Genomic DNA, 57,671 nt, shown 5'->3' with positions numbered 1-57,671 from the left:
TTGTCCAAATTGAGCGTGACCAAATTCTGCTTGTCGACATAGAAAAACATCTGATTATCTCTTCGTTGATCTTCTCTCTCATTTTTTACAGCATATAAGAAGGAGCCAAAAATAACCGCATCTGTGCCGTTAAAATAACGAACGGACAAGTAGTTCGATTCGGCTTCCGGTATTTTGCTTAGCCAGTATTGCATCTCTGGAAACGCCTGTTCCAGATCACGAAGTGCACTTTCCATACTACTAGAATCCGGAGCTACCCAATCCCACCACTGCCAATCTTCGGAGCAGGATAACTGATCACGCCGAGCTTCCAGTTTGATTTGATCCACCTGACATTCCTCCTGATCCTATTCGTTTCTATTCGTTCATTGCCACCGGGTTTCCTCTCCAATGAATTCAAAAAGGACACGTATGCAATCCAGTGCAATACCGTGTCCTCGTCAAGCTGTATTGGGGCAACAATTGGAATAGTGTATCATAGCAAAGAAGCGTTAGACATAATCTGTTTCAGTTTCTCCGTAGCTCTTTTCTGAATCCGGGAGACACTCATCTGCGAGACACCCAGTTTTTGGGCTATGGCACGCTGTGACTGTCCATCCTGAAAGGCTAAAATAAGTACTTTCTGTTCTTGTTCCTTAAGCTGACCTAACGCCTGTTGTAGATCCATCCGTTTTTCCACGGAATCAAAGTCATTCACATCCGCGCTGATCAGTTCTCCGAGTGTCGCAGCACTGTCATCCTGAGATAATGGAGAATCCAGAGAAACATAGTGGTAACACTCCCGGCCAGCCAGAACTTCGATCGTTTCCTCCGGTGTAAGATCCAGGTATTCAGCAATCTCATTTACTCCAGGTGAACGTTCTAGCTTTACCGTCAGCTCATCGATGGCATGTTGCACCAATGCCCCTTTTTCCTTGATTCTTCTCGGGACTTGAATGTACCATGACTTATCCCGCAAATAATTTTTCATATGACCGATCATACTTTTCATCGCATACGGTTCAAATGGAATTCCCAGATTGATATCGTACTGCTTCAACAATCGGATCAAAGCCATTTGACCTGTCTGGTACAGATCCTCATATAGATCCGGTCGATTTCGAGCAATTTTACCCGCAGCCATTTTGACCATGGGCTCGTACTTGCGGATAAGAACCGTAGCGATTTCGTTGTCCTGTGTTTGTTGGTATTCCCAGATCAAACCAATCGCTTCAGACATGGACTCTGGGGGAGTCACTTTCTCATTCATACTTTCTCCTCACTTTTTGCAAGACGTTTTACGAGTACTACTTTCGTACCTTTGCCCGTCTCACTTTCAACACTGACATCATCCATCAAGGCTTGCATCAGGTAGAACCCAAGTCCGCCAATCTGAGCGTCTGTCAGTTCTTTGTCATGAAGTCCGGAACGTGATGCGGCCGGGTTCACATTCTCGAAGCTGGAACCCTCGTCTTTGACAGTGATCGCGAGCATCTCACCATCTACTTCAAAAACGACTTCAACCATACCGCCTTCATGAGAGTAGGCATACAATACGGAATTGTTACAGGCTTCGGACACAGCAACCTTCATATCCTCAATGTCTTCATAAGAGAATCCCATTTTGGACGCAACACCATATAGATTAAGTCTTACAATATCCACATATTCAGCTGTCGCCGGTAAATTCAGCGTAATTCTTTGGACTTCTGCATTCATTCCTTTTTCGATCCTTTCCTATTGGGAATTCTTCTGTGTAACAAAGAATTTGGCTATACCCGTCATATCAAAAAGTTTCTGAATTTGCGCAGGAACTTCCTGTACTTCAAAGCGAGCTTCCATTCCGTGTCTGGCCTTGAGAACAGATAACAGGATACCAATTCCTGTGCTATCAATGTACTTTAAATCTTTCATGTTAATAATCAGATCCTGCTCCTTGTTGTCCACGAGCGGTTCCATTACCAAACGGAAGTCAGGAGCAACCGACAAATCCAGTTCGCCAGTCAGATACACTGTGCTTACACCGTCATGTGTCTCGGTTCTTGCGTTGAATTTTTCATTTTTATTTGTATTCATTAGACATCTCTCTCCTGATCAATGGTTTCCTTATTCTATAACCCAACTTACGTACGAGTGAAACAGAAAACATAAATGGTAAAATATTCAATTCGCCTGATTCATTGTTGAACCTCCTGGATGAATAACCTGGCGTTTTTTCTGGAAATGGGAAAGTTTCTGTTTGACACTGCCCATTTTTACCGGTTTGCTAATATAATCGTCCATTCCCACCTCAGTGCAGCGCTGCTGTATGCCTTCCATTACGTTAGCTGTCATGGCTATGATGACAGGTTGCTGATTCTGAGACACGCTTGCGCGTATTCTTCGCGTACATTCCAGACCATCCATTACAGGCATCTGTAGATCCATAAAAATAAAGTCATATGGCGACGGGCTTTCCATCACCATTTCCAGAGCCTTCTGCCCATCTTCCGCAATATCGGAGAGAAGCCCAAGTTTGTGCAACATGATAGCCATCAACTTCTGATTGATCGGATGGTCATCCACAATTAATACCGTTGCATGTTTATCTTCATGACTAATGTCTGTCAGTTTCTCTTCGCCGCTACCCCGAACCAGTTCCGTTTCAATGTAACGCTTGGCCTGAATGGTAAACACGAAGGTAGCCCCACGCTTTTCAGAGGTATCAAGATAAATCTTCCCCCCCATCATTTCGACCAGTGTTTTACAGATGGCCAGGCCAAGGCCAGTTCCACCATATTTTCGGGTCATGGACGTATCGAGTTGAGAAAACGGCTGGAACAAGCGATCCACTTTCTCCGGTGCGATGCCTATTCCTGTATCTTTGACAGCAAACTCCAAAGATATGTTTCCGTCCTTCTCTTCATTCACGGAAACGATGAGATAAACACCGCCCTGCTCCGTAAACTTCACCGCGTTGGCGATCAAATTCAGTAGCACTTGGCGGAGACGTGCCATATCTCCATAGATTAATTCAGGCACAGCATCTTCAAGGAAAAAATCCAGTTCCAGACTTTTCTTACCAGCTTCTGCAGCGAACAGACCGAGCACTTCACGTATGCAGGAAACCAGTTCAAATGGATGCTCCTCCAGCTCCATTTTGCCGGACTCCATCTTGGTAAAATCAAGAATGTCATTAATCACCGTGACGAGTGCATCGGCACTGCGGCGAACAATATCCACATATTCCTTCTGATCTTCCTTCAACTCGGTTTCCATCAACAGGTCCACCATGCCAATGACTCCGTTCATCGGCGTACGGATCTCGTGGCTCATCATGGCCAGAAACTCCGTTTTGGCATTAGCCGCAATCTCGGCTTCTTCTTTGGCCTGCACAAGCTGCTGATTCATCTTCTCCAGTTCCTGCGTCTTCTGGTGAAGCAACATCGTCTGTGTCTTCAGTCTTTTGTTTGTGATAAACATCTCTACAAAACCCTCGATTTTGGATTTCAAAATCTGGGGGATAAACGGTTTGACCATATAATCTATGGCTCCCGCTGAATATCCAGCAAACAAATGCTCAGCCTCTCTGCTATTCGCCGAAATGAAGATGATAGGCACATCCTTGGATTTGTCTCGTGCCTTGATTAATTTCGCTGTCTCAATCCCGTCCATCCCAGGCATCTGCACATCAAGTACAATGACCGCAAATTCGTCTTTGAGCAAACACCGGAGTGCCTCTTCTCCGGAATTTGCCTTGACGAGTTTGTATTGCTCTGATTCCAGAACCGCTTCGAGCGCAAGCAGGTTCTCAGGGCGGTCATCTACCAATAATATGTGGATTGGTTCATTGAGCCCCATAACTAAGCCTAACCCCCTATTTGATCTTCCGGTATATTTTTTCGGTCCGGTCTAACGGCTCATAGGCATCGCTATATTCTGTAAAATGAATGGATTCTTTCGATCCCAGAACGAGTATGCCAAAGTGGCTCAAGCTCTCATGAAACAGCCCGTGCACATGGTTCCGCAGCTCATCATTGAAATAAATCATGACATTGCGGCAAAAGATAACGTTAAACTCATTAAACGACCTGTCAGTTGCCAGATTGTGTTCGGCGAAAATAATGTTTTTCTGAAGAAACGGGTGAAATATAACGGAATTATATTTCGCTGTATAGTATTCGGAGAAGGCTTTCGTGCCCCCTGCCTCCAGATAATTTGTGGTGAACAACTTCATTTTCTCGATTCCGTATACGCCTTCCTTGGCCTGTTGCAGTGAGCGGTCATTCATATCCGTTGCATAGATTCGTGCCTTGTCATACAGACCTTCCTCATGCAGCATAATCGCCATGGAATACACCTCTTCACCCGTAGAGCAGCCTGCATGCCATATCCGAATATAAGGATAGGTTCTCAGAATAGGAATGATCTTTTCCCGAAACATGCGAAAAAGCGATGGGTCGCGGAACATTTCCGTTACCGGAATGGATAAATTCTGTACGAACCGTTCAAACGATGAACGGTTGTGCAGCACCTTTTCCTGTAACCCCGATATGCTTTTCACTCCTTCCGCATGCGCATAATGCCATATTCTTCGTCTTAGGGATGGCAACGCGTAATTTCTGAAGTCATACCCATACAAACGATGCATTCCTTCCAGCAGCAACTCAATCTCGATCAGTTCCCGTTCTTCATCTTGCGGTATACGGACCGTATCTGCTCCCGTCTCGTTAGGTTCCCACGGTGTCATAACTTCTCTCCACTTCATCTTTGGTTACTTGCGTATGCGTTATTGTCCTTCATTACCCAAACCATACGCTTACGAATACAGCCATACCCGCATTAACGATAACAATTGATCGGTTTGAATCGGTTTTTTCACATAATCGGATGCTCCAGCTTCAATACATTTCCCTCGATCCTCTTTCATCGCCTTGGCTGTGAGGGCAATAATCGGCAATTTATCAAATTTCGGGTTCTGTCTGATCCGTGTCATCGCTTCGTATCCGTCCATCTCTGGCATCATCATATCCATTAACACCAGATCAAACTCCGGATTTTTCTCGAGTGCCTCCAGCGCCTCACGACCGTTCTCAGCAAATGTAACATCCATACGGTACCCTTCAAGCACACTGGATAATGCAAACACATTCCGGATATCATCGTCGACAAGCAATATTTTTTTACCTTCGAACAAAGTCTCTTTATTATGAAGCTTCTGCAAAATACGGCGTTTGTCCTCGGGCAGGTTGGCTTCTACCCGATGCAGGAACAATGTCGTTTCGTCCAATAATCGCTCAGGTGACTTCACGTCTTTGATAATGATCGATTCCGCATATTTACGAAGTTTCATCTCTTCCTTGGAATCCAGCTCTTTACCGGTATAAATGATAATTGGCAGATCATTCAGATATTCATCATCCCGAATCTGATCGAGCAGTTCGAAACCTGTCATATCCGTCAGCATCAGATCCAGCACCATACAATCGTAACGTTGGCTGTGCAGTTCATTTAGTGCTTCTTGTCCTGTAGAAACAGCCGTGATAGCCACATCATCATGACCGATCAATTCAATGATTGCTTTGCGCTGGATCTCATCATCTTCAACGATAAGCAGTCGCTTTAATTGATTTTCCGTATAGGATTCGATATGAGAGAATGCTTTATCCAGCGAATCTTTGCTGGACGGTTTTTTAAGATAGGCAATGGCTCCCATCATCAACCCTTGTTTCATATCATCCACAACCGAAATGACATGTACCGGGATGTGACGTGTTACGGAGCTACTTTTCAGTTCACCCAAAATCGTCCACCCATCCATCACAGGCAGCTGGATATCCAGAATGATCGCATCAGGCAAGTATTCACGAGCCATCTCCAGTCCGATATCTCCCTGAAGGGCAACCAATGCCTTGAAGCCACGTCCTCTCGCCATATCCATCAAAATATGGGCAAACTTCACATCATCTTCGATGATCAGCAACGTTTTGTCACCTTCTACGATGGCATTAGCATCGTCTTCTATGTTTGTCAGTTCCGGATTGCGAGCAGGCGATAATTCAGCCACATGACTCCCTTCCAAATCAGACGCAAGAATAGATTGTTGTGGAATACGAGCCGGTTTAATGTCTGGCACCAGCGTTTGTTGCTGTTCTGAAGATGCTGCTGCTTCTATTGTTGCCTTTTCCTCTGCCAATTCAGCCTCTTCATGATTATCCGGCAGGAACAGGGTAAAGGTGCTTCCCACTCCTTCTGAAGATGTCACCTGGATTGCCCCACCAAGCAGACGTGCCAATTCTCGGCTAATCGATAAACCAAGACCCGTGCCGCCATATTTGCGACTCGTCGTACCATCTACCTGTTGGAACGCTTCGAAGATCAGATCCGTCTTGTCTGATGGAATGCCAATGCCGGTATCTTTGATACTGAATCCAAGGTATTCCTGATTCGTATTCAGATATCCAGGCAACTCCTCAGGCTTCATACGCTTCGCGATCAGGCTCACCGAGCCACGGTTGGTGAACTTAAAAGCATTGGACAACAAGTTTCTTAAAATTTGTTTCACCCGATGACTATCTGTATAGATCCATTCCGGAAGTGAGCTATCAAACTCAATATTTAAATCCAGTTCCTTCTTGTTAGCCATCGGACCGAAGTTCTGGGAGACAAATTGGGTCAACTCATCCAATCGTACCGTCTCATAATTGATATCCATCTTACCAGCGTCTACTTTCGACAGATCGAGAATCTCATCAATCATTTTCAGTAAATCTGCACCTGACATATAGATCGTTTGTGCATATTCCTGCTGTTTGCTACTGAGGTTGCCATCCTTGTTCTCCGACAATAGCTGAGACAATATGAGCAAACTGTTCAGTGGAGTACGAAGTTCATGCGACATATTTGCCAAAAATTCTGACTTGTACTTACTCGTCATCGACAATTGCATCGCTTGTTGTTCCAATTGTGTCTTCGTTTTCTCGATTTCATCATTTTTCTCTTCTACTTCACGTACCTGCTCTTCAAGCGCACGCGTTTTGGCAATGAGTTCGGTATTAAAATGTTCCAATTCCTCCTGCTGACGTTGCAGCAGCTCCTCCGAACGTTTAAGCGCATCTGTCTGTTCTTCCAGATTTTCATTGGAACGGCGCAATTCCTCCTGTTGTGTCTGCAGCTCCTCCGATTGCACTTGTAACTCCTCCGTAAGCGCCTGGGACTCCCGCAACAATTCTTCCACACGAAGACGTCGCCGAACATTATTGAGGATGACACCCAAATTCATAATCAACTGACCAAACAACTGCTTGTGCATTTCATTAAAACCTTCGAAGGAAGCCAGCTCTACCACACCGATCAGTTCGTCTTCAAACACAACCGGATAGATCATAATTCCTGCAGCCCGCGCTGATCCGGAAGCAGAACCGATGCTCACATATTGTTCAGGTGTTTGATCCAACACAATTGGGCTCATATCCAATGCAGCTTGACCAATCATGCCTTCCCCGATTCGATACACCTCTTTGCCAAGCTCTCCATTCTCTTCAAAAGCGTATGAACCATAACGTCTCAGCTCATCTGGATGCTTCTCTTCGTCAATCAAATACACAACACCCAGCTGTGCACCAAGCACAGGTGTAAATTCACTGATAAACATCTGGGAAATTTGACGAATGGAGCCGATTCCCCGCAGAAGTTCAGGCACTCTCGCAATGTTGGAACTCATCCAATTTTGATCCTGCTGAGCTTGTACATAGGCTTTCTCAATCTCCAGCTTCTCTTCCAGATCATTAGAGACTTCTTTGAATACGGTGGCAATTTGACCGATCTCATCGGTGGACTTGATTTGAATCCGGCGGATCGTTTTATACCGACCTTTGCCAAAACTCGTAATCATCATCGACACTGTATTCAGTCCACGCGTAATACTAGGAAGAACCCACAGGATAACTCCTAGCGCAAGAAGTAGCCCCGCGACCATAATGCTGATCGTAATCTGAACCGCTCTGGAATATGCGGCATTGGCATCTTTGATCTCGGCATCAATCTCCTGATCCTGATAACGAGAGAGGGCATTCAGACTATCCACCGCTTCCTTCTGAACAGCAAGCCCGGTAGAGTTACGATAGTTATTAGCATCTTCCACCCGACTCTGGGACATCAGGCTGATAACTCTTGTCGCATAATTCGTATAAGCATCCCAAGCATTATTCACATGATCCACGAGTTGATGCTCCGTAGCCGTATCTGCCCGATCCCGTACCTGTCCCAGATAACGGACACCTTTTTCCTTCATTTCCTTCAGATCTGCTTCTGTCGCGCTGACCGAATTGCTCGGGTTTAACAACAAGTTAGCTACCACTTTGGCAATATCATTAACTTCTCCACGTGCTGCGGAAGTAAATCGTACCTTAAGATAACGTTCCTGATACATCTGATCAATCTGTTTATTACTGCTGTTAAGCCGCTCATAGCTTACAAAAGTGAGGGCAATCATAATGGCCATCAAGGCGGTAAAACCAATCAGCAGTTTATTTCTGATTTTCATTCCGTTACCGCCCCTTTATCTAGCGTAATCCACACGAGACACTTATCATCGTCCCGTTCCGGATTCAATTCATCATTGAAGAACAAAGCCTGCATCGCTTCTTCATTCCATGCATGGGAGCCTTTTAATTGCTCTTTCAAGAATTCCAACTGCTGCTCCTGATCGCCCTGAACGGCTTCAAGCAAACCATCCGTATACATCGCAATATGTCCATCGCCTTCGTAATGAATGGTCTGCGGTTCAATATCCATTTTGTCGAATAATCCGACTGGGCAGCATACGCTATCAAACGAAGTTACACTGCCGTCATTGCGGAAAAATAGAGCTGGAGGATGCCCGGCATTCACATAATCAATGCGTTTCATACGCGTGTCTACCACCAAATAGATTGCTGTAAAGTAGTACTGCACCAGTTGTTTTCCCAGATTCAACTGGTTAAAGCGACGATTTAACTCCTGAATAACTTTCTCTGGATCGACATAAGTCGTCACCGTATCCTTAAGCACTGACGCGATAAACATGGTAAACAGGGACGAAGATATGCCATGACCCATCATGTCCAGAAGCAGAACCCCGTACCGTCCCTCTCCAAGCGGGAACCAGGAGTAAAGATCACCTGCGAGCTCAAAAGATGGTTTATAGATCGCATGTACCTGGAACAACGGATCTTCGATGGCATGACTGAGCACGGCATTTTGCACCATCGCTGCCAGTTTGAGCTCATCCTGAATCCGTTGGTCACGCTCCTTATGCCAGTCTTTCTCCTGTTTCAGACGTAATGCCAGTCGGATTCGGGCCATCAATTCCACTTTGTTGATCGGCTTCGTTACATAGTCGGATGCGCCTGCATCGAGTGCTTCAGCCAACTTCTTGGAATCACCGATCGCAGTTACCATAATAATCGGAATATCTTTCAAGTTTTCGTATTTCTGGACGATACTGCATGCTTCAATGCCATCCATTTCAGGCATCATCATATCTAGCAAAATCAGGTCAATATCCGACGGCTTGGGACGCAGTTCGCTGTGCTCTTCACCAATTCCCAATACTTCGAACATCTCCATAGCCGAGCTTGCTGTCACAATATCGCGGTAATTTTCTTTTTTCAAAATTTCTCGAATGATAATGACATTCGTCGGATTGTCGTCAACAATAAGTATTCTCATTTCTATCTCCTTATCTTTGGCGTCCGGGTTTGTCGATAGTTATCTATTCAACGAACAACCTTATTTATACAATATTTGCATCCAGAGCGGCAGTAAACATAATAATTCCTAGTCTAACTATAATGATAAATCCAGAAAATGACTATCAGCAAATCAAACCATTAGAGGTAGCTTTCCCTTGCTTTTATGGTTTTTGCAACGGTTTATACCGAAGACTTCGCCCATGACGGGGCAGAACTTGCAAAAACATAGATAAGGAATGGGGTTAACCCCATTCCTTATCTATGTTTTTGATTAAGTCCGTCCCGGTTCACCGCAGGGCCTTAATTGATATAACACTCCTGCGTTCAGGATGTACATGTTAGTCTTTCTTTTTGGCAATGATCAGTACCTTGCCTTTATCCAATTCACTTTCATAGAAATCAGCCTCGGCTTCGGTAAAGCCCATCGATACGATTTTGGCCCGAAGTTCGTCACCGCGTGAGCGGAACAGATTCGCCATGGAATCGAATAAACCTTCCTCCTTGATGCCAATTTCATTAGCATCTGCGGTATCTGCAATGCGATCTGTACGATCCTTCTCATGGGCGAGAACGAAGATATGATCAGCTAAGTATCCAGTAGTCTGCAGCTCTTTCACCGCTTCTACTGCTTGAACTCCGTTTTCTACCACTTTGGCATACGCCTGTGCGTTGGTTGAATTCATCGTTTCCACTCTCCTCTGATTAATCTTCTTTAACGAGCTCTTATAGTATATAACCATACTATTTTACGTTGAAACGTAGGCTGGATCAGAATCTTAGGAAACCATATCGTCGAATAAGTCAATACTTTCAATCTGGTCAGAACCTGGTTTCATATACACTTTGATCGCGTAATGCCCCCGAAGAAACACCTCGCCATCCTCAGCAATATGATAAGGTTCGCCCAAGACTTGATGAATAGCCTCTATATGCAATGGGACAGATTCCCCATTCAAGTTCAAATCATCATGCGAACCATCCACATGGATGAACTGAATCACGTCTGTATCCTCACATATCCCTACATTCACATGACGAAAATGATATTCCGGGCATCCCATATAAGGATCTTCTATGATGGCAACTGGCTGACCCAACTTCGCAAACAATTCCTGCTTTCCATCCTCCAGTGAAACGCCATTCAGAGTCGTAAACTGCTCGAACGTCTCGGAACGATCCGTAGCCAAAGTCATCGCTGGCTCCTGCTCCTCCATTACCGTCCATTGCAAGTCGTGAGCAGCAGGGGTTGCTGCCGGTTGAACGGAAAAGGGAGAAATTACGCTAAACATGGTCACTAGCAGTAGTTTCATCATGATTCTCACCCTTTCATCAAGTTCATCACCGCCCTGAAGGTTTCACCGAATCTCAGAAAGCGGTCATGTTATTTTCGCATGCGTTGCCACACATTAGCTGCAAGATCAACATAATTCATCCAGTTCTTCCCGCCCTTTGTTTTATCCTGATATGTAGCTTCATAGGATTGCACGGTTCGCTCCGCAGGCGTCGCAGGTGGAACTGTTACCTGATTGGATTCAGACGTTTTGCCCGCCTCTGCTTTGGATGGTCTCGCCTGAAATCGAGTCATCAGTGTAGTCGACACCTGTTTGGCTGCTGCCGTTACTTCACTCAGAACTTCTCCCAGATTCTCAACGGATTCCATTACCGGGTCAATCTTCTTCATTTTGTGCTGTACGTCAGCCGTAATGTCATTGGCATGTCGTACCGTCTGTTTTACTTCATAACTGAGTTCATCAATCGTTTTTTGCACTTCCTGCAATGTCTGAGAAACATTGTCCAGTGAGCCCTGGGCAGATTTTAATGTGCGAATCAAAAAGAAAACCAGTACAGCAAATGCCACTGCAATGAGGGCCACGCTCAGTTGATAGATCATAAAAGAACCTCTCTTTCCATAGTTGCGTTCGGTTTTGTTATTGCTATAGTTACCCGGGGCTTTCCTGGGCGAAACAAAAGAAAATGGTCCTCCAGGGACCTATAGAAGAAGAAAAAAACACCATGTTTCAAGTCTTATGACCTCGGTTAAGGTTAGACTACACAGGGCAGTGAAACACATCGTTCACGCCATATCCCAAAAAACGAAAGGATGAATTCTCATGTTAAAATGGTCAGTGATTTTTCTGATTATCGCGCTTGTTGCCGGAATCTTTGGATTCTTCGGAATTGTTGAAGCAGCTGCTTCAATCGCAAAAGTGTTGTTCTTCATCTTTGTAGTACTGTTTGTTATCTCCCTCATTACGGGACGAAGCCGAATGCGATGAATGCGGATACCTGAATCTGATGATCGCACTACATACGAAAGCCGATGATGCCACTAGGCATGTCGGCTTTTGTGCGTTCCAAGACAGGTACACCTACCTATTTTTCTATATTTATGTATTACACTCCCCCCTGCTTTATTCCATAATCAGCCGCCGAAGAGTTCTGAAAAAACAGGACTTTCATGATATAGTCAGCCCGATTTTATGCCTCGTAAGTCGGATTTTTACAGGCTTTCTATATACCCACATATGTGCCAGTTGACTCTGGAGGAACCAAGAAAAAATTGTTATAATTTGTGATTCATAGGTGAGCTTGCTTGGTTACTTTTAACACAGGACACCAAAAACTACATATTTAACCGAGGAGGAAAAACAAATGAAAAAAATCGTAAGTTTTGCCGCTGCTTTAACTTTGATGGGTTCCATGGCTGCTGCTGCAGGTGCTGAGGAAGCGGTTACCGGCACGGTAACACCGACAACTTCTGGTACTGAAGCAACAACGACTACACCAGCAACAACAACGCCGGCTGTAGAAGTAAACAAACCTGCTGTCGAAACCGTTGAAGGTAAAGCAGAAACGGTGACTGGCACAACCGTTGATTCCACAGGCACTCAAGGTACTTCAACAACAACAGAGACACCATCCACAACAAATGACAAAATGTTCGACGAGCCAATTGTAAAACCGGGTGACGAAGTTCTGATGCCAACAATGCTGCTCAACTTGCTGGAGCGCACATGGTTCTATGATGCACCAAACGGTAAACCGATCGGCGCTCTGAGCGCGCAAGTTGTTGATACAACAGGTGAAATTGTTGACGGATTCGACGGTGGCGAGTGGGTTCAAGTATACACTTGGAAAGGTAAAGCCTGGATTCACGTTGCGATTCAATAATATCGTATAATCGTTTCTAACATAAGTAAAGAGGACAGTACGCCACATTCGCGTCTGTCCTCTTTTTGATATATCTATTTTGTGAAAATCCCTACTTCAAGTGATTTAGGACAGGCGTGTTTCGTCAGATCGAGGTTCAACGTGTACATGAACGTGCATAATGTTATGCGAACGTTTCAATCGTGCCTCCACCTGATTACAGATTTCATGACCTTCCACTAGTGTTAATCCTCCGTCCACTTCAATAACCACATCAACCAGAACATGGCTACCATGTACTCGTGCCTTCACATCCTTGATCGTTTCTACACCAGGAACGCGGGCAACGGCAGATCTTAAATCCGTCAACTGCTTTTGATCAAATCCATCGGTAAGCAGATGAGTCGAATCACGGAAAATTTCCCAGGCTGTTTTACAAATTAGCAGACCTACCAGGATAGCAGCCACTTTATCCAGCCAAGGGAGTCCGAATTGTGAACCAACGATGCCAACGGCAGCACCGATACTCACCCAGGCGTCAGAGCGATTATCTTTGGCCGCTGCGAGCAAAGCTTGACTGTTGATTTGTTTGGCCAAACGGGAGTTGAAGCGGTATACACCCAGCATAACTACCGCACATATCACAGCTACCCCAGCTGCCCAGAGATTGGGCACCGCATAATCACCTGCATACCAGGAACGAACTGCTTCAACCAATACCTGAAGTCCTACAACCGCCATAATAAATGAGGCAATCAATGCCGCGATCGTCTCCGCCCGGAAATGACCATAAGCGTGATCCGAATCCGGCGGTTTTTGCGATATGCGCAGGCCAACTAATACTGCGACAGACGCCACTATGTCCGTAGCATTATTGATACCGTCCGCAACCAGAGCGCTGGAAGCAAACAAATATCCACAAATCAGCTTAAATGCAGACAAAACGAGGTAGGCCGCGATGCTGATCCAGGCTCCCCGCTCTCCTTTACGTATTTCTTCATAAGCGTTCAAGGGGACGACACTCCTTTTCACGATTCCAATAACTCGTTTTTCCATAGTACCAAATGCAGGCTGTGTGGGTCTACAGAAACAGTGTTGCTGGTTGACAGGGCTGTAGGCAAGCCGAAACAAAGTTTCCAAGAGGCAGGGCTTTAGTGATGAAGAAACAATGTTGGTTCAGGTAAAACTGGTGGAAAGCAGCATTTTATCAGGTTGCCCTTGTGAGGCCTTTATAAAACGTATAAAATGAGTACATCCCGTCCAAATTGGACGGCTTACTGCAAGACCGGGAGGGATATATAATGAGCGAAAATAATGAACCGAAAAAGATCAGCCTGCAAGACGCGATCCGTCAAAAGCTGGCACAAAAGAAAGAACAGCAAAACTCCGGCAACCAGTCGGGTGCTTACTTTGAAGGCGGCCCTAAAGCCATGAAAAGCCAGAACAACAAAAAGCCAAACAACCAGCGTCGTCGTACAGGCGGATCTTAGGTTGAAACAGGTGTACTGGAGCCATTCAGCTGCAGTACAACAACACAAAAAAGCCGCAGGCCCTCTTGAAGGACCTTGCGGTTTTTTTTGTTTATTCTTATTTGGAAACGAAATTAAGCTTCAACAGGATACATCTTGTTACGCAGCTCTTTCACTTCTTCGCTTTCCAGGTACTCGTCGTAGCTCATCTGACGATCAATGAGACCCGTAGGTGTAATTTCGATGATACGGTTTGCAATCGTTTGGATGAACTGATGGTCATGAGAAGTAAACAGCATCGTGCCATCAAAATCGATCAAACCGTTATTCAGTGCCGTAATGGATTCGAGATCCAAGTGGTTCGTCGGCTCATCCAGAATGAGCACATTGGCGCCAGTCTGCATCATTTTAGCCAGCATACACCGTACTTTCTCTCCCCCGGACAATACACTCGCTTTTTTCAAAGCTTCTTCTCCGGAGAACAACATACGACCCAGGAAGCCACGCAGATACGTTTCATCCTGATCTTTGGAGTACTGACGCAACCAATCCACAAGGCTCATCTCTACACCATCAAAGTATTGGGAGTTATCTTTTGGGAAATACGCCTGGGTTGTGGTTACACCCCAAGTATATTCTCCCGCGTCCGCTTCTGTTTCGCCCATCACGACGTCAAACAATAGCGATTTGGCGTTACCGTTCGGGCCAACAAACGCAATTTTGTCGCCTTTGTTCACCACAAAGCTGATATCGTTCAGCATAGTTTCGCCTTCAACAGCTTTAGTGACACGGTCAACCGTAAGCAACTGTTTACCCGCTTCACGCTCAGGTTTGAAGTTAATGAACGGGTATTTACGGTTGGACGGACGAAGGTCATCCAGCGTAATTTTATCGAGTTGTTTCTTCCGGGAAGTCGCCTGTTTGGATTTCGAAGCATTCGCGGAGAAACGTTGAATAAAGGCTTGCAGCTCTTTAATCTTCTCTTCTTTTTTCTTGTTAGCATCCCGCTGCAAGGCAAGCGCCAATTGGCTGGACTCGTACCAGAAGTCATAGTTACCTACGTACAGCTGGATTTTACCAAAGTCGATGTCCGCAATATGCGTACATACTTTGTTCAGGAAGTGACGGTCATGGGATACCACGATAACGGTACCTTCATAATCCATCAAGAAGTTCTCGAGCCATTGAATGGATTCGAGATCCAAGTGGTTGGTAGGCTCATCGAGCAACAGGTTGTTCGGACGGCCAAACAACGCTTGAGCCAGCAATACGCGGACTTTTTCGTTACCGCTAAGCTCTACCATTTTTTTGTCATGCATATCACGATCGATCCCAAGACCGATCAAGAGTGCTGCTGCATCCGGTTCAGCATCCCAGCCGTTCAGTTCAGCAAACTCACCTTCAAGCTCACCCGCACGCAAACCATCTTCTTCCGTGAAGTCTGCCTTCGCATACAAAGCATCCTTCTCTTTCATAATGGAATACAACCGAGCGTGACCCATAATAACCGTTTCGAGAACCGGGTACTCATCATATTCAAAGTGGTTTTGCTTCAAAACGGCCATACGTTCGCCCGGGGTGATGTGCACCTCTCCCGAGTTGGCTTCAATCTCGCCGGACAAAATTTTCAAAAACGTTGATTTGCCGGCTCCGTTCGCACCGATCAGGCCGTAACAGTTGCCTGGCGTGAATTTGATATTCACATCTTCAAAAAGTGCACGTTTTCCGTAGCGGAGCGTGATGCCGCTTGTACTGATCATTAAGCATACCATCCTTTATTGGTTAATCTGCATACTGCATGAATAGCAACCTGCGTAAATCATGGATTCAATATCCGATGCCTATTCTGGCACCATATTATAACACAAAAAAACGGCAAATTCGAAAATCAGCCGCTTTTTACGGATTAAAGTTTTGGTAAATATGCTGTTCATGCACGTATGAATATAGATTACCATATCTAGCTGGATTTTGTTAGCCCACTTCACATACTTTTCATGGACATTTTTAATTTCTACTCACTCAGTCTCATCAGCTTCATGCCGGATGCGAAGGGTCTCGCCATGTCCCAGCACCCGAATCCGTTCCTCGGCGATACCTAGACGTTCTCGCTCCGCCTCCAGCCGATCCAGTGCTTCCTTGGGTGTGTCGTCCGCCAGCTTGAAGGTTCCGTAATGCATCGGCACCATAAGTTGCGAACCTGTTTCTACGAATCCCTGTAATGCCTCCTCTGGTGTCACATGCTGGGAGGTCATGAACCATTCGGGGTCATACGCGCCAATCGGCATCAGCGTTACGCCAATGTCGAAGCGTTCACCAATCGTTTTGAACTCCTTGAAATACCCGGTATCCCCCACAAAATACAGGACAGGCGGATAACCTGTTGCTTGTTTGTCATCGCGAGCTTTCTGTGATTCAGAATTTGCTGAGGCAGAGTGGTCTGGCATTTCTTTTGCCGCTGCGCTCTCTTCGGATGTGCGCGCGACATGATTTGACTCCAATACATAACCGCCCCAATGAGACGTATTCGTATCAAACAACGTTCGGCGTGTCCAGTGCTGAGCAGGCACAAACGTAATCTTCACTCCACCAAGCACCATATGATCCCACCATTTCATCTCCTGACAACGGTGAAATCCCTTACGGATCATCTTGCGTTTCAAGCCGTCCGGCACAATTAGCAGTGTCTTCGATGTAATCAATTTGCGCAGGGAAGCCAAATGCAAGTGATCATAGTGTGAGTGAGAGATAAGGATGACGTCGAGCGGTGGAATATCCTGAATCGGAATACCGGGGTCACCCAGCCTGCGTTGGAATCCCATCTTTTCCGCCCACACCGGGTCGGTCACGATATTCAGTCCATAATATTGGATGAAAAAGGTGGAGTGTCCGATCCACGTGATCGTGGTTTCTTCCCGGTTGGCATGTAAATAATCCAGTTCAGGCTCGTGCTTCGGCACCTTGTAGGAATAGTCCTTTACTTTGCGGCGCCGCTGTTCTCTCCACTGCTTGAACTCCTTCAGCGTTTTGTCTGTACTGACATTATCGATATTGTTATAACGAATTTTGGGCATGAAGGGGCCTCCTCCCTTCCTCAGTTCTTAACATCAGATTACCCGTATCGGCAGTGGACGTACCACCTGACATAAGTACAGTGCCAATGTAATCAGTTCTTTGGATTTTTGCATACCGCCATATAGATAAATAGAAAGACAATCGCGGTCACCATAATCAGAGGCGGAGCATACATGATCGTAAACGTCTCAAAAAAGCTAAGCCCCGTGATGCCCGGTATGCCTTTCACCCCTTCTTCCAAAAGCGGATGCAAGTGCAATCCCGGATAAATACCTGCGGGCCATGCAGATCTCAGCACCGAAAGTTGCCGGGGTAGCAAAGCAGACAGTATATAGAGAATATTCGAAATCGTCGTCGCAAACATGGCGAAGTCATCCTTTCTTTTTCCCGGCGTTACCGCGTACATAATTGGCATCAAACAGGAACAGCTTCATAATCAGCACCAGCGATGGAATGAGCACCAGTAGCCCGAGACTGAATGCGGTAATAAGCGCAATCCCCATCGTTCGGTTCGTGAAGCTATCGTAAATATTGATGTACGGGTACAGAATATAGGGCAGATGTGAGCGACCATATCCGTACCAAGCAAAGGCAAACTGGAGCATCACCGCGATAAAACACCAGCCCAGGTATTTCTCCTTCCACACAAGCGACACCGCGATAACAAAACAGATAAAGGATGCGATAAACATCCAGGACATGTCCACCATACGCTCAAAGTGAGCCGGATTTTGTTTGTTAATTTGCAGAAAAGCCAGAAAACTCGCAAAAATCGTGGGCAAGCTCCACAGCAGCGCATACTCCCGAAGTACGCCAAAGGCCGGTTCATCCCCGGCCCGCTTCGCGTAATAGGACAGGAACATCGCCGAAATGTACAGTACACTTACCAAAGCGAGCAATACAACAGACCATGTATAGGGATTTGTCAAAAATTCACGCCAGCGAAAGAACACCTTTTCGCCCACCTGTTCGATAATCCCACCTTCGGATATCGCCAAAATTGTGGAGAACACTGCCGGGATTAGCAATCCCGTTGCTCCGTACAATGCCAGATAGATTCTGCTATTTTTCCCGTGGTTACCATAAGTATTGTAGGCGTAATACACTCCCCGGATCGCCAGTAGAACAATCGCCAGCGAACCCGGAACAAGCAGGGCTGTACCGTAATAGAACGCACTGTCGGGATAGAAGCCGACCAGCCCCACGACAAAGAAGATGAGAAACACATTCGTCACTTCCCACACCGGTGAGAGGTAGCGCTGAATAATATTATGAATTTTGTTTTCATGTCCGGTCAATATGCTGTAAAAACTGAAGAAACCCGCGCCGAAGTCAATCGACGCCACGATCAGATAACCGAACAGAAATGTCCATAATATCGCGATGCCTGCGATTTCAAAGCTCAATGTACGATGCCTCCTTCCAGTCCAAGCGAATCCAGTTCCTTCTCCGCTTCCTTGTTACGGAACAACTTGCTGATCACGCGGATACAGGAGAAACACAGCACCAAATACAGCAGAATAAACAGCACGAGCATCCAGCCAACCGAAGTCGAAGTCGTTGCCGCCTCGGACACCTTCATATATCCGCGCAAAATCCAGGGCTGTCTACCCACCTCGGCAAACATCCAGCCAAGTTCAATCGCAATCATCGCCAGTGGGCCGAGGAGCACGATGCCAAGCAGCAACCATTTGGGATAAGGTTTGCGTCCTGGCAGCCAGCGGCGTAACACGTACAACACCGGTATCAGCAGGATAATGACTCCTGTTGTCACTTTCAGGTCGAACATGTAATGAATGGACAGCGGCGGTCTAAGATCGGCCGGATATTCTTCCAGTCCCTTCACTTCTGTATCCGGCCGATTACCAGCCAGTATGCTCAGCGCATAAGGAATTTCGATGGCATATTTGACCTCGTTGTTCTCGTCGAGAATACCGCCATATACCAGCGGCGCTTCCTTCATCGTTTTGAAATGCCATTCGGCAGCAGCTAACTTCTCCGGCTGATATTTTGCCAGAAATTTACCAGAGGAGTCACCGATCATGACGGTGCTGATCGCAAACACGAGCGCAGATACTGTCGTGAGTTTAAGTGCTTTTTTGTAATACACATGGTCTCGTCCGCGCAGCAGACTGAACGCCGCAATACCCGCAAGTACACCCGCACTCAAGGTATAGGAGGAAGCAAGCACGTGGGATACTTTGGTTGGTGTCGCCGGGTTCAGCATCGCGGCAATCGGGTCAATGTCCTTCATGATGCCGTTAATCAAGGTGAAACCTTGTGGCTGGTTCATGAACGAGTTCACGGTTGTGATAAATATCGCGGAAGCGGATGAGCCAAGAGCTACCGGAATGAGCAACAACATGTGCGTGTATTTCTTTTTGAAACGATCCCAAGTGTATAGGTAAATCCCGAGAAAAATCGCTTCTACGAAAAAAGCAAATGTCTCCATAAAAAGCGGCAACGCAATCGCTTGACCAGCGACACGCATAAACATGGGCCACAGCAAGCTCAGCTGTAAGCCGATGGATGTGCCTGTGACTACACCTACGGCCACCGTAATGACAAAACCTCTCGCCCATCGACGAGCCAGCAAGGTGTAATGAATGTCATTGGTACGTAGCCCCCGCCATTCAGCCAAAGCAATCATGAGCGGAACACCTACACCAATCGAAGCAAAGATAATATGCACAAACAGGGTCAGACCGGTTAGAATCCGGCTGAGCAGTACGGGGTCCAGAGATGACATGGGTACACTCCTCTTTCAGCGTAATCGTTGTCGTTGTTTCGTTGAATCGTTATGGGTTATGTACATGCCTGAACGGATTTTTAATAACTCATAATACGGATGATGCTTTTGACTACGGCGTACAGTACAACTACAGCCGCCACCAAACAAACGATGATGAGCGTTTTCTCTTGTTTGCGAAACATATACGTGGTGCCCTCCTTTTGCACAGGATGCAAATTATGGCTCTATATACAGTGTGCAAAAGTTCCCGTTTTTTTATCCCAGATGAAGAAAAACAAAGTTAGAACACAAAAAAAGCCTTTACCTTTCCGCACGGTCACGTGCCAAAAGATAAAAGCTAACGATACAATAAGAACGTTATGTTAAGAACTAGAGAACAACGTCCTGCTTGGGCAACCTGACTTTGAACGTACTGCCTTTCCCTGGCGCCGACATGAAGGTCAGACTTCCTTGATGATCCTCCACGATTTTGCGGGAGATATATAAACCGAGGCCCGTGCCACCAATCTGACGATGATCCGAATTATCTACACGATAGAATTTGTTAAACAGCAGATCCTTTTCACTCTCGGCAATCCCTATGCCATAATCCCGTACATCGATGCACAGAGCTCCCTCTTCTTCCCATAATGTGACGTCGATTCGCTCTGCTCCTGGAGAGTACTTTACCGCATTGCCTATCAGATTATGCAGTACTTGAACCATCCGGTTCTGATCCGCATAAGCAAAGAGATCACCATTAAATACATGTACATAGATCCGCTGAGCAGACTTCATGTTCCATTGTTCTGCTACACCTTCCACAAGGTCCACCAGAGGAACGTAGGTCATATGATAAGTCATGCCTTCATTATCGAGACGTTGAATATCAAGTACATCATCCAGCAAACTGCTCAGACGTTTTCCTTCAGACGCAATAGTCTCCATGAACTCTTTACGTTGGGATGCCGGAAGGTCATACATTAACATCAGTTCAACATATCCCATGATGGTCGCCACAGGTGTACGAAGTTCATGAGACACCACGCTGATCAACTCATCTTTCATCCGGTTGAGCCTCTCCTCACCCGTTAAGTCACGAAATACGAGCAGGAATCCATGATTTTTCCCTGGCACGTCCATCTGTTTCATGTACAACGAAAAAACGCTTTGCTCCACGTTATCAAAATAGAAATTGGTCTCGATGAATGCTTGTTCTCCATCCAGAAATGCTCTTGTCTGTTCTGTCAGATTGAAGTTATCCGTCTGTACCATCGAATCGATGGCTTGAGCCAAGTCAGTGATGGATTCTCCTAGAAAATTACCTAGTCCAAACATCTCTTCTATTCGGCGATTCACAATTGTGATCGTGCCTGAACGGTCAGACATGACAAGTCCTTCGCGAACCGATTCAATGAATTGTTCACTGATATCGCGCTGTTCCTGAATTGCCGCCTTCTCTTGGAACAGCTCCAGGTTAAGGTGCTCCAATACAAGGGCATGACGCACCCGGTCTTCTTCTGCACGAGTACGTTCTGTAATATCTTTGATGAACAGATTGTATAACGTCTCGTTTTTCCCCAATTGAATCTCTACAATTCGATACTCAATCGGAAAAACGGAGCCGTCATTGCGAACACCTAATATTTCATCAACCGTGATATACCGTTTGCCTTCGACATACTCATATTGCTCTAACATCAACTTAATTTCCTGTAAACTAATCCCCTGGAAAAGAGATGAGGCTTCCTTCTGCAACAAAACCTCTTCCCGCCCCAATCCAAACATCCTTTCGGCCTCAGGGTTAAACTCAATGATCACCCCTTGGCAATCAACCGAGATAATGGCATCAATTGAAGATTCAATAATGGCACGTTTAATGCCTTCGCTGTTCTTCAGTTCCTTCGTACGAGCAATGACCCTGTCCTCCAGTGTTAACTTATCGAGTCGAATCTGTTCGAATTGTTCGAGTAACACATCCGCCATCTTGCGTAAGTTTCCAATGAGGATCTGCACTTCGGTCACATGACTGCTCGGCCAATCCATATTTCCGTTTCGAAAAAGTAGACGAGGAAGAGAACCTGTTAACCGGGTCAAACGAAGTAAGGGACTAACCACTTTGCTACTCAAAGGAGCTGCCACAATCATGGATGTAAAGATAATAACGAATAAAGATTGAAAAGTAGTCAGATAGATCTTCTCAATTTGCGTGTAATACTGGGACGAATTGGTTTCAACAAACACCTGATAAGGGGTAATAGCCGTTTCCTCAGCCTCATAGATAAAAGAAGCTTGCCTCCAATGATCCAATATATCGCTGTAATGAGCTTTCTCTGAATTTAAAAGAATTGGGCCGCTCCTGGATGTCAGCACCTGAAAACTATCCAGGTTTATGAATTCTCCCGGAAGATACTCGGGGATTCCAGAAACAACGACAGTTCCACGCTGATCTAGTAAAATCACATTCATACCCAACAAATGGTGGTAACGCTCTACATTTTCTGCAAGGTTATCCGGCGTTACATACTGTTCATCTAAATCCTGAACCACAGCATTCGCTGCATGTTTCATATCCCGTAAGATGGATTCGTTCATCTGGCTCAATTGTCTGCGACTATCCACTGACAACAGGACAAGAGATACAAACACAACAAAAGCAACCACATATTTAAATGCAATTCTCGCTAGGGGGATCGTGCCTGAACGTTTCGCCTGATGTTCACCCAAAGTGATCCAAAAATCAACCACAATGCCTGCTATCAGGGCGTTGACCATGCTCACGACAGCCACGTACATATATTCATATTTGGTCACTTCCACAGTCAGGCCTAAAACATAATATCCGTAACCAATTGCAGGAAGTAACATCACAATCCAGAACACAGCGTTAGCTTTGATCAGACTGCCTTTTTTATAATACTTCTGCCACCCCAGCATCCAGATCAGCTCTATAAAATGTCCAGCCATGACATAAAGGTTATGCGAATCCAGCCCAATGATTAGGCTTTTAGATAGATAGACTAACGTAAGTGATACAAAACCGTATATCCCTCCATACAAACGAAGGGCAACCAATGCTGTGGCACTAATGAGTACAAATTGAACACCATAGAACAATGTAAACGGAAAAATGGAACTTAGTGTGCCAAAGAACACCAGAAGACATGTTCCAATCCAAGGTCTTCTCAGTTGCAGGAGAATCCGTTCCAACAGGTTCCTCGCTTCCGTTATCCCATACATATACATCTGTCCTCACCGTGGATTCGAGGTACTTCTGCCCTCTTTGTTCTCTCTAACAACATCTGTTCCCCCTAATAGCTGGCGATAACTTCGAACCTTTTTTCCCTTTAAGCACTCTGATCCATTATACTTTAATTAACATTCATAATACGTATGGCAAAAATTATGATTCGGCAAAAAAAGTAATCTCATGATAAACTACACTATCAAGGTAAAGTCTTTTTGCAAGTTGGTGCTACTTCCTATATTCTGGAATAGAACCATTAAATTTTTTGCGGTATTTTTCATCATTTCATCGTAATTTCTTAACAAATCCTCGTTCGTAAGGAGTGTGAAGCTATGTCAATCAAAGTACTTCTTATAGAAGATGAAAAGAATTTAGCGGACATGATCGCTTTTTTTCTTGATGAGGAAGGATACATAACCGAGCGGGTTCATCATCCCCGCGAAGCACTTCATTTATTTTCACAGTTTCAACCTGATATTGTGGTAACAGATTTGATGTTGCCCGAAATTGACGGTAACGAGCTTGTTGATGCTTTTCGGCAACATTCCACCGTTCCTGTCCTGATGATATCTGCAAGTACGATGTTAAATGATCGACTTCGTGCCTTACATAACGGTGCTGACGATTTCCTCTGCAAGCCGTTCAGTCTGAAGGAGTTGGACGCCAGAATTAAAGCATTGTTACGCAGGTCGATTATCACTTATCAGGATAAACCCATTAAAGAGAATCAGCCATCTGAAGTGACGGGGCACATTAATGTAAACGAATACAGGAGAACGCTATTTGTAGATAGTGTTGAAATCGATGTAACCCATATTGAATTTGAGATTATGAAGGAATTGTATCGCAACCCGGGCAAAGTGTTTACCCGGAATGAACTGATGGACCGTATCAAAGGCTCTGAACGCGCCTATCTGGATCGAACCATCGACGTACATATCTCTAGTCTTCGCAAAAAAATAGAGCCCGACCCCAAAAATCCCCGTTATATTAAAACGGTATGGGGTACAGGCTATAAATATATGGTCTAGTTGGTCTTCGAATAAAGCCGTCACAAAACATAAACATAACAAAGGTTATAAAAACAGCTGCAAGCGCCATGCTTCTTTCGTTTTACCTGATGTGTAAAGCGGAAGGCATGGTTATCGGTGTTTCATACCCGAAAGTTTGCAGCCACTTCTCAATGCCGCTAACCAATTGATCGGGGGCTTGTTCGTTCCAGAGCATCAACTTCATAACACCAATACCTGTAACCTGTTGCAGATGACGTTTACGAACCAAGGATGTAAAATCGGTAATGACCAGTAGAGGCACATCCGGTACAAAAGCGCGAATGGCTTTCGCTGCGGCTATTGCCTGATCAGCGTTCCTATAATCCACAATGCAAAAACGGGAATTCTCCCAATCCCCTCTTCCTGTTCCCTTTACTGAATCTGATGGCGCAGAAGCAATCCAATCCTCAAACAAAGGTTTGATTTTCTCAAAGTTAATACAACGCTCTCCATCCGTTAGCACAGTAACAGGCTCCATAGATATAACCTCCAATAGCTTCTTACCTATATTGTGTCAGGTTTCATTTAAAAATGTTTGTGCACGAACATGAAAGAAGTGTTAACAATCTTCGCACTTCTTCACATACCTGCGCCGATGCTTCTCCTCGGCATGTAATTTCGCAGTTTTCCTGATTTCATGTAAAATAGAGGTATCCGTTAAAATAAAGGTACTGTGTGATTTATTTTACGGGAGCTTATGTATCAATCTGCTATTATAGGAGGTTTCACCCATGAATATAGTTTCCATTGAACCAACACCGAGTCCAAATACGATGATGCTACATCTCGACGAACGTCTGGAAGACGGGATTCGCAGAACCTATACACTGGACAACGAACGTTCAGCCCCGGCGTTTATTCGCCAGATGTTACACATTCCAGGCGTGAAAAGTGTATTCCACACGACTGACTTCGTTGCTCTGGATCGTAAAGGCAATGCGGACTGGTCTGTGATTCTTGGTGAAGTACAGAGCCGTCTGGGTCAGGAAGGCGTAAATCTGGACTGGATTGAATCGGAAGATGCTTCAGGTGATCACTTTGGAGAAGCACAGGTTTTTGTTCAGTTTTTCCGCGGAGTGCCGATGCAAATTCGCGTCAAAGCCGGAACGAAAGAGGAACGGATATCACTGTCAGACCGTTTTGTCAAAGCCGTTACGGAAGTTGCCAGCGCTACAATGATCAAAGAACGTAAACTGAGCGATTACGGGGTACGGTACGGTGAACTACCGGATATTGCGCGTGAAGTTGAACAAGAACTGGAAGCGGCTTATCCACCGGAGCGATTGGAGCAGGTTATTCAGCAAGCTATTGCGCATGGTACAAATACAGAAGAATTCGTTGAGCATCGGCGTGCGCTGGCTGGACCGGAACTGGAAGAAGCTCTTCAGAATGAAGACTGGAATGTACGCTATGCCGCACTGGATGGTATGGAACCAACAGAGGAAAGACTGCATCTGGTAGCAAAGGCACTGCGTGACAGCAAAATGCAAATTCGTCGCTTGGCCGTTGTCTATCTGGGGGATATTCGTACACCTGAAGCGATGGAACTTCTGTACGAAGCGCTTCGGGATAGTTCTCCCGCTGTACGGCGTACTGCCGGGGATACTTTATCAGACATCGGCGACCCTGTTGCCACACCGGCCATGATTGAAACGTTGACGGACAAGAGCAAACTTGTGCGCTGGCGTGCGGCTCGTTTTCTGTATGAAGTCGGAACCGAAGAAGCGGAGCAGGCTTTACGTCTCGCCGCGGAAGATCCCGAATTTGAAGTGAGCTTGCAGGCCAAAATGGCGCTAGAACGTATCGAGTCTGGTGAACAGGCGGCTGGAACGGTGTGGCAGCAGATGGCAGGACGAAATAAAAAGCAGGATTAGATTTATCTTTTAGTTTTGTCCTTTAGGAACCTTCAAGGGAACAATCCAACATTTGTTATTGCACTGTAAATCGATGAGCGGTATACTTGTTGTCTGTTTGATTAACAGGTTACACGCTGCTCAAAGCGTGATTTCTAATTTCATAAACAATAGATACACCTCATCCATAGCATGGTGAGGTAGAGGTCGCGGGTGCGATCAGTAAGCTGAAGAAGGCGTAAGGAGCCGCTGTTGAGATCAGCCGAAAGGTGTACCCGCCGAAGTTTACTGGACGTTCCTTTATCGGTCCGGTGAGCTGGGGCTGCAGCCGAAAGGTGCAGAACTGTCACAGAAGTATTCGTATCTTTTTCTAAAAAAGGTATGACTTCTTCTGTGTTGAGCTATCTTAATCATCTGGGACATGGTGCGGATATAGATATCAAGACCGCTGGCTCATGCCTGTGGTCTTTTTTTGTTTATGGAGCTTATGATCTGCATCAGCAATACAATTGAAGGAGTGTTTTCATGCAAGACCGCAGCAACCAATCACACACAACAACAACTGGACCTACACTGAAAAAAGGATTGCGTGCACGTCACATGACCATGATTGCCCTGGGCGGCTCGATTGGTACCGGTCTGTTTCTGGCAAGTGGTACAGCCATCTCGACTGCCGGCCCTGGCGGTGCATTACTTGCCTACGTGGCTGTGGGAATCATGGTTTATTTCCTCATGACCAGTTTGGGTGAACTCGCAACCTTTATGCCGGACTCTGGTTCTTTTAATACGTATGCGGCACGTTTCGTTGACCCCGCTCTCGGCTTCGCCATGGGCTGGAACTTCTGGTACAACTGGGCGGTAACGATTGCCGCCGAACTCGCTGCGGCTACCGTTCTGATTAAATATTGGTTCCCGGACAGCTCATCCATGTTATGGAGTCTGCTATTCCTGGTACTGATCTTTGCCTTGAATATCCTGTCCGTCAAAGGATACGGGGAATCGGAGTATTGGTTTGCCATTATCAAAGTGGCCACAGTTATTATCTTCCTGAGTGTCGGCGTATTGATGATCTTTGGTATTCTAGGCGGTGAAGCCGTTGGCTTTAGCAACTTTACAATCGGTGATGCACCATTCCACGGTGGCTTCTTCGCCGTGCTCGGCGTGTTTATGGCCGCAGGTTTCTCCTTCCAGGGAACGGAATTGATCGGTGTCGCCGCAGGTGAAAGTGAGAATCCACGCGAAAACGTACCTCGTGCCATTCGCCAGGTCTTCTGGCGTATTCTGATCTTTTACATTTTGGCGATTACTGTAATCAGTTTGATTATTCCTTACACTCACCCGAATCTGCTCAAAGGTGATCTGGAGAACATCGGGGTCAGCCCGTTTACGCTCGTTTTTGAAAAAGCGGGACTTGCGATTGCGGCTTCTATCATGAATGCCGTCATCCTGACTTCCGTGCTCTCTGCCGGCAACTCCGGCATGTACGCTTCGAGCCGTGTGCTCTATGCACTTGCCCGGGATGGCAAAGCTCCACGTTTCCTTGGCAAGCTGAATAAACGAGGCATTCCGATGAACGCGCTGCTTGTCACAACCGCTGTTGGCATGCTTGCATTTTTGGCTTCCCTCTTCGGTGACGGCATTGTGTATACATGGTTGCTGAATGCATCCGGCATGTGTGGATTCATTACGTGGCTAGGTATTGCAATCAGTCATTACCGCTTCCGGAGAGCCTATGTGGCACAAGGTCGGGATCTGAGAGATCTGCCTTACCGTGCGCGATGGTTCCCGTTTGGTCCAATCTTTGCCTTTGTGTTGTGTATTATCGTTATTCTCGGACAGAACTATCAGGCATTCACAGGTGATCGGATCGACTGGAGTGGAGTCCTTGTTGCTTACCTGAGTGTACCGTTATTCCTGATACTATGGCTTGGTTACAAATGGATCAAAAAGACCAAAGTTGTTCCGTTACAGGAATGTGACTTCACGCCTGCTGAATCGTCAGGTATTAAGGAGTAGGGCCGTCGCTAAGCTTAGTCACTTTTGCTCAACTCTACTTCAGGTTTAACCCTACGATATGGATTCAGTACTCTCCTGTTCTACAGAGACTTTTTTTGTAGAGCAGGGGATTTTATTTTTCAGTGGCAACTCTCCTGCATACTGAACATCACAAAGAGCGCTCCGGATACCGGAGCGCTCTAATCATTAAAAGACATGTTGTTGTGCATATGATTTATCTGTTGTACGTGGAGTGAATTCTGATCCTGTCCATTACAACGTCCAATTAATTTTGACACGCAGGTCTGTTGTATCTTCCATCTTGGAGACAAAATAGGAGATAGACTTCATACCCAGCTGGTACAGATCCTGCAAATCTTCGATCAAACTGCTCTCTGTGCCCTTGTATCTGAAGGTTAACGAAGTTCCGCCCTCATTTAGCACACCCTGAACTTTGGTTTTGAGCACTGCGCGTTCCTTGACTGCATCCTGTTCATTATACAGAGAATACTCCAGTGCATGGTACAGCTTCTGGTATACCTCCTGCTTGTTTCCGTCCGTCTTCGCCAGTTTAAGCAGAGCATCACGGTAAGGTGCATAAGCTGCAGGGTACTTGTTTTTGCCTGTCCAGACATGGTCACGCGCCATCTCTTTATCACTTAACAAGTAGTAACTATGACTCACAATGCCTTTGCGATCAGGTGTTGGATCATCCCACGTCGTGTCCATATGGTACCACTTTCCATCCAGCTTCACCAAGTTCCAGGCATGAAGTTGCCCGCCTGCTTGACCTTCGACGATGCGATTCTCAATCCCTACGCGCTCCAGCATGCGGTAAGTAAGCAAGGAGTATCCTTGACATACGGTACTGCCTGTCGCAAGTCCATCATAAGCCGTATATTTTTGTAACGAAGTGTCATAAGCAACATTCAGCACAATCCAGTCATGAATAACCTTAACCTTCTCATGGCTTGTCATGCCGGGTTTAATAATTTCTTTGAGCACATTCGCTACTTTCCGATTCACATATTCAGTCTGAGCCTTCGTTTCCCGGTAAGAGAGGGTCACATCTACCTCGGCTGACGTATTGGAGCCTTTATAGTTAAAAGCATAACTTTTCACTGTATATTGAATATAAGGGTCACTCTTCATTGCTTCATCGATAGAGGTCTGCAACTGTTTCTTGAGGCCCTTCACATTCCCCTTATAGGTAAACACCACTTTCTCTGTACGCTGCGACATCGCATTCAACAGTGTCTGACGCAAATCTGTCGCTGTAGATAGTTCGGACGTGCCTGACGCTGCATACAATTGATCCAGGTCAACTGTACGCGGCAACCAAGCGGCAACAAGACAGCCTGCCAGCAACATGGTGATCACTCGTTTACCGTTCTTACCCATGAAAGGACCCCACCCTTCTTCGTAACATTCTCATGCCCTATTGTATCATAAAAGGTCTTGCTTTCATTGTTGTATATAAGTTGAATTAAAAATTTCACACAGTCCACTTCGTTAACGTGTAAAAGAATAATTCAACTTGTATCTTTCCAATCTTAGTGGAATCAAGCGGAAAAGGGACCTTCTCGGAAGGCCCCTTGAACTTTAGTTGCAGTCATCATGTTTGCCGCTTCACTTCATCCTATGTCTTCCTGGAGCAAATTATGAGTGGTTTTGCATGCGTACAGATTTGTACAAATTAATGCAGGTCAGCTCTGCCTGGAATCAATAAAGGCGGCTACCCGTCATGAACGTGTCCGTCTTTCCTTGCAACTTGGCGAGTCGTTCAAGAACTTGAGATGCCTCAGCTACCGTTACTTTGCGCGCAGGCATGAATCTTCCCTCAATAGAAGGTAACAAGCCAAGCTTTAAGCTCAGAGAAACAGCCCCCTTATTGTTGATCGCACTGGCGTCGGCAATGTTAGGCAAATCAGACGGCTGCATATAGAATCCGGCGAGCTTTTCATAACGCAGAATACGCATCAGCAAGACCGCCAATTCTTCACGTGTCATTTCTTCCTCAGGTTTTAGCTGCTTCTCAGGGTCAGCTCCACCGATCCATCGTTGATCTATAAGGACTTTCAATGCCTTGTAATCCGGACTTTCTATCGTTACATCAGCAAAAAGCTTCTCATTGCTATCGCTGTTATAGTACATGTCCATGTTCGGATTAATTGCTCTTGCCAGATAATTGAACCAATCTCCCCGGGTAATGACCCGATCCGGAAATACACGTCCCTGCTCATCAGCAATCAACACCTTATGCTTGGTCATGTTACTCAAATCTGATTCGGCAATATGACCCGCAATATCTGTCGGTTCGATCTGAGATGCCGCATGGTCTACACCGTACATGAAGAACCATTGACCTGTATTAGCATCCAGCAGTTCGTTTAAATTGTACAGAGATTTCTTTCCGCTTACAGGTACGTAAGCCAAATTAACTCCTACAGGTACGGGGTCACTAGAACCCAAATCAAATCCACCATAACGAGCATAATTCAACGTTAACGTATATTTCTTCAGATAGAGTTCTCTAGCTTTTTCGTATGAGATTGCAGGGGTGATATCTTCCGGTAGTTGCTCAGGAGATGCCGCCAAGCGTGTATAGAATTCAGTAATATCTCCATTGTTCTTTACCTGCACCTGTGCCGTGTCATCCTGAACCCGAATCCCGTTCAAATAACGCTGAAATACAAACGTACGAGCATCGTCTACTTCTATCATTCTGGCCAGTTGATACTGCTCTTTGGCTTGTGGTACAGCGGCAATAATCGTATTCATCGCCAGCTTCTCAGCCTGTTGCAAAGTAACGGGCTTTTTCTCCTTCTCTTGAGAAGGAGTTTCCTGCCCCATCTCTGGTCCGACCCGTTGCATCAAGTTGTAGCTGTAAACCTGTCCGGTAACCGCATCGACCTGCGCGGAAATATCACGCATGAACATATAGGATATATTTGCATTCCGATTGCTCCAGCTCAGGCTCCATACCTGGCTGTTCACGTTGCCATAGTAACCTTTGGTTAATTGGCTGTGCTCGAGTTTGTAATCCTTGGGAATGTCAAAGTTCGCTGCGACCCGCTCTACTGCCTGTTGCACATTTAAGCGCTGACCGCTGGCAGCGGCGAACGCTGGCACATTGCCTGTTACTTTTTTATTTTGTTGTGGATTGCTCTTATCCACGGCTTTTCCTGTCAGCACATCAATTCTGTCTAAAGTGTTAGCGTTAATCGGCTCCATACTATCACCTTTTGGCAAATAACCGAGAACATATTTTTGCCCCTGTTTGGAGGACAATTGTTCTTTGGAGATATAGGCAAGCTCTACATCAAATCCATCTTCAAATACCTGTCTGGCCTGCTCTTCCGAGGCCTTCGGCTTGGAGGAAGGATATTTCGCCGAGATGGTCGAACGTGAATACGATGTGGCCTGACCTCTCTCATCCACACTTATGTAGACTGTCTCTGCATCCGACACGACACCATCATGTTTTAAGTTATAGGCAAATTGATATTCGTTGTGGCCAAATAACGCTTGCTGCTCCACTGGTGAATACTGGTTTCCTAGCGGCACATACTGTCCTTCCTTAAGGTCAGGAATTGCCTGATATAGCAGTTCCAAAGCCGTCTTTTCGGCTTCTTCCTGACTCAGTTGAACATCGGATACGGATGACAATTGACTCTCCACAAACTCAGACGGCAGATGCACACTTAGAACTTCCCCTGTACCTGCATGCACACTTGCGCTGAATCCCATGGAATGATTGCCTTGTACAATTTGAAATCCGATATCCCATACCTTGTAATCCGGCGGTGGGTAGGAATGAGTTACATCAAAATTAGCGGACGAGATCTTCGTTTTTTTTAGTAGCGGAAACAATTTTAATATATTATCAGCGGCTTGCCTGGATGAAATTTTTGCCCCCTCCGGCACGTCATTGCTTGTTACGTCTAGTTGATCATTTTCCCCCGACACTGCTTCATTCACTGAGCCAGTTCCCGCCTGAGCAGCGGATGCGCTCCCCGTCAAACCCGGTACCTGTGTCGTAAACAGCAGAGTTGCCATTGCTGTTGCTGCGGCTTTGGCTGTGAACGTTTTAAGCCTTCCATTCATGTTCCAATCCCAACTCAAAATGGTTACCTCTCCCTTCGATTTCATGCAGGAAGCACGATAAATACTCTCGCATGAATTTTGCCATTCTAATCTATGATACCATAAGCTTCCTTTTTAATCGCTGTTTTCCGGGTAATTTTACAATTGTGAATTTCTGTATAATGAAATTACACAACAAAAAAACGCCAATCGAGTTGGCGTTTCCATCTATCAACCCGCACTATGATGCAGATCTGTCTCGTCCTGATCTATTGTAGCTCCGTCATGTACAGCTCGCTCTGGAGCGGAACGAACGTGCATTCTCAGGAACGGAATGACCGTGTCCCAGAAAGCCGGGTCTTCCTCCGAGCAGCTATGACCTTCGCTGTTAACCCATAGATGTTCTACTGGAGGGTCCGCTTTGGACATAAAATATTCCAGTTCACTCGGAGGAATAAAATTATCCCCTTTGGAGTGCACCATCAGTAACGGCAATTGCATGCTTTTTCGCCGCTCATTCAGCATCATTACGGCATCATTCTGCTGATACGTCTTCAAAGACTCACCTAACCGCCAAAACCAGATTCGGGGGATCAACTGTGCCAGTGGGAACAGCGGCAGGCGCCGGCGTCTCAGTTCCGAACTGACGATCACCTGAAATTGGGACGGCATGGAGTCGGTGACCACGGCGGAGACTGGAATGCCTTCTGTAATGGCAAGAATCGTACCCAGTCCACCCAGGGAATGCCCCAACACCCCAATCGCTTCGGGGTCAATCTCGGATCGGCCCGATACATAGGTCAGCGCAGCTAATAGATCGTCCCTGAACAGATAGGCCGATGCAGCACGAACAGGATCACTGGCCCCATGACTACGTACATCATACATAAACAGTGCATACCCCGCCTCCCAGATAGGACGCGCGTAACGTAACACACGAGAGCGATTGGATCCCCAGCCATGTGCGATAATTACGAGCGGCCAGGGCTTAGGAACATCGGGTCTCGCTGGAATGAACCAACCCTGCACCTGCCCCCCTCCACTTTCAAAGGTAATATCTTCAAAAGGCATCGGCGGTGTCAACGTAATCGGAATTTTTTTTGGTGTCTGGCTTTTTACCGCTGCCTTCCATAAACCGCCTGCAGTTACAGCGGCCACTGCCAACATACCGCCAATCATCGTTCTCGCTTTCACAAGGCCTCTCTCCTCTCTGGCTACTGGCATACGCTCATCTTACAATGTCATGATCAACTACACGTTAAATGATCTCCATTTTTGTTTGTAATAATGATCAATCATGTAAACTCTGTTTATATATACCCCATTACGCCTCATTTACTTATATCTTCTTAAATGAAGCCCTCTACTTTGCACTATTCCTTTAACCTTACCCTTACCTAACCGCTGGCTACCTGTCTGTTCTCGATGTTGCTGCCTCGACAAACGCCCGTGCTCGATCCGCAATCTGTACGCTATCTCCTGAAGCCAGAGCTTCTTTTGGCAAAAGTGCACTGCCCAAGCCTACTGCGGCTGCACCTGCCTCATAATAGGAAGCGATGTTCTCCAGCGTCGCGCCACCCGTTGCGAGCAGCGGAATGTGATCGAGAGGTGCCTTAATTTCTCTTAAGTAAGGAATACCCAGACTGGCCATAGGGAACAACTTAACAGCCCGTGCCCCTGCTTCATACGCAGCTACAATCTCCGTTGGTGTCATAGCACCTGGCCAAATCTCAACACCGTGTTCTACAGCATATTCAATAACAGACAGATCGACATTGGGGGATACCAAAAATTGTGCCCCTGCATACACGGCTTCCTTCGCCATGCTCACATTGAGTACCGTACCTGCACCGACATAGGCTTGTCTCTCGTGACGCTCGCGCCAGTCAGCAATGATCTGATGCCCATTCGGTGTATTCAGCGTTACTTCCATTAGACGAATACCACCTTCGGTCATCCCCTGACCGGCTGTCACAGCCGCTTCCCGGCTTATACCGCGAACGATCGCGACCAGTCTGGATTCGAGTAGTACTTCCGTCAAATTCATATCCATTCACTCCCTTACTTCGTTCAGATTCGGCAGCCGAGGACCCGTCTTGGTGTACACTGCTTCTCCGTTAAAAACTATTGTAATGCATATGCTCCATTGGAAGAAATAAATTAATCTATAATAGGATTGTGGACGTAGTGATGTGAAGTTAGGGAATTTAAACAAAGCAACACTAAGTCCACCAGTGGTGTCAAGACATCAAGACATCAAGACATCAAGACATCAAGACATCAAGACATCAAGACATCAAGACATCAAGACATCAAGACATTTTCATTATGTGGTTGCTACTTATTAAAGCCGATTCGGTTTAGACATAGCATTATAGCATTTAAATCTTCTAACGATCACCAGTGAGCTTATTTGGCCTGATTCGCCACTTTTTATTTTCTAACGATCTCCAGAGAGCTTATTTACTCAAATTAGTTATGATTTCACCCTATTTTGTCCATTTTTGGAAAATAGCATCTGTGGTGATCATTAGAATTTTCATACCCCCAAAAGCCTTGAAATAAGCTCTCCTGTGATCGTTAGAATAAAGTCGGAGCCAGTTACACACGCACCATGAATCCCATTAACGTAATGTAATAACCGCTCCGACATTTTAACATCCACTCCGAGATACATTCTCCAAAGAAAACTCTGAGCGAGGATTTTCCACAAACTTATCCTTCGGGATATTAAGTTCTTCCGCGAGATCCCCAAGCGCCTTCGTTTATGTTTTGGATAAATTTCACCGCTTGTTACTTAAATTCTTCATTTATAACACTGCCGATTTTCTCCCCTGTGAGCACACTACCTTAATTTTGGTTTTTAAAATAGAAACAAAAAAACCTCTTCATCGCGAAGAGGTGGACTCTTATAACCTTGGGATTCATTCTAGTTTTTTGAAAAGGAGGAGTTACACATGCAACATTTCCGTGCATTACATGCATTATGGCAACTAACGTGCTGATCATATATCGCTATTCAAACCCATTAAACTAAACTCTATGCGTTCTCCATTACACTTTCCTTCGCCAAATCCTTAAAATATCGATCATTGTACAACATGCTTGGGTGAGTTGGATGATAAGTTAGGGCAATATCGTTGTGCTCCTTCGCTTTCGCTCGGTTGCCCATTCGATCATAACATACACATAGTTGCAGATGAGGCATCCAAGTCCATGCGGCTTCATTCAGTACAACCATCGGATCACCTGGACGGTTCGCATGCACAGCCTGTTCGTACCAGAATATAGCTTGGCGATAGTCTTCTCTATCTGCAAAATATCCCCCCAGTCGGCAACACACCTCTGCTCTAGGCAAATCATAGGCAAAGGAACGGAACAACGCGGCTGATTCCCGTTCCGGGCGTTTCAGTACGGCCTCGCAATCCGCGATTTTCTGGCAGGCGGCAATCCGATCCTCCACCCATCCCAGTCCGGTGTCCAGAAATTTCTCATAGTAGGTTATGGCTTCCTCATGAAAAGCATGGTCTTTCAGTTCATTGCCAAAATAATAGAGGTCACGCGGTGAGAAGTCTTCACCGGCCTGTTCACGTTTGCGATATATTCGCAAATTTCGATCTGTATACACCTTATCTTTCTTATGGGTCACAGCCACATCACTATGCAGCAAATTGCCTGCTACAGCAAGGTATTCATGCACTGCACCAATCCAGCGAAACTGGCGATCCCGCCGCACCAGACGATTTCGCCGTAAACTATACGAGACCTTGCCATCTGGCGTGAAGGAGAGGTTGTAATCCATCGTTACACTGTCCACAGCCGGATCAAGCGACTGTTTCAATGCGATCAGCTTGGCGCGATCCTGCGGTTCAAACACATCATCCGCATCCAGCCACATAATATATTCACAGGAAGCTTGGTCGAAGGCGAAATTACGTGCCGCCGCAAAGTCGTCCACCCACTCAAAATCGAAAATACAGTCGGTGTACTGAGCCGCAATTTGCCTTGTACGATCCGTGGAACCTGTGTCCACGATGATGATCTCATCGGCAATTCCTTTTACGGAGTCCAGGCATCTGGCGAGGGAAGTTTCTTCATTTTTTACAATCATACATAAGCTAATTCGAATTCCCTCTTCGCCTCGTTTAATTCTGCGGTTATAGGCCGCCGCCCCCGGTAAATCGGACAAACGATAGATATGGTAGGCTGGATAGTGGGTATCGACAAACAGTTGAAACCCGTACGCCTGAGCACGAATGCAGAAATGACGATCCTCTCCCCAAAAAGAAACATTCGGAATACGGTCAAAATTCACTCCCGCTTCAAGTACAGATCGCCGAATTAGAGTACAAGCGCCTAACCCGCCCACCTCATAACAACCCGGAATACGTAACTGGTTTAAAAAGGCACTCGCCTGGGCATCCTCGTCCTGCGCTTCTGTTCCTGTGATATCTGAACCCCCCCGCCGATAGAGTGCATATTCATCCTGGAGCCATACCTGCGGCATTTCCTTTGTTCCCGGTTGCCAGCTGGTCCAAAAAATATTGGATACAATCTCGTTTTGACTCGATACCAGTTGTTCCAGCGTTCGAGGGTGCAACACCAAATCGGAATCGATCAGAAACACACCATCATATTGATGTTCACGTGCGTATTGTAAAATGTTATTTTTCAGCCTGGCCACTCGCCATACCTGTTCGTTTCTCCAGTAATGCCCACCTTCATCTTTGTTGTAGTTTCCTGGGTCGTCCGCGTCCCCAACCTCCGTACCATTCACATCGCCAGCATGGATCACTTTACCATCATGGCGAAGTACAAAATCATGTAACATTTGGGATGAGGCTGCTTCCTCATTGTCATCTACGAACAAATAATCCGTACGCACCGTCTTTCGCTCAAGTCTCTGCAAGGAATCCAGAAATTCATTCAGAATGGCAGCTGTCTGCCTTACAGGGCTAGCAATAAGGATACGCCCATGGGTACTTGGTAGGATGTTCTCTCCCTTTCCCTCTTTCTCTTTCATGTCCTCTTGTGCTTTTTTTTGTTGTGACTGTAATTGTTGGTCCCCCTTCTGCCCTGTCATTTGTTTGGACTGCTCCCTTTGCTTCTGTATTCGTTTTTCCTCTTGGGCTTGCTCTTGTTTGTGTTCTGGCTCTTTTCCTTTTTGTTTCTCTTTTTCTTGTGATATCCTTAACGTTTGCCCTGTTTCCTTCTCAGACTTGGAGGGTATGGTATCCGCTTGTGGTTCACCTTGAACACTTTTGTTACTGTTTTTGCGGTCTAGCGGGTCTTTCACCAATGATGCTCACTCCCTTCCCTTAATCAGACCATGGAATAAGCCGTGGCTCTGCATCCAATATCGATTCATATTGCTCTTTCCAGCCATACTGTGCTTCGGGGTCCAGTCTCTGGTATCTCTCATATTTGCGAACACGATCTTCTTCTCTTGCCCAGCCATAATGCTTCACTCGCGGGGAACGACAGGCATAGGGCAGATGCTGAATGCTCAACGGGAATCGTCCGCAATGCTGCGGTGTTTCCTTCCATTCATAGACCATCCCGGGCCGATACTTAATGAGGAAAGGCCGATAATACATATGTGCCTGCCAGTATGCATCCTCCCGGTACGCAGTTTCACTCCACATATCATATAGACGGAAGTAAATCGCTTCTTCCATTCCACTTAAGAGGTCATCCCGCAAAACACCAAAATCCGGCGTTAAAACCTCGTCCGCATCCAGATTAAGAATCCACTCCGGGTTAGTTGAAAGGGTCTCCTCCCATTGTTGCTTTCGCAGACTCACCTCATCAGAAAAACGCGAGACCGGATTCTGCACTAGTACAAGAGGGATACCGTGCAAAAGCTCTCTGCACATGGCAGCCGTCCCATCCGTGCTTCCATCATCAATAATGACAGCCCGATCAATCCATGGACGATGTGTTATAAGTGCCTGCCTGAGATATCGCTTCTCCTCGTTGCATACAATCATGGATAAGGTGATATGCGGCCTGTTCCTAACTGGTTGTTCCTTGCCCTGCTCATGCTTCTGTTGCTCTGGCTCCTCCACCCCCACACCCCCATGCTTCCGATTCTTTTAGACACAACCCCTCTATATCCAATCTATGCTAGGCTGGATTCCGGTTATGCAGGGCAAATGCGGGTGCACAGCGTAAGCAAAACAAAAAAGCACTCGCCTGCGCGAATGCTTTTCGAAGTTTTCTTTTATGATAGCTGCTGCTTTACAAGTTTGTTTCCAGATATAGAACGGCTCTTCATTCTCCCTGGCGATTTAACGATATGCCGCCAACCGATCATTCAAACCACGCGTCTGTCCGTACACTTCTTGATAAAGGGCAAATAAACCGTCATATACCGCTACCGTCTCCGGATTAGGTTCGTAGGACTTCGCTGGGCGAATAAAGGCCGCCGCACACTCTTGCATCGTCGGAAACCAGCCACTGCCATAAGCTGCCAGCATTGCTGCTCCCATCGCCGGACCTTGCTCGCTCTCCAGCTTCACAATCGTTGCATTGAAAATGTCTGCTTGCATCTGCAGCCAAGCTTCGTTCTTCGCTCCACCCCCAATGGAGATCACCTCATTAACCGTCTTGCCCGCACCACGCAAAATATCAATCGACTCACGTAGCGAGAAGGTAATGCCCTCCATTACGGCACGTCCGAAGTGCTCCAGCTTATGCCCGGCATCCATGCCGATAAAACTACCGCGAATATTCGCATCGGGATGAGGCGTGCGCTCCCCGACGATATATGGTGTAAACAACAGACCGTTGCTTCCTGCCGGAATCTGGTCAATGCCCTGCAAGAGAACATCGAATGATTTGTCTGCTGCAAAGGTATCTTTGAACCAAGAGAGACTGTATCCCGCCGCAAGCGTTACCCCCATAATATAGAAGGCATCTTTCTCCCCGTGATTAAAAAAGTGCACTTTCCCTTCGAAATCGAGATCCTTACGTTCTTCGTACGAGAGAACAACTCCGGACGTACCGATGCTGCACATCGTCTGTCCTTCACTAAGGATGCCTGCACCAATCGCACCGCAGGCGTTATCGGCGCCGCCAGCAAATACTTTGGTCGCTGGCGCCAAGCCTGTCTGCTCTGCAATCTCAGGCAACAAGGTGCCGACTTCGTCGAATGATTCAACCAGGCGAGGGCAAAGCGTCATCGGCAGATTAAATGCGGATGCGATCTCCGTGCTCCATTGTTTGCCTGCCACATCCAGCAGCAACGTACCCGCCGCATCGGAATAATCCATCGCGTAGTCGCCGGTCAGACGGTAACGTACGTAGTCTTTTGGCAATAGGAACAAGGACGCTTGTTCCAGCAATTCAGGTTCATTTTCCTGCACCCACAAGATTTTAGGTAACGTAAACCCTTCCAATGCACGGTTCCGGGCAATGCTGAGCAACTTGCTATCAAGAACCTTCTCAATCCGGCGGCACTGTGCTGTCGTTCGGGTATCGTTCCACAGGATGGCATTACGAAGTGGTTTGCCTTCTGCATCCACCAACACCAGCCCGTGCATCTGCCCGGAGAAGCTTAATCCTTCAATCTCGGAAGGCTGCACGCCAGATACTTCCAGCAATTTGCGAAGCGACACAATTGTCTGCTCCACCCAATCCTCTGGATGTTGTTCACTATATCCAGCTTTAGGCTGGTACAACGGATAAGCCTCCGATGCTTCAAATGCCACTTTACCTTCACGATCGACCAAAACGGTCTTAACCGCGCTCGTTCCGAGATCGACGCCGATTACATAACTCATAAGTATACTCCTTTCGTTTATACAGGATTGAAACCTTAGGTGCGGCATGCCTGGTCACTCCGTGTGCAGAAAACCCTGCGATCGCCCTTACCCCCGGATTTCTTCACTGTCCCCTCTTCAAGGGTGAATTCCGGTTGTAAATGCGAACACTTCGTTTCTCCGGGTTCTTTCTGCTCACTCCGTTTCTACATGCCGCTTCTAACGTTGCTTTCAAACGGTACAAACGTACTCGTTTGAGGCAACGTGGGTTCCAATGACATTTCAATCGTCATTGGTTTATTTAAAAGCATAAAGCGTTGGTGGTGCGGCATGCCCGGTCACTCCGTGTGCAGAAAACCCTCCGATCGCCCTTACCCCCGGATTTCTTCACTGTCCCCTTTTCAAGGGTGAATTCCGGTTGTAAATGCGAACGCTCCGCTTCTCCGGGTCCTTTCTGCTCACTCCGTTTCTGCATGCCGCTTCTAACGTTGCTTTCAAACGGTACAAACGTACTCATTTGGGGCAACTTAGGTTCCAATGACATTTCAATCGTCATTGGTTTATTTAAAAGCATAAAGCGTTGGTGGTGCGGCATGCTGAGCCACTCCGTGTGCAGAAAACCCTCCGATCGCCCTTACCCCCGGATTTCTTCACTTCCCCCTCTTTATGGGTGAAATCCGTTGTTAAATGCGAACACTTCGTTTCCCCGGGTTCTTTCTGCCCACTTCGTTTCTGCATGCCGCTTCTCAGGCTTTCCTTCAAACGGTACAAACGTACTCGTTTGAGGCAACTCGGGGGCCAACAATGACAACAAACCGTCCCCGCCTTCCCAGAGGAAAGAGGGGACGGTTTGAATGTCACGCTTATTCAACGTCCAGGGTGCAACATACTTTTGCACCGAGTAAGAAGAGGTATGATTCCTGCTTTATCTACGGCAATGATCTAGCCATAGGCAGTTCGTTCGGACATGAATCTACTCTTCCTCTAAGACTGTTATCGGGGCGTGTCTTGAAACCCACTGAAGTGCATCTTTTACCCCTTTTCGCCCCATACTGCGTCACTTTCCCTTGACGTGCCCCGGCACGCCTGCGGTAAACTTCCTGGTTTGGAACGAAAATTCGGCAAAATCTGCTTCCTACAGCGTTTTCAGACCCACCCTAGTCAGCCAGGATGTATTGGTTGAGTTTTGCTCTCAGCAATTCCTGACGTCCGGATTGGTTTTTGCGTGGGTTTTCGTTGTTCAAAGCATACTCCGCGAGGGAAGCAAGTGTTGCTTTACCTGCAACAACCTCTGCACCGATGCCTTCGTTGAAGCTGCTGTAACGTTGCTCGATGAATTCATCGAATACACGGTCTTCGATCAGCTTGGAAGCGACTTTCAGACCTTTCGCATACGTATCCATACCTGCGATGTGAGCCAGGAACAGATCCTCAGGTTCGAAGGAGCCACGACGAACTTTCGCGTCGAAGTTTACGCCACCTTTGCCCAAACCGCCGTTTTTCAACACTTCGTACATGGTCAGAGTAGCATCATACATATCAACCGGGAACTCGTCCGTATCCCAGCCAATCAGCAGATCGCCTTGGTTCGCATCCAGGGAACCGAGCATGCCGTTGATACGTGCTACGCGGATTTCATGATCAAATGTGTGACCAGCCAGCGTTGCATGGTTCGCTTCAAGGTTCAGTTTGAACTGTTTGTCGAGATCATATTTTTGCAAGAACGCAATGGAAGTTGCTGCGTCGAAGTCGTATTGGTGTTTTGTTGGCTCTTTAGGTTTAGGCTCAATCAGGAACTGAGCGTCGAAGCCGATTTCTTTTGCATAGTCAACAGCCATGTGGAACATACGAGCAATGTTGTCTTGCTCCAGTTGCATGTCCGTGTTCAGCAATGTGTCGTAACCTTCGCGGCCACCCCAGAAAACATAGTTTTCTGCACCGAGACGTTTACCTACTTCCAGACCTTTTTTGATCTGCGCTGCTGCGTGAGCATATACGTCTGCGTTGCAAGTGGATGCTGCACCAAACATGAAACGTGGGTTGGAGAACATGTTAGCCGTGTTCCACAACAGCTTTTTGCCGCTTGCTTTCATGTGCTCTTCCAGCAAATCAACGATCGTATCGATGTTGCTGTAGAATTCACGCAGTGATGCGCCTTCTGGAGCCACGTCTACATCATGGAAACAGTAGTATGGCAGATTCATTTTTTCCATAAATTCAAAAGCCGCTTCCACACGAACTTTCGCTTTATCCAGACCGGAGTAGCTATCCCATGAACGTACTGCTGTTTCGGCACCGAACGGGTCACTACCGCCTGCAGTTAATGTGTGCCAGTAAGCCATACCGAAACGGAAGTGTTCTTCCATCGTCTTGCCAGCGACAACTTCTTGTGGATTATAATGTTTAAAAGCAAATGGATTCTTGGAATCTTTACCTTCGAATGCAATCTTATTAACGGATTCAAAATAGGCCATGTGATAAATGCCTCCTCAAAAGTTTTAAAAGAGTTTGTTTAAGAAATCGTTTACACCGTTATCCTAACACATCAGATTTACTTTGTCTATTGGTTAAACAAAGTAAAAATAAAATTGTTTTTTCCTAGTTCGTTTACGCTATAATAGTCGAATAGCTTCTTAGCGGATAGTCATGAAATCCTTTGTTACAAAGAATAGGAGTGCCTTATCGATATGAAAATTACCGGAGACCAGATGCTGGTCAAAAAAATAAACAAGTCGATCGTACTGGATACGATTCGCCGTCATGCCCCCCTTTCCCGGGCGAAATTGTCCGAAGTAACCGGTCTCAACAAAGCAACGGTTTCCAATCTGGTAGCAGATCTGATCAGCGATGAGTTGGTGCAGGAGATTGGGCCAGGAGAATCCAGCGGTGGACGTAAACCGCTAATGCTGCTTTTTAGAGGTACGGCTGGATATGCTGTAGGTCTGGAACTGAGCGTAACACGTTTGAAGGGAGTACTCACCGACCTTGAAGGACATATCGTTGCTGAATATGCCATCGACCTGGAGCAGCACGATGCAACGTCTGTATTTGAACAATTAAAGCTGGCCGCTAGTCACCTGATAAAGCAGGCTCCCCCCTCTCCGCATGGAGTAATTGGCATAGGCATCGGTGTTCCAGGGATGGTGGATGAGCAAGGAACCGTACTGTTTGCGCCCAACTTGAAGTGGGAGATGGTGCCTTTGCGATCCATGATGGAAGAAAGCTTCAACCTGCCTGTCACCATTGATAATGAGGCCAACGCGGGAGCACGGGGCGAATTAAACTTTGGTGCAGGTGTTGGTGTGCGTCATCTGATCTATATCAGTGCAGGAATCGGGATTGGTTCAGGCATTATGGTTGATGGTGAATTATATAAGGGTGCGTGGGGTTACGCGGGTGAGACTGGACATATGTCCATTGAAGCAGAGGGTCTGCCTTGTTCTTGCGGTAATCGGGGATGCTGGGAGTTATATGCTTCGGAAAAAGTATACGAACACCCGGATCAGCAGCACCTGCCTGCACATACGACCAAAGAACTGATTGAACACGCCCAGAACGGACATCAGGACGTGATCGCCTTATACAATATCATCGGACGCAAGCTGGGCGTTGGCATTACCAACATCGTAAATAGCTTCAACCCGGAGCGTATTATTATTGGCGGGCCGCTTTCGGAAGCTAAACCTTGGATTGAATCAGCCCTCAAACAGGTGGTCGAGGAACGTACTCTGCCTTATCACCGTCGAAGTCTGCAAGTGGAATGGGCTGCACTTGGTAGCCGTTCGACTCGAATAGGGGCTGCTTATTCTGCAATATCCCAATTTTTAGGTAATGTAAGGGTATCTGTTTAATATTTAGCTAAAAATCATTAAAATTGACAAGATTTCGCCCCATTTCCTCCCTTTTTGTTAAAGAAATCCAGAGGTATAATGAGATTATGTGATTTTTGTCATGGCAGCGTTCTCGTTGCCGTGTTATCCGATAATGAAACGGAGTGAAACTCGTGACCTACGTGGATACATCAGATATCTCGGCGCCAGTATTTGTCACCGTACTCCTGTTCCTGATTGTGCTTGCGCCCCTGTTCAGCCTAGGCATACTTCGTTTTTTTCAGAGCAAAAAGAAGGCTGGTCTCATGTACATGCTGTCAGGCTTACTGGTGTATGTCGTATTTCAGACATGCATGAGTATTTTTTTCTAGCGGAGAATTCTTTACGCTTGAATGTACTCCTATACTCAAAGGCAAATGATGTTGCTCCGACTAAAAAGGAGACGCTTATGCGCAATGTCCTCAAGTCCAGACGTTGTCTTACGCGTCTTCTTTTTGTTTTCATCCCATTCCTTTCAACATCAGATTAATTAAAAAAAGACCGTACCTTATACGGTACGGTCCCTTCCCAATCTAACTTCTATATTCAAACGGCTCGCGCGAACCGGAATAGCTTCAATTCTGTTAAACTACATAGCCAGCAACCATAGCTAGCCAAGCATGAATTAAGCGTCCAATGCTTTAGCAAATTGTGTTTTATTCATACCCAGAATGCGGTGTTCACCGATTACAGTCAAAGGAACTGCACGTACGCCCATATCCCATACTTGTTGTGCGAACTCGTCGCTTGTTTCGATGTTGCGCTCTTCGTAAGCAATACCTTTATCAGCCAGGAAAGTCTTGACGGATTTGCAGTTCGGGCAGTTCGTGGATGTGTATACAATTACGTTTTCCATGTTTAGTTCACCTCAGAATTATTATTTGTTATATATGGTTAATTATTTATAAGCTAAATGAAGCACTGTTTAAACATCGGGCTTTCCGAATTACAACGCTACTGCGCTGTGCTCCAGGCTTTCAATGAATTTCTCGGTGTCCATTGCAGCCATACATCCGCTACCTGCAGCGGTAATGGCTTGTTTGTAACGTGTATCCTGAACGTCACCACATGCGAATACGCCTGGAATGTTTGTCTCAGAAGTACCTGGAGTTGTCAAAATGTAACCATGCTCGTCTGTAGTAATCTGACCACCCAAGAAACCTGTGTTTGGTGTGTGACCAATCGCTACAAATACGCCGCTTGCCGGAATCACTTCTTCTTCACCAGTTGCGTTGTTAAGCACTTTCAGTCCAGTTACGCCGTTGTCGCCAGCAATCACTTCAAGTGGTGTGCGGTTCAGTGCCATTTCTACTTTCTCGTTGCTGCGTGCACGATCTTGCATGATTTTGGAGCCACGCAGTTCTTCACGACGGTGCACCAGTGTTACTTTGGAACCGAAACGGGACAGGAAGCTTGCTTCTTCCAGTGCGGAATCGCCACCGCCAATAACGATAATTTCTTTATTACGGAAGAAGAATCCGTCACATGTCGCACATGTGCTGACACCGCGGCCCACGTTTGTTTCTTCTCCTGGGATACCCAAATATTTAGCAGATGCGCCTGTAGACAGAATCAACGTTTCGGATACGAGTTCGCCCATACCTTCGACTTGAATTTTGAAAGGACGCTCGCTCATGTCGATGTTGTTTACCCAGCCCGTACGGAATTCTGCGCCAAAACGCTCCGCTTGTTTACGCATGTTGTCCATCAGTTCAGGGCCCATGATGCCATCAGGGAAACCCGGGAAGTTTTCCACTTCTGTCGTTGTTGTAAGTTGTCCACCCGGTTGCGGTCCTTCAATAACGAGTGGGTTCAAGTTGGCACGTGCCAGATAGATTGCTGCTGTCAGCCCTGCAGGGCCTGTTCCGATAATAATTGATTTATACATGTATAGTTCCTCCCCCAGGTTCTGCAAAAAGATCAGGTTCTCCGGCATCAAAAGCACGAGCCTTTGCATACACTAGAACGGATAGCCCACATCATGTCCATAAGAGCTGCCTACGAATATGACGATTCACCTATGCAGAAACGGAATTCTAATTTATAATCATTCTAATCTGTTGTTCATTATGATCTCTTTTATGTACGGTGTCAATGCTCGGCAGCGATTATGAAGAAGTCTTCATCAGGAGGGAAAATGGAAGCATGAACGACGCTCTACTCGGCAGTATTATTTCGGCCATGTCGACCGGACTTGGAGCCGTACCGATCTTATTTATGCGTAAAATATCACATCGTCTGCGCGACATTCTACTCGCTTACGCAGCGGGTATTATGACCTCAGCCTCGGTGTACAATCTCATTCCCGAAGCACTGGGACAGTCTAATTTATTTGTTCTTGCTTTTGGCATTATGCTCGGCAGCTTGGTTCTGCTGGTGCTGGAGATGCGGATTCCACACGTAGATCTGGAAAACCCCGAAAAGATGCCTTTTAAAATTGAAGGCAAAGCCTTCATGATTATCGCAGCCATTACGATGCATAACTTGCCGGAAGGCTTGTCTGTCGGTGTAAGTTATGCAAGTACGGATGAAAACTTAGGAAACCTGATTGCCTTTTCTATCGGTTTGCAAAATGCACCGGAAGGCTTCCTGGTCGCTCTCTTTCTCGTCAATCAGAACATTGGCCGCTTCAAGGCTCTTGGCATCGCCACACTGACTGGAGCTGTAGAGATTATAACGGCCATGATCGGATATACACTCAGTAGTCTTGTTGCCGGACTGGTGCCTTACGGTCTCGCGTTCGCAGCAGGTGCAATGATGTTTATCGTTTATAAAGAGCTCATCCCTGAGAGTCATGGTGACGGCAATGCACGCGCAGCTACGATCTCCTTCTTGTTTGGTCTGATTACGATGATCGGACTAACCGAACTGTTCTAGATGGGTGAAAGGCAAAAGAACCCGGACCACAGCGGATGCTGAAGTCGGGTTCTTTTTTTAGCCACAAATGAAGATTCCATGAAATTACTGAAATTGCTGAAATCATCTGTAAAGCAATTTATATTTTCTTTTTATTTAAACGATCAAGATTGAATAAATCGAATTAGTTCAGCATTGAATTTTTCCAACTCATCGTAAAAGGCACCGTGTCCACTCTCTTCAAACACAACCATTTCAGCCGAAGGGATCGCTTTGTGCATCTCTTCAGCGAATTCGAACGGACAGATTTCGTCTTTTTTACCGTGGAAAATGGCTGTAGGCACCTGGATCGTTTCCAATTCCCCGCGCAAATCCTCATCACGCAACGCCATCGCACTGTTAATCGTACCATAAGACGAAGCTTCCATGCCTAGTGCATGGAACCATTGCATGAAAGGCTGGCTGTGCTTCTTCGCAAAAAACATTCCGCCGAACGTATCCAGTAGCTTCGCACGATCCGTGAAAATCGGCTCAATAATCTGCTCATTCAGCTCATCCGGCGTTAAACCGTACGGATAACCTTCACGCTGCGTAAATACAGGTGCCGCCGCCGACAGCAGTGCCAGCTTCGATACTCCGTGTCCCTGATGACGCGCCATATAATGTGCCGCGATAGCACCACCCATGGAGAAACCAGCGAGTATGGCATCTGTCAGCCCCAGGTCGTCAATAACAGCACGAACATCGTCTGCCATGCGGTCATAATCATATCCAGTAGACGGCTTATCGGATAAACCATAACCTCTGAAATCCATTGCAATGGTACGAATGCCGTGGTTCGGTAGCACATTCAATTGGTATTCAAACATTTTATAATTGACAGGCCAGCCGTGCAAAAACAGTACCGGAGTCCCTTCACCAATATCTTCAACATATACTTTTACATTCGGTTCAACTTGTACATAACGGCCCATTGTTCACAGCTCCCTTTATCGTTAAAAGTAATTATCGTCAGTGAGATACATTGCATTACATTGTATCGTCTCTTCGCCTATTACCCTCTGACAACAGGTTCAAACGGGAGCTGCTGGGGCACTGTGCGTTAAAGCCCCACTTAACGCAACAGTCGAAGTCCATTCAGAATCACCAAAATGGTACTGCCTTCATGACCAACCACTCCAAGTGGTAAAGCAATATCTTGTAAGAAGTTACCTGCGATTAACGCTAAAATAACTGTAATGGCAAACCACATATTATGCTTCACCGTGCGTTCGGCTCGCCGAGCTTGCTCGATTACCCAAGCAATCTCTTCGATATTATCATTCATAAGCACCGCATCGGCCACTTCAATTGCTGTCCCACTGCCTGATAACCCCATGCCCATCCCCACCGTTGCTGCCGCAAGCGCAGGCGCATCATTAACCCCGTCACCAACCATCAGCACATGACCATATTGCTCACGGAGCGCTTGCACCTGTGTGACCTTATCTTCAGGTAGCAGATCAGCATAGACCAGACTAACCCCGGTTTCACCGGCAATGACCGAAGCTGAACGGGCACGATCACCGGTTAACATCGCTACTTTGACACCCATACTCTCCAGCTTCTTCACAGCTTCAACCGCCTGTGGACGGATCATATCCCGCATCGCAATCAAACCCGCAAACTCACCATTGACAGTTACAACAGATATCGTTTTGCCTTCCTGCTCCAGTCGGGCACATACCGCTTCCCAGTCTGCTTCACCGTTTACGAGTACATCATTGGCTATAGACTCCACAGCTTTGCCATTCTTTAATTCTCCGTTCGACATTACAGCCATTGTTATCGCGGCTCCCATCTGTTCCATCGTCTGCTTCTCTTGTATCTCTTGTGCCCAAACTGTTCCATCCAGCCGCCCAATCTTCCACACGACGCCATTTATGCTTCCTTGAATGCCGTGTCCTGTAATAGACTGCACATGCTCTGCCTCTTGTAGAGGTAAGTTTTCTTTACTCGCCTGTTCCACGATAGCCCGAGCAAGGGGATGCATCGAGAGATTTTCAACAGACGCCACTGCGGACAATAATTGCTCTCTGCTTACGCTCGGTGCAGTTAGGATATCCGTTACTTTGGGAGTTCCCATCGTGAGCGTGCCTGTTTTGTCAAAAGCGACCACTCGGGTATGAGCAATATTCTCCATATGCGCCCCTCCCTTGAACAAAATCCCGCGGCGAGCGCTGCTGGACATTGCAGACAGCATCACAGGCATGATGGAAGACACCAGTGCACAAGGTGATGCCACGACAAGAAAGACCATGGCTTTGTAAAAAGCTTCATTCCACGTCCATCCCAAGAGCAGTGGTGCTCCCACAATAACAAGAAGCGTAACACCTACAACAATTCGTGCATAGATACCTTCAAAACGTTCCATAAAACGTTGCGAATCCGGTACCTCGGCTTGCGCTTCCTCCACCAGCTTGATGATTTTTCCGAATAGTGAGCCCTCGGCCGACTTGGTGACTTCAACATATAACGCCCCCTCACCATTCACTGTACCAGCGTAAACTTCGTCCCCTGCACTCTTATCTACTGGCATCGATTCCCCGGTAATCGACGATTGATTGATAAAAGAACTTCCCCGATAAACAACTCCATCCGCAGGAATCAGCTCGCCTGGCTTCACGAGTAGCAGATCCCCCGGTTGTAAATCTTCAATCGCCACGACATTCATTTGTCCATCCTCGATCCGCAGTGCCGTCTCCGGTTTAAGTGCCAGCAAAGATGAAATGTCTTTGTGACTGCGCTCCGTGGCGTAGCTTTCCAATGCTCCACTAAGGGCAAAAATAAAGATTAGCATCGCGCCTTCATTCCAATAACCAATTGTCGCCGCTCCAAGTGATGCGGCAATCATTAGCAAGTTAACGTCCAGATCACGATTCTTAACCAAAGTCTCGATACCTTCTTTGGCCTTCTTCCAGCCGCCAATCCCATAAGCGGCAATGTAGAGCATCACTGACAACGTGGCAAAATAAGGTGCTATTCCCCATGCAATCAGCATCATGATACCACTGCCTAGCGCTGCCCGCATTTCCCTGTTCTGTAGCATCGCGCGGAAATTCGGTTTCTTGCCCCGTTTGGGTCCAGGAGTATGGGCCGATTGTTGCTTGGCTTGCTGTTTCCCTTGTAAAGGCTGATGTATCGCTTGCATATAAATCACGTTCCTTTCGGAGGTTTTGTTCTCATCTGACTGCATGAACCCCAGTTGTATTGAGAATGAGAGCCATTGTTATTGCCCTAAAAATGGCACATGCTGCTGCGGGAATCCCGCAGCAGCATGGTTTAGAGGTGATTTGGCACTTTCATTAGATGTGTTATCCAGTGAGAATGATAATCATTTTTGCGCTTATGCAATTATGTTTACTCAATACAACTTTAGCTCAATTATATGCCTATGCTGTTCATTTGTAAATGGGTGTTTTAGGCTAACGATCATGAGGAACCTTATTTCATCGAAAATGCATCATTTTTAATGCTAACGATCACTAGAAACGCTATTTTTTGCATTTAACCCATTTCTCGCCCTCAAATGCTTAAAAATAGATAAGTAACGTCTCTGCTGATCGTTAGATTTTAAATCTCGGCAAAAAGAGGCAAATACGCTCCGTGGCGATCGTTAGCGCTACTTTCTCACCACACTTGACCAAATTACAAAAAGACAAAGACATGCTCCTTCGCTAGGTACTCACCGCAGGCTCTTCACACCAAGAAGTCTCCATACAAAAAGGCCAAAGCCTGCTGAACGCGGTTCTGACCTTTCAATGTACTTTATGCTTTTCTGTTACACTACTTTAATTCAGTTACATCGCTCTACTCCATTTTACATGCTTGGATACACCTACAATTGTACCTTACTTTTACGCACCAACACTTGCACCTTGGCTTGCTTTAATCGCCTGTTCCAGATCATAGATGATATCCTGAATGTTCTCCGTACCAATGGACAGACGAATCAATTCCGGATTTACGCCAGCTGCTGTTTGTTCTTCTTCCGTCAATTGAGCATGGGTTGTGCTTGCCGGGTGGATGATCAATGACTTGGAATCGCCAACGTTAGCGAGGTGGGAGAACAGTTTCACGCTTTCGATCAATTTACGCCCTGCCTCTACACCGCCTTTGATGCCAAATGTCAGAATCGCACCTTGGCCTCTTGGCAGATACTTCTGCGCAAGCTCATAGGATGGATGACTTGGCAGACCTGCATAGCTCACCCACAGGACATCCTCATGTTTCTCCAGATACTCTGCAACTGCCAGCGCATTGCTACTATGACGTTCCACGCGAAGATGCAATGTCTCCAAACCTTGTACCAACAGCCAGGAGTTAAATGGTGAAATGGACGCTCCCAAATCACGTAGCAACTGTACACGTGCTTTGATAATATAAGCAATCGGGCCAACCGCTTCTGTGTACACAACCCCGTTATAACTTGGGTCCGGTTCAGTCAGTCCCGGGAATTTGCCGCTTGCTTTCCAGTCGAATTTACCACTGTCCACGATGACACCACCGATAGATGTACCATGCCCGCCAATGAACTTGGTCGCCGAGTGAACGACAATGTCCGCTCCATGTTCAATTGGACGAAGCAAATACGGGCTTGGGAACGTGTTATCCACGATCAGAGGAATCCCGTGTTCATGGGCAATTGCTGCCACGGCTTCAATGTCAAGTACGTTACCTTTCGGGTTACCAATCGTTTCAGCGTACAACGCTTTTGTTTTCTCCGTAATCGCCGCACGGAAGTTCTCCGGATCACTGGAATCTACGAATTTCACATCAAGTCCTAATTTCGGCAGCGTGGTTGAGAACAGGTTATACGTACCCCCATACAGACTTGCCGAGGACACAATCTCATCGCCAGCACCAGCGATATTCAGCAATGAGAACGTAATGGCTGCTTGACCCGAAGCCGTAGCCAATGCACCTGCTCCACCTTCCAATGCCGCAATCCGCTGTTCGAATACATCCGTTGTTGGATTCATTAGACGTGTATAGATGTTGCCAAACTCTTTCAAACCAAACAGATTAGCAGCATGCTCCGTATCACGGAATCCATAAGATGTTGTCTGGTACAAAGGTACAGCTCTAGATTGGGTTGTTGGGTCAATCTCTTGACCTGCATGAATAGCTAATGTTTCAAATGAAAGCTCACGTTCGTTTGACATAATTCTGAATCCTCCCTTGATATATGCATTCTTGTGCATCCTGATCTCAATTACTGGCTTCTTGATGTCTCATCATGGCGGCTTATGTTTTCCATATTCTCTCACAAGATGTCGGTTTTGAAAAGAGTTATTTCCGATTTTTCCGATAAGAAATATGTATATGTAAATACTATACTGCTGTACTAAAAAAACCTTCGCCGTAGCAAAGGTTTTTTAGTTCATTCATCGTTAGAACTTCTTCCAAGCTCTCATTACATTTTTGCAGCTTCATCATTTAGCATAAACGTTCATTATCTAAATAAACTGACCGCTGACCGGAGTCTCTAACACTCATTCAACTCATTAGTGGTTAACCTTCACAGCGTCCCATACCGTTCGCAGATGCTTGGCAGCAGGCACAGCCTCTTCTGCATTCACACCTTCCAGCGAGATATCAATGTGCGGTTTATACGTCTTGAGTAATTCGAAGAATAACGGATAATCCAGAATTCCTGCTCCAGGGACAGGATTATACTTCTCACCCTGTGTATTGAATGCTACATCTTTTGCATGAATAACGATGATTTTCTCATACAGCTTCTCCATTACTTCACGCAGAAAAGCTCCTTGATCTGCTGTATGATGCTGTTTGATCAGATTACACGGATCAAACAACATGCCCAGATTGGATGACGGAATTTCTTCAAACAACCGGGTCATATGTTCATGCGTATGAAGCGTATGGGTCGCCACGGGTTCAATGGCAGCATGTACGCCCCATTTCTCGGCTTCTTCCGTGATTTCCTCCAGTGTGTCCTTCAGAACACTCCATGATTTTTCATCATATGTGTCTGGATGAGAATCCTTATACGTCGTTCGTTCACCCGTCTCCGTTGCAACCATACTACAGCCAAAGTCCCGTGCATAACGCAGATGTTCTTTAAATCGGTTAATGTCTACGCGACGGCTTACCGGATCGGGATCGATTGGGTTGATATAACAGCCTAGAACGGCAATTTTCACCCCGCGGCTGGCAAATTGTTCTCCTACCTCATTAGCGAATCCAGGACTCAATTTGCCATTCGCTGAATCCATGTCCGACAATGCTTTGGCAAGAGCCAGTTGCACGGAGTTGAATCCGTTGTCCGCAATGATTTGCGCCAGGTCAGCTGTAGGCCGTTTACCAAACGTATGGGCCAAAACACCAAGTTTCATCTCATTGCCTCCTTCTGCAAAACGGATCTCAGATGACGGATTAACGCGCCATCCAACCGCCGTCTACATTCAGTACGTGACCATTCAAATAATCCGATGCGGCAGAAGCCAGGAACACCACTGGACCTTTCAAGTCCTCAGGTGTTCCCCAGCGACCTGCTGGAATACGTGCCGTAATATCACGGTAACGGTTCTCGTCCGCTCGAATTTGGGTTGTATTATCCGTTTCCATATAACCTGGAGCGATACCGTTAATCTGAATGCCTTTGCCAGCCCATTCATTAGCCAGAGCTTTCGTCAACCCGGCAACGCCGTGTTTACTAGCCGTATATCCTGGAACATTAATGCCACCTTGGTAGGAAAGCATCGATGCAATGTTAATGATTTTGCCACTTCCACGTTCAATCATATGTCTACCCGCCAGCTGGCTCAGGAAAAACACACTGTTCAGGTTCAACGCGATGACATCATGCCAATCCTGATGTGCGTGATCCGCTGCCGGAGTACGACGAATAATGCCAGCATTGTTGACGAGAATATCAATTCTGCCTTGGAAAGCAAGCGCTTTTTCAAACACAGCTGACAGTTCCTCTTCCTTGCTTAGATCAGCTTCGATGATATACGCTTTACGTCCCAGTGCTTCAATTGCACTTGCCGTCTCCGCCGGTTTGGAGTAAGACACCAGCACTACATCTGCCCCCGCTTCAGCGAGGCCAACGGCCATTCCTTGCCCGAGTCCTCCTGAAGTACCTGTCACCATTGCAACTTGTCCGCTTAAATCAAATGGGTTCATGAACATTTCCTCCACATGTCTTTGATATGCAAATTACAACTGTATCGTTCGTTATTTCATTCAGTTAAAAATACATGAAGTTAACTTTTGTAATCCACGTTGACACCACTCTGCCTGTATAAAGCCGCTGTCTCTTCGTCCAGATTCCTGTCGCTGATAATATAATCCAGTTCAGAGCACTGTGCGAAGGTACGGAGTGCAAATTGCCCGAATTTGTAATGATCCACTACGCCAAATACCTGCTGTGCAGCAGCAATCATTGCTTTCTTCAGAGGAACCAAATCCCCGGTATAGATGGATAGGCCAAATTCTGGATGAAGCGCCGTTGTTGAAATGAAGGCTTTGTGAATGTTCAGACCGGAAATAAATGCCGCCGTATCTTCACCCACCAGCATATTACGCACACGCGCTCCACCAGGAACGACCAGTCGCACCTGTTCCTTTTTCGTCAGCTCTGCAATGATGTACAAATCACTTGTGATCACCGTCAGCGGCTGGTTATCGAGCCGCTTGGCCATCTCTAGCGTGGTACTGCCACCATCCAGTGCTACAATATCTCCGGGCTTAATGTACGCAAGGGCTCGTTCGGCAATCTCGGTTTTCTCGGACTGGTGTTTCTCCAGTGCCCCGCGGCTGTTCAGAATCCCATATTGGTCATTCTGAGCCAGCATAGCTCCGCCATGTACACGCACAAGCAATCCCATACTCTCCAGCTTGTCGAGATCCTCTCGCACCGTTTTGCCAGTCACCTGCAACAGTTCGCTCAGGTCACTAACCGTGACCTCCTGGCGTTCCAGCAGAGCCTCCATGATCTTTTCATGTCGTTTCAATGGATTCATCTAATCAACTTCCTATTTCTTTCTTATTTCAGATCCTTCATTGCTACGCCGTCCATGTCTTCGAACGTTTGGTTTTCTCCAGCCATTGCCCAGCAGAAAGTGTAGTTGCTTGTGCCCACACCGCTGTGAATAGACCAGCTTGGAGAGATGATCGCCTGACGATCACGTACAACCAGGTGACGCGTTTCCGTTGGCTCACCCATCATATGGAATACAACGCCATCTTCAGGCAGGTTCCAGTACAGGTACACTTCGGAGCGGCGGTTATGCGTATGTGCCGGCATCGTGTTCCACATGTTACCTGTGTTCAACTCTGTGATACCCATAACGAGCTGACAGCTCTTGATCCCGCCTTCACCTTGGTGAATGTAACGGTAGATGGTACGTTCGTTGGAAGTTTCAATGCTGCCGAGGTGGTTCGGCTGTGCTTGCTCTTGAGTTGCTTTTACCGTTGGATAGGTATGGTGAGCTGGTGTAGAAACAAAGTAGAACTGAGCCGCCTGATCTGTGCCATTGCTCTTGAATACCACTTCCTTAACCCCTTTACCGATGTAGAGGCATTCTTTGGCTCCAATTTCATAAGCTTCTCCGTCCGCTGTTACTGTACCTTGTCCACCCACGTTAATGATACCGATTTCACGGCGCTCCAGGAAAAAGTCCGTTCCGATATCTTTCAAGTTGACTTCAAGAGTGATGTCCTTGCTCTGTGTAACTGCAGTTCCGACAATGTAACGATCCACATGAGAGTACACCGTCACCAGTTCGTCTTTGGCAAACAATTGCTCCATAAGGAATTCCTCACGCAAACGAGCTGTATCATACGTTTTTACTTCATTCGGGTGTGCTGCATAACGGTTTTCCATTTGTAATCCATTCCTTTCGTCTTGTGAATTAAGTTTAGAGTTGAACCCATTGTGGCTTTGTGGCATTCAATGAAGTTCACTATGTTTATTAAAGTTCATATGAGTTCATTTTAGTTCATTTCCTATCATTTGTGTACCCTTATTTTTATGATTCAACCAAATCACTGAATTGTGTTGGCTATTTCTAGTAAAACCTGTGACTCCAGTAACAATAAAACTCACTACGAAAAAAAGATGATTTCTGCAAGATGCAGAGATCACCCTTTTTTAGTCAACTCTCTTTTTTTAGATCACTTGATGAATAGAACTGTATTTACATTAGATCAATTCGGACTTTTGAAGAAGCTTCCGGATAATCGTGGCTACCTCAGCTCTTGTAATATAAGCCTTAGGTACAAGTGCTGTGGCACTTCTGCCAGATATGATGCCTGCTTGTACACTTTCCATAACGCTACTTTGTGCCCACTGAGAGACACTAGCCGCATCTTGGAATGAATGAAGTATTCCATCTGTCGATTGTACAGGCTGCTTTTCCTTCAATCTGGTCAGAGTCATTGCCTTGGAAAGGATCACCATTGCCTGTTCACGTGTAATCTTATCCATCGGACGGAAGGTACCATCTGGATAGCCATCAAGCAATTCGTATGCATAAGCCGTACTAATTACACTGCTGTACCAATCGGAAGACTTAACGTCCGAGAAAAGCGTAGTCTCGTTCTCAAGTTTAAGTCCCAGTCCTCGAACAATGCTGGCTGCGAATTCGGCACGTGTAATATCTTGGTCGGGATTGAACTGTTCATTGCCGGTACCGTTGACAATCATTCGGGAACCCATATCGTTCACAGCTTCTTTAGCCCAGTGCTTTGCAACATCACTGAATTCTAGTGGGTGCCAGACAACGCTATAAGTGCTGTTTGTTAAACTGTTGATCTGAGCGTAATACATTCCCTCCTTGAAAATCACTTTGGTTGGTACATGCCTTACCGATCCATCCGGCTCTACCACCAAGCCTGTTGTGATCTTATTCGGATCAATACCGTTCGGAAGAGCAACGCTTCTTTCAACATATGCGTTAAATTTTGATACGTCAATGGTCGTACTTCCATATGTTGCGCTAATCTTGAAATCCGTCGGTGGAGCAACGAGCGTGAGCCCAATCTTCCCTGCCGCTTGGTCTACCACTTGCATCATATCCGTTATTGGAGCGGCAATTTCAATGCGAACTTTGATGTCTTGCAGGTTCAACTCTTTACCCAATTGGGCGGATAGGGCATTAATATTTATTTGTTGAGCTGGCAAGGTATATGTTGCTCGGGCTGTTCTAATCTCCAATGTTGCACTATAGTTTTCCAGATTTTTAATCATCTGACCGTTCAATTCACCAATCACAATATCCGATTTCGTATTAACCGGTAAAGTCACTACGGCTCCTGAACCTTCCGATGCAAGCTTGTTGTCCAGCTTGTTCTGGTCGACGGATATCGTGGTCACGCTTTGATTGTTGCGTTGCGATGTCGTGGCTGTACCCGCACTCTCCACTTTCCCGTTAACAAGAATGTCTACTCCAGTAGTGCCGCTTGAAGGAGCGATGCTACCAGAACCGCTATTTATCGAACTAGTCGGCGAACTTGGTACGTTAGGGTTGTTAGGCACGTTCGGTGCATTATCCGTCGTGATGTTCGAGACAACGTTCGATGTACCGGCATTCGCGCCGCCAGCGACTACGAGGCGGAAATTATATGACGTTGCCGGGTTCAATCCTGTTACGGTTGCACTTGTGGCATTGGACGCAAGGGCTCCGCTTGTAGAGGCCGTAGTCCACGTATTCGTGCCTGCTGGCGATTGTTCAATCACAATCCCTATTGCTCCGCTCGCTGCTGTCCAGCTAAAGCTTGCACTTGTACTCGTTTTCGCTGTACTCGCAAAATCGGTGAGCGGTA

46 protein-coding genes and 1 riboswitch (1 of these 47 running past the window's edge) are annotated in these 57,671 nt (G+C 46.4%); of the genes, 9 read left to right on the top strand and 37 right to left on the bottom strand.

The window, feature by feature from the left end; genetic code table 11:
• The 11 genes from M3629_RS26735 to M3629_RS26685 all read right to left on the bottom strand — a co-directional run.
• Positions 1-329, bottom strand: the beginning of a protein-coding gene (locus M3629_RS26735) for a magnesium transporter CorA family protein (RefSeq protein ID WP_251511836.1). It extends 691 nt beyond the left edge of the window; 329 of the gene's 1,020 nt are visible here — the first part of the coding sequence; it begins with the start codon at positions 327-329; the stop codon falls past the left edge of the window.
• Positions 330-475: 146 nt separating this feature from the next.
• Entirely contained in the window at positions 476-1,249 is a 774-nt protein-coding gene (locus M3629_RS26730) for a sigma-70 family RNA polymerase sigma factor (RefSeq protein WP_090924486.1), read from the bottom strand.
• On the bottom strand, positions 1,246-1,698 hold the full coding sequence (gene rsbW, locus M3629_RS26725; protein WP_251511834.1) for an anti-sigma B factor RsbW: 453 nt from the start codon (positions 1,696-1,698) through the stop codon (positions 1,246-1,248). The genes M3629_RS26730 and rsbW overlap by 4 nt, the downstream gene beginning before the upstream one ends.
• 18 nt (positions 1,699-1,716) lie before the next feature.
• Complete coding sequence (locus tag M3629_RS26720) at positions 1,717-2,055, bottom strand: STAS domain-containing protein (RefSeq protein WP_251511831.1); 339 nt, start codon at positions 2,053-2,055, stop codon at positions 1,717-1,719.
• Between the two features lie 87 nt (positions 2,056-2,142).
• Positions 2,143-3,819: a response regulator gene (locus tag M3629_RS26715; RefSeq protein WP_251511828.1), complete on the bottom strand. Its 1,677-nt coding sequence runs from the start codon at positions 3,817-3,819 to the stop codon at positions 2,143-2,145.
• Between the two features lie 16 nt (positions 3,820-3,835).
• A complete protein-coding gene (locus M3629_RS26710; RefSeq protein ID WP_251511825.1) occupies positions 3,836-4,708 on the bottom strand; it encodes a CheR family methyltransferase in 873 nt (290 codons plus the stop codon).
• Between the two features lie 69 nt (positions 4,709-4,777).
• Complete coding sequence (locus M3629_RS26705) at positions 4,778-8,503, bottom strand: response regulator (protein WP_251511823.1); 3,726 nt, start codon at positions 8,501-8,503, stop codon at positions 4,778-4,780.
• Positions 8,500-9,669, bottom strand: a complete 1,170-nt coding sequence (locus M3629_RS26700) for a PP2C family protein-serine/threonine phosphatase (protein WP_251511789.1) — start codon at positions 9,667-9,669, stop codon at positions 8,500-8,502. Before M3629_RS26700 ends, M3629_RS26705 begins: the two co-directional genes overlap by 4 nt.
• A gap of 361 nt (positions 9,670-10,030) precedes the next feature.
• Complete coding sequence (locus tag M3629_RS26695; protein WP_090924479.1) at positions 10,031-10,375, bottom strand: general stress protein; 345 nt, start codon at positions 10,373-10,375, stop codon at positions 10,031-10,033.
• 93 nt (positions 10,376-10,468) lie between these two features.
• Positions 10,469-11,005, bottom strand: a complete 537-nt coding sequence (locus M3629_RS26690; protein WP_251511782.1) for a hypothetical protein — start codon at positions 11,003-11,005, stop codon at positions 10,469-10,471.
• A gap of 68 nt (positions 11,006-11,073) precedes the next feature.
• Entirely contained in the window at positions 11,074-11,583 is a 510-nt protein-coding gene (locus M3629_RS26685; protein WP_251511780.1) for a DUF948 domain-containing protein, read from the bottom strand.
• 220 nt (positions 11,584-11,803) lie between these two features.
• Here M3629_RS26685 and M3629_RS26680 point away from each other — a divergent pair, with 220 nt between their 5' ends.
• Together M3629_RS26680 and M3629_RS26675 are read left to right on the top strand one after the other, a co-directional pair.
• Positions 11,804-11,968: a DUF1328 domain-containing protein gene (locus tag M3629_RS26680; protein ID WP_090924476.1), complete on the top strand. Its 165-nt coding sequence runs from the start codon at positions 11,804-11,806 to the stop codon at positions 11,966-11,968.
• Between the two features lie 376 nt (positions 11,969-12,344).
• A complete protein-coding gene (locus tag M3629_RS26675) occupies positions 12,345-12,863 on the top strand; it encodes a hypothetical protein (protein ID WP_145334858.1) in 519 nt (172 codons plus the stop codon).
• Between the two features lie 105 nt (positions 12,864-12,968).
• On the opposite strand, the gene M3629_RS26670 is transcribed toward M3629_RS26675, so the two are convergent.
• Positions 12,969-13,898, bottom strand: coding sequence for a cation diffusion facilitator family transporter (locus tag M3629_RS26670; RefSeq protein ID WP_353056782.1), 930 nt, complete (start codon positions 13,896-13,898; stop codon positions 12,969-12,971).
• Positions 13,899-14,143: 245 nt separating this feature from the next.
• Here M3629_RS26670 and M3629_RS26665 point away from each other — a divergent pair, with 245 nt between their 5' ends.
• A complete protein-coding gene (locus M3629_RS26665) occupies positions 14,144-14,332 on the top strand; it encodes a hypothetical protein (protein ID WP_145334854.1) in 189 nt (62 codons plus the stop codon).
• A 113-nt stretch (positions 14,333-14,445) separates the two neighbouring features.
• Here M3629_RS26665 and M3629_RS26660 read toward each other — a convergent pair whose 3' ends face one another.
• The 6 genes from M3629_RS26660 to M3629_RS26635 form a co-directional block, all read right to left on the bottom strand.
• Positions 14,446-16,071, bottom strand: a complete 1,626-nt coding sequence (locus M3629_RS26660; RefSeq protein WP_251511774.1) for an ABC-F family ATP-binding cassette domain-containing protein — start codon at positions 16,069-16,071, stop codon at positions 14,446-14,448.
• 258 nt (positions 16,072-16,329) lie between these two features.
• Entirely contained in the window at positions 16,330-17,385 is a 1,056-nt protein-coding gene (locus M3629_RS26655) for an MBL fold metallo-hydrolase (protein WP_251511771.1), read from the bottom strand.
• 92 nt (positions 17,386-17,477) lie between these two features.
• Positions 17,478-17,750 (bottom strand): hypothetical protein, encoded by a 273-nt coding sequence (locus M3629_RS26650; RefSeq protein WP_251511768.1) that lies wholly within the window; start codon positions 17,748-17,750, stop codon positions 17,478-17,480.
• Positions 17,751-17,757: 7 nt separating this feature from the next.
• The gene (locus tag M3629_RS26645) at positions 17,758-18,792 is read right to left on the bottom strand and encodes a cytochrome d ubiquinol oxidase subunit II (protein ID WP_090924469.1); all 1,035 of its coding nucleotides are present in this window, start codon (positions 18,790-18,792) and stop codon (positions 17,758-17,760) included.
• Positions 18,789-20,135, bottom strand: coding sequence for a cytochrome ubiquinol oxidase subunit I (locus M3629_RS26640; RefSeq protein ID WP_090924468.1), 1,347 nt, complete (start codon positions 20,133-20,135; stop codon positions 18,789-18,791). Before M3629_RS26640 ends, M3629_RS26645 begins: the two co-directional genes overlap by 4 nt.
• Positions 20,136-20,507: 372 nt before the next feature.
• On the bottom strand, positions 20,508-23,327 hold the full coding sequence (locus tag M3629_RS26635) for a PAS domain-containing sensor histidine kinase (RefSeq protein ID WP_251511766.1): 2,820 nt from the start codon (positions 23,325-23,327) through the stop codon (positions 20,508-20,510).
• A 369-nt stretch (positions 23,328-23,696) separates the two neighbouring features.
• Between M3629_RS26635 and M3629_RS26630 the strand changes: the two genes are divergently transcribed.
• A complete protein-coding gene (locus M3629_RS26630; protein ID WP_145334840.1) occupies positions 23,697-24,395 on the top strand; it encodes a response regulator transcription factor in 699 nt (232 codons plus the stop codon).
• Between the two features lie 82 nt (positions 24,396-24,477).
• On the opposite strand, the gene M3629_RS26625 is transcribed toward M3629_RS26630, so the two are convergent.
• The gene (locus tag M3629_RS26625; protein ID WP_145334838.1) at positions 24,478-24,894 is read right to left on the bottom strand and encodes a hypothetical protein; all 417 of its coding nucleotides are present in this window, start codon (positions 24,892-24,894) and stop codon (positions 24,478-24,480) included.
• A 253-nt stretch (positions 24,895-25,147) separates the two neighbouring features.
• Between M3629_RS26625 and M3629_RS26620 the strand changes: the two genes are divergently transcribed.
• Positions 25,148-26,290, top strand: a complete 1,143-nt coding sequence (locus tag M3629_RS26620; protein WP_251511764.1) for a virulence factor — start codon at positions 25,148-25,150, stop codon at positions 26,288-26,290.
• A gap of 172 nt (positions 26,291-26,462) precedes the next feature.
• A riboswitch (Lysine riboswitch) is annotated at positions 26,463-26,681 on the top strand.
• A 113-nt stretch (positions 26,682-26,794) separates the two neighbouring features.
• Positions 26,795-28,285, top strand: a complete 1,491-nt coding sequence (locus tag M3629_RS26615; RefSeq protein ID WP_251511761.1) for an amino acid permease — start codon at positions 26,795-26,797, stop codon at positions 28,283-28,285.
• A 252-nt stretch (positions 28,286-28,537) separates the two neighbouring features.
• Here M3629_RS26615 and M3629_RS26610 read toward each other — a convergent pair whose 3' ends face one another.
• From M3629_RS26610 to xylA, 8 genes are all read right to left on the bottom strand, one after another.
• Positions 28,538-29,665 (bottom strand): transglutaminase domain-containing protein, encoded by a 1,128-nt coding sequence (locus M3629_RS26610; protein WP_251511759.1) that lies wholly within the window; start codon positions 29,663-29,665, stop codon positions 28,538-28,540.
• A gap of 321 nt (positions 29,666-29,986) precedes the next feature.
• The gene (locus M3629_RS26605) at positions 29,987-32,389 is read right to left on the bottom strand and encodes a YcdB/YcdC domain-containing protein (protein WP_251511756.1); all 2,403 of its coding nucleotides are present in this window, start codon (positions 32,387-32,389) and stop codon (positions 29,987-29,989) included.
• 192 nt (positions 32,390-32,581) lie between these two features.
• Complete coding sequence (locus M3629_RS26600; RefSeq protein WP_251511753.1) at positions 32,582-33,544, bottom strand: alpha/beta hydrolase; 963 nt, start codon at positions 33,542-33,544, stop codon at positions 32,582-32,584.
• A gap of 214 nt (positions 33,545-33,758) precedes the next feature.
• Positions 33,759-34,397 carry a bifunctional 4-hydroxy-2-oxoglutarate aldolase/2-dehydro-3-deoxy-phosphogluconate aldolase gene (locus M3629_RS26595; RefSeq protein ID WP_251511752.1) on the bottom strand — a complete coding sequence of 213 codons (639 nt, stop codon included), beginning with the start codon at positions 34,395-34,397 and terminating at the stop codon, positions 33,759-33,761.
• 993 nt (positions 34,398-35,390) lie between these two features.
• Entirely contained in the window at positions 35,391-36,461 is a 1,071-nt protein-coding gene (locus M3629_RS28875) for a glycosyltransferase (protein WP_435368282.1), read from the bottom strand.
• Between the two features lie 1,207 nt (positions 36,462-37,668).
• Positions 37,669-38,418, bottom strand: a complete 750-nt coding sequence (locus M3629_RS26585; RefSeq protein ID WP_251511749.1) for a glycosyltransferase family 2 protein — start codon at positions 38,416-38,418, stop codon at positions 37,669-37,671.
• 222 nt (positions 38,419-38,640) lie between these two features.
• Entirely contained in the window at positions 38,641-40,134 is a 1,494-nt protein-coding gene (gene xylB / locus M3629_RS26580; RefSeq protein ID WP_251511746.1) for a xylulokinase, read from the bottom strand.
• Between the two features lie 1,136 nt (positions 40,135-41,270).
• Entirely contained in the window at positions 41,271-42,587 is a 1,317-nt protein-coding gene (gene xylA / locus M3629_RS26575) for a xylose isomerase (RefSeq protein WP_090924454.1), read from the bottom strand.
• A gap of 213 nt (positions 42,588-42,800) precedes the next feature.
• Between xylA and M3629_RS26570 the strand changes: the two genes are divergently transcribed.
• Both M3629_RS26570 and M3629_RS26565 read left to right on the top strand, forming a co-directional pair.
• Positions 42,801-43,964 carry an ROK family transcriptional regulator gene (locus M3629_RS26570; protein ID WP_154960168.1) on the top strand — a complete coding sequence of 388 codons (1,164 nt, stop codon included), beginning with the start codon at positions 42,801-42,803 and terminating at the stop codon, positions 43,962-43,964.
• Positions 43,965-44,116: 152 nt separating this feature from the next.
• On the top strand, positions 44,117-44,314 hold the full coding sequence (locus M3629_RS26565; RefSeq protein WP_090924452.1) for a hypothetical protein: 198 nt from the start codon (positions 44,117-44,119) through the stop codon (positions 44,312-44,314).
• Positions 44,315-44,607: 293 nt separating this feature from the next.
• Here the strand turns inward: M3629_RS26565 and M3629_RS26560 are convergent, their stop codons facing one another.
• Together M3629_RS26560 and trxB are read right to left on the bottom strand one after the other, a co-directional pair.
• Positions 44,608-44,838, bottom strand: coding sequence for a glutaredoxin family protein (locus tag M3629_RS26560; protein WP_090924451.1), 231 nt, complete (start codon positions 44,836-44,838; stop codon positions 44,608-44,610).
• 90 nt (positions 44,839-44,928) lie between these two features.
• Positions 44,929-45,870: a thioredoxin-disulfide reductase gene (trxB, locus tag M3629_RS26555; protein ID WP_090924450.1), complete on the bottom strand. Its 942-nt coding sequence runs from the start codon at positions 45,868-45,870 to the stop codon at positions 44,929-44,931.
• A gap of 257 nt (positions 45,871-46,127) precedes the next feature.
• Between trxB and M3629_RS26550 the strand changes: the two genes are divergently transcribed.
• Entirely contained in the window at positions 46,128-46,859 is a 732-nt protein-coding gene (locus M3629_RS26550; protein WP_090924449.1) for a ZIP family metal transporter, read from the top strand.
• A gap of 143 nt (positions 46,860-47,002) precedes the next feature.
• On the opposite strand, the gene M3629_RS26545 is transcribed toward M3629_RS26550, so the two are convergent.
• The 8 genes from M3629_RS26545 to M3629_RS26510 all read right to left on the bottom strand — a co-directional run.
• Positions 47,003-47,812 (bottom strand): alpha/beta fold hydrolase, encoded by an 810-nt coding sequence (locus M3629_RS26545; protein WP_154960170.1) that lies wholly within the window; start codon positions 47,810-47,812, stop codon positions 47,003-47,005.
• A 140-nt stretch (positions 47,813-47,952) separates the two neighbouring features.
• On the bottom strand, positions 47,953-50,028 hold the full coding sequence (locus M3629_RS26540) for a heavy metal translocating P-type ATPase (protein WP_251511743.1): 2,076 nt from the start codon (positions 50,026-50,028) through the stop codon (positions 47,953-47,955).
• A gap of 706 nt (positions 50,029-50,734) precedes the next feature.
• Positions 50,735-52,042 carry a homocysteine synthase gene (locus M3629_RS26535; protein ID WP_154891739.1) on the bottom strand — a complete coding sequence of 436 codons (1,308 nt, stop codon included), beginning with the start codon at positions 52,040-52,042 and terminating at the stop codon, positions 50,735-50,737.
• Between the two features lie 342 nt (positions 52,043-52,384).
• A complete protein-coding gene (locus M3629_RS26530) occupies positions 52,385-53,236 on the bottom strand; it encodes a sugar phosphate isomerase/epimerase family protein (RefSeq protein ID WP_251511740.1) in 852 nt (283 codons plus the stop codon).
• 40 nt (positions 53,237-53,276) lie between these two features.
• Positions 53,277-54,029 (bottom strand): 2-dehydro-3-deoxy-D-gluconate 5-dehydrogenase KduD, encoded by a 753-nt coding sequence (gene kduD / locus M3629_RS26525; protein WP_090924445.1) that lies wholly within the window; start codon positions 54,027-54,029, stop codon positions 53,277-53,279.
• 80 nt (positions 54,030-54,109) lie between these two features.
• Entirely contained in the window at positions 54,110-54,868 is a 759-nt protein-coding gene (locus M3629_RS26520) for a DeoR/GlpR family DNA-binding transcription regulator (protein WP_251511737.1), read from the bottom strand.
• 23 nt (positions 54,869-54,891) lie between these two features.
• Entirely contained in the window at positions 54,892-55,731 is an 840-nt protein-coding gene (kduI, locus tag M3629_RS26515) for a 5-dehydro-4-deoxy-D-glucuronate isomerase (protein ID WP_251511735.1), read from the bottom strand.
• A gap of 318 nt (positions 55,732-56,049) precedes the next feature.
• Positions 56,050-57,671 (bottom strand): S-layer homology domain-containing protein (locus M3629_RS26510; RefSeq protein WP_251511733.1); only part of this gene is annotated, 1,622 nt, incomplete at its 5' end.

Origin of the sequence: Paenibacillus polysaccharolyticus (assembly GCF_023714295.1) — a bacterium.
GTDB lineage: Bacteria > Bacillota > Bacilli > Paenibacillales > Paenibacillaceae > Paenibacillus > Paenibacillus polysaccharolyticus_A.
The sequence above is the reverse complement of the archived record's forward strand: the minus strand, read 5'-3'. Positions and strand labels throughout refer to the sequence as shown.

What these genes read in the sequence shown, in the direction of transcription:
- M3629_RS26730 (WP_090924486.1), bottom strand. Translation starts at nt 1,249, where the DNA reads ATGAATGAGAAAGTGACTCCCCCAGAGTCCATGTCTGAAGCGATTGGT.
- rsbW (WP_251511834.1), bottom strand. Translation starts at nt 1,698, where the DNA reads ATGAATGCAGAAGTCCAAAGAATTACGCTGAATTTACCGGCGACAGCT.
- M3629_RS26720 (WP_251511831.1), bottom strand. Translation starts at nt 2,055, where the DNA reads ATGAATACAAATAAAAATGAAAAATTCAACGCAAGAACCGAGACACAT.
- M3629_RS26715 (WP_251511828.1), bottom strand. Translation starts at nt 3,819, where the DNA reads ATGGGGCTCAATGAACCAATCCACATATTATTGGTAGATGACCGCCCT.
- M3629_RS26710 (WP_251511825.1), bottom strand. Translation starts at nt 4,708, where the DNA reads ATGACACCGTGGGAACCTAACGAGACGGGAGCAGATACGGTCCGTATA.
- M3629_RS26705 (WP_251511823.1), bottom strand. Translation starts at nt 8,503, where the DNA reads ATGAAAATCAGAAATAAACTGCTGATTGGTTTTACCGCCTTGATGGCC.
- M3629_RS26700 (WP_251511789.1), bottom strand. Translation starts at nt 9,669, where the DNA reads ATGAGAATACTTATTGTTGACGACAATCCGACGAATGTCATTATCATT.
- M3629_RS26695 (WP_090924479.1), bottom strand. Translation starts at nt 10,375, where the DNA reads ATGAATTCAACCAACGCACAGGCGTATGCCAAAGTGGTAGAAAACGGA.
- M3629_RS26690 (WP_251511782.1), bottom strand. Translation starts at nt 11,005, where the DNA reads ATGATGAAACTACTGCTAGTGACCATGTTTAGCGTAATTTCTCCCTTT.
- M3629_RS26685 (WP_251511780.1), bottom strand. Translation starts at nt 11,583, where the DNA reads ATGATCTATCAACTGAGCGTGGCCCTCATTGCAGTGGCATTTGCTGTA.
- M3629_RS26680 (WP_090924476.1), top strand. Translation starts at nt 11,804, where the DNA reads ATGTTAAAATGGTCAGTGATTTTTCTGATTATCGCGCTTGTTGCCGGA.
- M3629_RS26675 (WP_145334858.1), top strand. Translation starts at nt 12,345, where the DNA reads ATGAAAAAAATCGTAAGTTTTGCCGCTGCTTTAACTTTGATGGGTTCC.
- M3629_RS26670 (WP_353056782.1), bottom strand. Translation starts at nt 13,898, where the DNA reads ATGGAAAAACGAGTTATTGGAATCGTGAAAAGGAGTGTCGTCCCCTTG.
- M3629_RS26665 (WP_145334854.1), top strand. Translation starts at nt 14,144, where the DNA reads ATGAGCGAAAATAATGAACCGAAAAAGATCAGCCTGCAAGACGCGATC.
- M3629_RS26660 (WP_251511774.1), bottom strand. Translation starts at nt 16,071, where the DNA reads ATGATCAGTACAAGCGGCATCACGCTCCGCTACGGAAAACGTGCACTT.
- M3629_RS26655 (WP_251511771.1), bottom strand. Translation starts at nt 17,385, where the DNA reads ATGCCCAAAATTCGTTATAACAATATCGATAATGTCAGTACAGACAAA.
- M3629_RS26650 (WP_251511768.1), bottom strand. Translation starts at nt 17,750, where the DNA reads ATGTTTGCGACGACGATTTCGAATATTCTCTATATACTGTCTGCTTTG.
- M3629_RS26640 (WP_090924468.1), bottom strand. Translation starts at nt 20,135, where the DNA reads ATGTCATCTCTGGACCCCGTACTGCTCAGCCGGATTCTAACCGGTCTG.
- M3629_RS26630 (WP_145334840.1), top strand. Translation starts at nt 23,697, where the DNA reads ATGTCAATCAAAGTACTTCTTATAGAAGATGAAAAGAATTTAGCGGAC.
- M3629_RS26625 (WP_145334838.1), bottom strand. Translation starts at nt 24,894, where the DNA reads ATGGAGCCTGTTACTGTGCTAACGGATGGAGAGCGTTGTATTAACTTT.
- M3629_RS26620 (WP_251511764.1), top strand. Translation starts at nt 25,148, where the DNA reads ATGAATATAGTTTCCATTGAACCAACACCGAGTCCAAATACGATGATG.
- M3629_RS26615 (WP_251511761.1), top strand. Translation starts at nt 26,795, where the DNA reads ATGCAAGACCGCAGCAACCAATCACACACAACAACAACTGGACCTACA.
- M3629_RS26610 (WP_251511759.1), bottom strand. Translation starts at nt 29,665, where the DNA reads ATGGGTAAGAACGGTAAACGAGTGATCACCATGTTGCTGGCAGGCTGT.
- M3629_RS26595 (WP_251511752.1), bottom strand. Translation starts at nt 34,397, where the DNA reads ATGAATTTGACGGAAGTACTACTCGAATCCAGACTGGTCGCGATCGTT.
- M3629_RS28875 (WP_435368282.1), bottom strand. Translation starts at nt 36,461, where the DNA reads ATGATTGTAAAAAATGAAGAAACTTCCCTCGCCAGATGCCTGGACTCC.
- xylB (WP_251511746.1), bottom strand. Translation starts at nt 40,134, where the DNA reads ATGAGTTATGTAATCGGCGTCGATCTCGGAACGAGCGCGGTTAAGACC.
- xylA (WP_090924454.1), bottom strand. Translation starts at nt 42,587, where the DNA reads ATGGCCTATTTTGAATCCGTTAATAAGATTGCATTCGAAGGTAAAGAT.
- M3629_RS26570 (WP_154960168.1), top strand. Translation starts at nt 42,801, where the DNA reads ATGAAAATTACCGGAGACCAGATGCTGGTCAAAAAAATAAACAAGTCG.
- M3629_RS26560 (WP_090924451.1), bottom strand. Translation starts at nt 44,838, where the DNA reads ATGGAAAACGTAATTGTATACACATCCACGAACTGCCCGAACTGCAAA.
- trxB (WP_090924450.1), bottom strand. Translation starts at nt 45,870, where the DNA reads ATGTATAAATCAATTATTATCGGAACAGGCCCTGCAGGGCTGACAGCA.
- M3629_RS26550 (WP_090924449.1), top strand. Translation starts at nt 46,128, where the DNA reads ATGAACGACGCTCTACTCGGCAGTATTATTTCGGCCATGTCGACCGGA.
- M3629_RS26545 (WP_154960170.1), bottom strand. Translation starts at nt 47,812, where the DNA reads ATGGGCCGTTATGTACAAGTTGAACCGAATGTAAAAGTATATGTTGAA.
- M3629_RS26540 (WP_251511743.1), bottom strand. Translation starts at nt 50,028, where the DNA reads ATGCAAGCGATACATCAGCCTTTACAAGGGAAACAGCAAGCCAAGCAA.
- M3629_RS26535 (WP_154891739.1), bottom strand. Translation starts at nt 52,042, where the DNA reads ATGTCAAACGAACGTGAGCTTTCATTTGAAACATTAGCTATTCATGCA.
- M3629_RS26530 (WP_251511740.1), bottom strand. Translation starts at nt 53,236, where the DNA reads ATGAAACTTGGTGTTTTGGCCCATACGTTTGGTAAACGGCCTACAGCT.
- kduD (WP_090924445.1), bottom strand. Translation starts at nt 54,029, where the DNA reads ATGAACCCATTTGATTTAAGCGGACAAGTTGCAATGGTGACAGGTACT.
- M3629_RS26520 (WP_251511737.1), bottom strand. Translation starts at nt 54,868, where the DNA reads ATGAATCCATTGAAACGACATGAAAAGATCATGGAGGCTCTGCTGGAA.
- kduI (WP_251511735.1), bottom strand. Translation starts at nt 55,731, where the DNA reads ATGGAAAACCGTTATGCAGCACACCCGAATGAAGTAAAAACGTATGAT.